Genomic DNA, 53630 nt, shown 5'->3' with positions numbered 1-53630 from the left:
GGAAGTAATCGATTGCGCCGGGCCGGCCGTCGGCAACAATGTGCGGTGCCGCCCGGACCGGCCCCGTGGACGGGCCCTCACACCGGGGCGGCGAACCGACGGAGGGACGGGGACCGTGGAGAGCGCGCATCTGATCGAACTGGAGGACGTCGAGAAGGTCTTCCAGGTGCGCCGCCGCGCGGGCCTGCTGCGCCGCGAGAAGCGGGAGGTGCGTGCGGTCGACGGCATCTCCTTCACCGTGCCGCGCGGCGAGATGGTCGGCTACATCGGCCCGAACGGGGCCGGGAAGTCGACCACCATCAAGATGCTCACCGGCATCCTGGTGCCCAGCGGCGGCCGGCTGCGGGTCGCGGGCATCGACCCCTCGCGCGACCGCACCCGGCTCACCCGCCGCATCGGCGTCGTCTTCGGCCAGCGCACCACGCTCTGGTGGGACCTGCCGCTGCGCGACTCGTACGCCCTGGTGCGCAGGATGTACCGGATTGCGGACCGCCGCTACCGGGAGAACCTCGACCGCTGCGTGGAACTCCTGGACCTGGGCGCGCTGCTGGACGTCCCCGTACGGCAGCTGTCGCTGGGCCAGCGGATGCGCGGCGACATCGCGGCGGCCCTGCTGCACGACCCGGAGGTGCTCTACCTCGACGAGCCGACCATCGGTTTGGACGTCATCAGCAAGGCGAAGGTGCGGCAGTTCCTCGCCGACATCAACACCGAGCGCGGCACCACGGTGCTGCTCACCACCCATGACCTCAGCGACATCGAGCAGTTGTGCCGCCGGGTGATGGTGATCGACCACGGGCGGGTGATGTACGACGGCGGGCTGGACGGCCTGCACGCGGTCGGCGGCAGCGAACGGGTCCTGGTCGTCGACCTGGAGCGGGAACTGCCGCCGATCTCGCTCCCGGCGCTCCCGGACGTCCGGGTGACCCGGGCCGAGGGCCCGCGCCAGTGGCTCGCGTTCCCGGCGACGGGCAGCGCGGCGCCGGTCGTCGCGGCGGTGGCGGCGGACTACCCGCTGGTGGACCTGTCGGTCCGGGAACCGGCGATCGAGGAGGTCATCGCGAAGATGTACGCGGAGGGGGCGGCCCTTTGACGGGGTGGGGCGGGGGCGCTGCCGCAGCGGCGGAGTCTGGCACGCCCGGATCACCGGCAGCCGTTGCCGTCGCGCTGCCGGGGCCGACGGGGCGGCGTGAGCCGCGGGAACGCGGTGCGCTCCGGGAATCCGGGAAGCAGCCGGGCAACGGCGGGGAAGCCGGGAAACAGCCGGGAAGCCGGTCCCGCGCCGGGAAGCCGGGAGACCGGGAAGCCGGTCGCGCCCGGCGGCCCGGCGGGTCAGGCGTCGCCGGGGCGCTCTCCCGCGCGTGCCGCCCAGTACGCGCGTTCCGCCTCCGCGTGCTCCTCCGCGCTGCCCTCGATGCAGAATTCGTTGCCCGCCGGGTCCGCGAAGACCACCCAGCCCCCGCCCTCCGGGTTGCGGCGGTCGTCGACGATCGTGCCGCCCAGCGCCGCGACGCGCTCCACCTCCTCGTCGCGCGGCCGGTCCGGCCGCAGGTCGAGGTGGACCCGGTTCTTCAGCGTCTTCTCCCCGGACACCCGCACGAACAGCAGCGTCGGCTGCCCCTCCGGCACCTCCAGGGCCACCTCGTCGTCGCCCGGTTCGTCCACCGGGTCGACCGGGCGGCCGAGCACACCGCTCCAGAAGCGGGCCACGTCGTACGGCTCGTGGGGCGGTGCGCAGTCGAAGGTGATGTGCCGGACGAACGACGTCATGTGCTCTCCCCGTGGCTGGTGACCCGCTTGCGGCGGCCGGTACCGCGGGCCGGTGGCCGCCGTGCCGACGGGGCGGACTGTACGCGCGCGAACCGGCCGCCGGACAACCGTTTTCGGTGCCGCGGGCGGAGCCCGGCCCTGGCCGGCGAGGCTCGAACCCGCCCCCGGACGCCCCGTATCCGCCCGCACGGAGCCCGAGCTGTGACTCGCGAGCCCGCCCCCCGGGGCGGGGCCGGCTGCGTAGGGTGTGGACCATGACGAGCGAACCCCCCTCCGAACCCGCCGAACCCTTGGGACTGCCCGAGTTGCGGGCCTCGGACGCCGATCGTGAGCGGGTCGTCGAGGTGCTCCGCGAGGCGCTGGCCGAGGGGCGGCTGGACATGGACGAGTTCGACCAGCGTCTGGATGCCGCCTACACGTCCCGGACGTACGGCGAGCTGGAACCGCTCACCCGGGATCTGCCCGTGCCGGGCGGCCCGCCCGTCGCGCCGCCGCTGCCCGCCGACCGGCGCGCCGCCGGTTCCCCGGCGCGCTGGTCCGAGCGGATCGGCGGCCGGCCCAGCTCCACGTACGGCGTCGGGATCCTGGGCGGCTTCCAGCGCAAGGGCGGCTGGGTCGTGCCGCGCCGCTTCACGGCCGTCACCGTGATGGGCGGCGGCGAAATCGACCTGCGGGACGCCCGCTTCGAGGACCGCGAGGTCGTCATCCGCTGTTTCGCGGTCATGGGCGGGGCCTCGGTCGTCGTCCCGCCGGGCGTGGAGGTCGACGTCCGGGGCATCGGGATCATGGGCGGCTTCGACCAGAGCGGTGCGGACGACCACGAGCTTCCGGTGCCGGGCGCGCCCCGCGTCGTGGTCACCGGGTTCGCCTTCTGGGGCGGCGTGGGCGTGATCCGCAAGCTGCCGAAGGCGGAGCGCAAGCGGCTCAAGGAGGAGCGCAGGCGCCGGGAGCTGGAGGGCAAGGGGGAGCGCGGGCCGGAGAAGCGGGACCGCGGGGAGCCGCACTGACGCGGTCCGCGGTCCCCGCCCCGGACCACCGACGCCCGCCGGCCCCCGGCGGTCAGAGCTTGGCCGGAGCCGAGCCCTTCAGCATGTCCAGGTCCAGGGCGTGGGCCATCGCGCGGTAGCCCTCGTCGCTCGGGTGCAGATGGTCCCCGGAGTCGTATTCGGGCAGCAGCCGGTGCGGCGCGGACGGGTCGCGCAGGGCCTCGTCGAAGTCGACGACCGCGTCGAACACCCCGCCCGCCCGGATCTGCGCGTTGACCTGCTGCCGGGTGGCCTCGGTCCGCTCGCTGAAACCGCGGTGCCCGCCGAACGGCATCAGCGTGCCGCCGACGACCTTCAGGCCCCGCCCGTGCGCCTTCTGCGTCAGCTGCCGCAGACCCTCGACGATCCGGTCCGCGTCGAGCTGGTGCGGCAGCCTCAGGATGTCGTTGACGCCGAGCTGGATGACCACGGCCCGCACCCCGCTGTGCGACAGCACGTCCCGGTCGATCCGGGACAGCCCGCTCGGACCGCTGCCGTCGACGAGGATCCGGTTGCCGCTGATGCCCTCGTTCAGCACGCCGTAGTACGGCGCCCCCTGCTCGTCGCGCAGCCGCTGCGCCAGGAAGTCCGGCCAGCGGCGGTTGGCCCCGGTGGTGGAGGTGACGCCGTCGGTGATGGAGTCGCCGAGGGTGACGACCGCTCCCTGCGCCTCGCTGTTGCGGACGTCGACGGCGGTGACGTAGCGCCAGTACGGGCTCTGCCCCGTGTAGGCGGTGCCCGCCATGTCGCCGGCCCGGTCGCCCTTCGCGACGTACGAGGTCTGCCGCGCCGTCGGGTGGTAGGTGGCCGGTCCCGACGGGGACGGTGAATACGTCGTCACGAGGAGGTCGGCGGTGGGCGGCACGGTCAGCCGCGCCGCGTCGCTGACGACGTGCCGGCCGGCGGGGATGCGCACCGTGGTGCGTCCGGAGAACGTCAGCCGGTGCATGGTGCCGGGCTCCGCCGTCGGGCTGCTGGGCGCCGACGCGAGCGCGATGGTGGCGTGGCTGATGACGAGCGGCCGGGTGCCGAAGAGGTTCGAGAGCCGGACGCGTGCCGCGGTGCCGCCGATGCTGGTGTGGACGACGTTCCGGATCGACATCCCGGTCCAGCCGTTCAGGGTGTTGGGCTCGGGAGCGGCCGCCGACGCCGCCCAGGTGCCGACCCAGTTGCCGGTGACGGCGGGTGCCGCGCCGCCCTGCTGCTCACCGGGCCGCCGGGAGCTGTCGTCGCTGCCGCCCGAGGCCCTGCCGCCGGCACTGACGAAGATCGCGGTGGAGACGAGCACCACCACGGCCGCCAGCGCGGCGAGCAGGGCATAACCGTTCCGCTTGGCCACGCTCGGATTGTCTCCTCGGACAGGGGAGCCCAAGGCTCCGGGGTACGACGCGAAGGGGTCCGGCCGGCGGCGGCGACGTCGGCGCACTCGGCGGACACTTCCATGGTCCCATGCTGGGATCAAGGCCCGGCGGGCGGCCGGGTACCGGCCCCGCACTTCAGGACGCGGTGCGGGCGCTGTTCGTTCCATCGACGCGGCACTCAGGGACAATGCAGTGGGGGACCGGCGCGAACGGGTGGAGTGGATGGAACGTACGAACGTGGATGAACCGGCGTCCGGCCGGCCGGGCCCCCGGCGGCCCGGCCCGGCGGGAACGGCCGCCGACACCGCCGCGCCCGCCGGGCAGAAGGCGCCGAGGGGGGCGCGCGGGCCCGGTGTGTTCAGCCTCGCCGACGAGGAGAAGCGGCGCGGCGTACGGCAGATGAAGACGATCGCGACCGGGATGCTCGTCCTGGTCGCGGTCGTCTACGCGCTCGCGGAGTGGGCGGGCAGCGCCGGCGCCGGGGCGTGGGCGGGTTATGTCGCGGCGGCGGCCGAGGCCGGCATGGTCGGCGCGCTCGCCGACTGGTTCGCGGTGACGGCGCTCTTCCGGCACCCGCTGGGCCTGCCGATCCCGCACACCGCGATCATCCCGACGAAGAAGGACACGCTCGGCCGCAGCCTCGGCGACTTCGTCGGGGAGAACTTTCTCTCCTCCGACGTCGTACGGGAGCGGCTGCGCGCCGTCGGCATCGGCAGCCGGCTCGGCGGCTGGCTGGCCGAGCCCGCCAACGCCGAACGCGTCACGGCCGAGCTGTCCACCGCGCTGCGGGGCGCGCTGACCGTGCTGCGCGACGCGGACGTGCAGGCCGTCGTCGGCGAGGCGGTGACGCGGCGCGCCGAGGCGCAGGAGATCGCGCCGGGCATCGGCGGCATGCTCGACAAGATCGTCGCGGACGGCGGGCACCGCAAGGTCGTCGACCTGGTGTGCGTCCGGGCGCACGACTGGCTCGTCGAGCACAGCGACTCGGTGATGGACGCGGTGACCGGCGGCGCGCCCGGCTGGACCCCGCGCTTCGTGGACCGCAAGGTCGGTGACCGGGTCTACAAGGAGCTGCTGCGCTTCGTCACCGAGATGCGGGACGTCCCCGACCACCCGGCGCGCGGTGCCGTCGACCGCTTCCTGACCGACTTCGCGCAGGACCTCCAGTCCGACACGGACACCCGCGCCCGGGTCGAGCGGCTGAAGACGGAGGTCCTGAACCGGGACGAGGTGCAGGACCTGATCGCATCCGCCTGGAACGCGGTGCGCCGGATGGTCGTGTCGGCGGCGGAGGACGAGCGCAGCGAGCTGCGCACCCGCGCCCGCGCCGGCCTGCTGTCGCTGGGCCGCCGGATGGCGTCGGACGAACGGCTCCAGGGCAAGGTCGACGGCTGGCTGGAGGACGCGGCGGTGCACGTGGTGACGACGTACCGGGACGAGATCACGTCACTGATCACGGAGACCGTCGCGGGCTGGGACGCCGAGCACACCTCGAAGAAGATCGAGGCGCACATCGGGCGGGACCTCCAGTTCATCCGGATCAACGGCACGGTGGTCGGGGCGCTGGCCGGGCTGCTGATCCACACGGTGAGCCGGGCGCTCGGGGCGTAGGGGGATTCCGTCCGGCGTCCCCGGCGCCCCGGGTGTTCAGGCGGCGCGGGGACCGCGCGCCGGCGGCGTGGGGCGGCGGGTGCGGCGGGTGCCGGCCCGGCGCACCCGGTCCCGGTGCGGCCCGTACGCCAGGTCGTACGTGACCAGGACGCCGGTGCGGCGGTCCCGGCCCTGCTCGGCGTCCCGCAGTTGCCGGTCGACGCGGTGGTCGCGGACCGCCCCGACGAGCGCCGGGAGGAGGAAGAGGGCCAGCAGGGAGACGAGGGCGACAATGTCCAGGAATGTGCTGAGTGCTGTTTCCATGTCCATAATTCTGGCCGCCCCGGGAGCCGCCCGGCAGTGGCAGCACTGTCGCCCACCATCGAATTACTGCCAGATCGGTGCCACACTGTCAGCATGCTGAAGAACGTGGCCGTCCCGCTCACCCACGGGGTCAACGCCTTCGAACTCGGAGTGGTCGCCGAGGTCTTCGGCATGGACCGCAGCGAGCAGGGGCTCCCTGTGTACGACTTCGCCATGGTCGCCGCCGAACCGGGCCCCGTCCGGGCCAACCCCGGCTTCACCATCGGCGCCCCGCACGGTCTCGACCGGCTGGAGACCGCGGACCTCATCGCCGTCCCGGCGGGCCGCGACTACGCCGGCCGGGAGTTCTCCGGCGAACTGCTCGACGCGCTGCGCCGGGCCGTGGACCGCGGCGCCTGGGTGCTCAGCGTGTGCTCGGGCGCGTTCGTGCTCGCGGCCGCCGGACTGCTCGACGGGCGGCGCTGCACCACGCACTGGTTCCACACGGACGAACTGGCCCGGCGGTACCCGGCCGCCCGGCTGGAGCCCGACGTGCTGTACGTCGAGGACGGCCCGGTCGTCACCTCCGCCGGCACGGCGGCCGGCATCGACGCCTGCCTGCACCTGGTCCGCCGCGAACAGGGCAGCAAGGTGGCCAACGCCATCGCCCGGCGCATGGTCGTGCCGCCGCACCGGGAGGGCGGGCAGGCCCAGTACGTCGAACACCCGCTGCCCCGCGAGGAGACCGGTGACGCCATCGGCGACTCGCTGCGCTGGATGCAGGAAAACCTGGAGGAGGAGGTCACCGTGGGCCGCCTCGCCGAGCGCGCCCACATGTCGGCCCGCACCTTCGCGCGCCGCTTCCGGCAGGAGACGGGTACGACCCCGTACCAGTGGATGCTGGGCCAGCGGCTGCTGCACGCCCAGCACCTGCTGGAGGACACGGACCTGACGGTGGACGCCGTCGCGGCCCGCGCGGGCTTCGGTGACGCGCCGGCGCTGCGCCACCACTTCCTGCGCCGGCTCGGCACCACACCGCACAGCTACCGCCGCACCTTCCGCGGCCCGGCGGAGGCGGCGGCTGTGGGCGGGTGACCGGCGGAGAACGCCCCGCCCCTGGCGCGCCCGGGCGGCGTGCGGGGGCGATCCGCCCGCCCCGGGACCCGAACCGGCGGGGCGGCGTCAGGGCAGCGCGCGCCGGGCAATCCGCCGCCCCGCCGGCTGTACGAGCCGCAGACCGGCCTCGACCAGGGCCCAGCCGAGGCGGTGCCGCAGCGCGAGCAACGGGGCGTGGGGGCGGGGGCGTGCGGCGTGCGGGCGGCGGTCCGGGCGGGCGGCGGTCCGCGCCTCGTGCCGGAGTTCGGCGGCTCGCAAGCGGTGCAAGTGCAGATGAATGTCGCTGTGCATGGCGGGGCCTCCAGGGATGTCGGGCCGGCGGCGGTCGCACGCCCGCGGGCCGGGTGCTGTCGCGGGGTCAGTCCGCTTCCGGGGGCCGGACGGTGCCGCGGTCCGGTGTGGCCTGCTGCCCCTCCGCGCGCGGGAAGGCGTGCACATGGACCCGGACCGGCGCCGACCCCGTCTCCTCGCGCGTCACCGCCCTGGCCCGGTAGCCCTCGACGACGTTGTGCAGCTCCGCCGCCATCTCCCGGGCCAGGTCCGGGGTGAGCCGCAGCGAGTAGTCGCTCAACTCCCAGACGCTGCGCCACTCCTCGGGCCAGTCGTGCATCGTGCCGAGCCAGGTGTTCAGCTCCTGCGCGTGGATGGTCGCCACTTCGTGCATCAGCGTGCTGATCGCTCCGCGCACCGCCGGGTCGGTGTGCCGCATGAACGCGTCGAGCCGGTCGATCTTCGTGCCCCGGTGGGCCGCCTTCCACCACCGCTCACGGCCGGTGCCCCGCTCCGGGTCGTCCACGACGAAGCCGTGCGCGGCGAGCTGCCGCAGATGGTAGCTGGTCGCGCCGCTGGACTCGCCGAGCCGGGCGGCGAGCCGGGACGCGGTGGCCGGGCCGTGCTCGCGCAGCGCTTCGAGCAGCCTGATCCGCAGCGGGTGGGCCAGTCCGCGCAGCGACCGGGGGTCGAGTGACAGGACCTCCTCGGCCTCCGCCCGGCCCCCGGTCGTGTGTCCGTCGTGGGTGCCGGACTCGGCTTCGCGCTCGCTCATGCGGTCAGACTAAGGATGCAAAGACTGCTTTGCAAGGGGTTCTGTGCAATGAAGTCTTTGCATCCTGGGGCCGGTTGTCGAAGCCGCCGTGCGCGCCGGGGCCGGTGCCGGAGTCCGGGCGCCGGGCAGGGTGTTCGCGGCCGCGGACCGCGGCCGCGAACGTGGCTGCGAACCGTGGGGCGTGACAGCGGCCGTGAACCGTGGGGCGTGACCGCGGTCGTCACCGCGGAACGCGAAGCGCCCGGCGACGGCACGGGAAGGCGCCCGGCGACGGCAGGGGAAGGTGCCCGACGACGGCACGGGAAGGCGCCCGGCGACGGCAGGGGAAGGTGCCCGACGACGGCACGGGGAGGATCGGTGTCAGCGGGCGTAGGCCGTCGGCGGGACGCCGACCGTCGCCGTGAAGTCGCGGACCAGGTGGGCCTGGTCGCTGTAGCCGAGTTCCGCCGCGAGTTCCGGCCAGTCCACCTCCGTGCCGGACTCCGCCCGCTCCATGGCCTCGTGGATCCGGTAGCGCAGCAGGACCCACTTCGGGCTCACGCCGACGTACGCCGCGAAGAGGCGCTGGAGCGAGCGCACCGACACGCCCTCCGTGCGGGCGAAGTCCGCGACCCGGCGGATCGTGCGGTCGGTGCGGATCCGCTGCACCAGCTCCACCGCCAGTTCCGCCCGCGGGTCCGGGACCGGGCCGTGCGCCAGCAGGAAGGCGTCCAGGGCGGCGACCCGCTCGTCCTCGTCCGCCGGTTCGAGGACGTCCGCCGGGGCGGCGTCCGTACCGGGGAAGACGTGGGTGTGCGGCAGCCGCCGGCCGGTCCACCGGGACACCGGCGCGTCCGGCGCGAACGGGCGGAAGCCGCCCGGCCGGAACTGCACACCGCACACCCGCCCGGCGTCCGCCAGCTTCTGCGTGAACAGCTCCAGCCCGATGCCCGCGACCTCGCCGGACGCCGGGGCGGCGGCACCGTGGCGCTGGAAGACCAGGTTCACGCTGGGGTGCGGCACCACGTGCGTGACGTACGGCTCTGGCAGGTCCCAGTCGATCAGCCAGTACAGCTCCACATACGGCCGCAGCGGCACCGCCGGCTCGCGGCGCCGGAAGCGGACCCGCGCGAAGAGTTCCGGGGCGTCGACGATGCCCCGCGTGTCGCGCCGCGGACCTGCCATGGCGCCGATCCTAAGCCGTCGCGTGTCGCGTTTTTTCAAGCCGCGGCCCGCCCCGTCTGCGTAGCGTCGCGCACATGACTACGACGACGAGGACCGGCGAACTCATCGAACGGGCGGCCGCGCGCGCCGTACCGGTGGTGCGCGGAGTGCGCGACGACATGCTCGGGCTGCCGACGCCCTGCGCCGAGTACGACGTGCGGGCGCTGCTGAACCATCTGACGCATGTGGTCGTCAGCTTCCAGGACCTGGCCGCGAAGCGGGAGGCGGACTTCTCCGCCACCCCCGACCATCTGGGCGCGGGAGGTGACTGGCGCGCCCGTTTCGAGGAGGAGTCGAAGCGGCTGGCGGCGGCGTGGTCGGAGCCCGGCGCCGAGGACGGCCGGATCGGCTCCCTCCAGCTTCCGGCCCGTACGGTCGGCTCGATGGCCGTGATCGACCTGACGGTGCACGCCTGGGACCTGTCACGGGCCACCGGCCTGGACTTCGAGGAGCCGGACCCCGCGGTCCTGGACGACGTGGAGGCGCTGGCCGCGACGATGGCGCCGACGGGGCGGAAGAGGGGCGCCTTCGGTGAGCCCGTACCGGTGCCCGAGAGCGCGCCGCGCTTCGACCGGCTGCTGGGGTTCATCGGGCGTGACCCGGGCTGGCGGCCGGCCGCGGTCTGAGCCCCGGGCGGCTCCGCGGGCCCGCCCGGCGACTCGACTCGTGGCGACTCGTGGCGACTCGTGGCCGAAGGGGGCCCGGGGCCTGCTCCCCGGGCCGGGTCTGCCCCACGGGCCGGGTCTGCTCCCCGGTCCGGATCTGCTCCCGATCCCGGCTTGCCCCACGGTCCGGGCATGCTCCCGATGCGGGTCTGTCCCCCGGCCCGGGTCTGTCCCCTGGCCCGGGTCTGTCCCCCGGTCCGGGGCGGCGGCCCGCGTTCGTGACGGTGGTTCCCGGCCGTGCCGTTGGTTCCCGGCCGTGCCGTTGGTTCCCGGCCGTGCCGCTGGTCCCCGGCCGTGCCGTTGGTCCCTGTGGTCCGCGGCGGCGGCGCTGGCCCCGGCGGTGGTGGCCCGGCCTCGGCGGAGGCGCCTGCCTCGGCGGTGGTGCCGGCCCCGGCCCCGCGCGCCGGACGCGCGGGGCCGGAACCGGGTCAGTGTTCGGCCGGGGTCCCGGCCGAGGTCTCCGTGCCCGCCGCCCGGTCCGCCCGGTCCGCCCGGTCCGCACGGGCGGGACCGTCGCCGAGGACCCGGCGCAGCACCGGCACCGCGGCCAGGCCCGCCGCCGCCACCGCGAGCAGGAACAGCATTCCGGTCAGCGCGTTGCCCGTACGGTCCACGACGGCGGCGATGCCCAGCGGTCCGAAGCCGCCGCCCAGGTTGCCGATCGCGTTCACCGCCGCGATCCCGGCCGCCGCGGCCGCACCCGCGAGGAAGCGGGGGATCAGTGCCCAGAAGGCGGGCTGCGCCGCGAAGCCGCCGACCGCGGCGGCGCACAGCCCGAGCATCTGGACGACGGGCGACGAGGCCAGCGTGGTGACCGCCAGGCCGGCGACCGTGAGGGCGAGCATCGCGGCGAGCCAGGCGTACGGCGCGTCGTGCCGGGCCACCAGCCGGGGAACGACGACGAGTCCGGCCGCCACACAGACGTACGGCAGCGCCGAGATCAGCCCGACAGCGGCGCCGGACAGGCCGCCGAAGGCGTCGATGATGCTGGGCAGCCAGAAGGACAGCCCGTAGGTGGACAGCGGGAAGGCGAGGAAGAAGACGGCGGCGGTCAGCACCCGCCGGTCGCGGAGCACGGCGAGGGTGCTGTGCGGCTGGCGGCCCGCGGCGGCTTCGCCGTCGGCCAGGGCCCCGGTCAGCCAGGAGCGTTCGGGCGCGGTCAGCCAGCCCGCGGAGTGCGGGTCGCGCGGCAGCAGGGTCAGCACGGCGGGCACGATCAGCACGGCGGGCAGCCCGGTGGCGACGAACACCCACTGCCAGCCCGCCATGCCCCAGGTGCCGCCGAGGTCCGTCAGCAGCCCCATGACCGGGTTGCCGAGGATGAACGACACGGGGGCGGCGAGCATGAAGAAGCCGATGGCGCGGGCCCGGTGGTTGCCCGGGAACCAGCGCGCGAGGTAGTAGAGCACGCCGGGGAAGAAACCGGCCTCGGCGGCGCCGAGCAGGAAGCGGGCGGCGTAGAACTGCCAGGTGGTGGTGACCAGCGCGGTGGCCATGGTGATCAGGCCCCAGGTGAGCAGGATGCGCGCGATCCACCGCGGGGCGCCGACCCGGTGCAGGACGAGGTTGCTGGGCACCTCGAAGATGGCGTACGCGGTGAAGAAGAAGACCTGCCCGAGGGTGAAGGCGGTGGCGCTGACGCCGAGTTCGGCCTGGAGCTCCAGCTTGGCGAAACCGACGTTGGACCGGTCGATGTAGGCGATCACATAGAGCAGGCCGAGGAACGGCAGCAACCTCCAGGTCAGTTTGCGGATCACTGCCTGTTCCATCGCGCGGCTCCCTCGACGTTCCCTGTGCTCTGACGCCCCGTACGTTGTTCGGTATTGCGAATGACATCTGCTATATCGAACGCCGAACGGCGGAAACACTAGGAGTGGTGTGCGGGCGGGTCAACGGTTCGAACAGCGTCGATTCCGGGGACTCTCCCCGCGCGCCGGCCGCGGGGCCGGACGGGTGAGTCCGTGCAACCGAACCGGTCCGCCGCGGGTCTCCCCGGAGGAGGAGCGCAAAGGCGCGCTTTACCGGCGGAACGGACATGCGTCCGCCCGTGCCGCCGCTCCCGCACCGGAAGGACAGACCGATGAGGACGACGACGAACTCCCGCACCGGCACGACGAACGCCCGGACCGCGACGACGAACTCGCGGACCACAGCACCGAATTCCCGCACTGCCGGCGCGGACTCCCGCACCGCGAGGGCGAACTCCGGCACCGGCACGGCGGACTCCCGCACCGCGACGGCGAACCCCGGCACCCCGGCCCCCGGTGGAGCGGCGGCCCGTACCCCGCTCGCCGGCCGCGCCATGCGCACCGCGGCCCGCCGGCCGCTGTTCACCGCGCTCGCCGGGGCCGCGCTGTGCGGCGCCACCTTACTGCCGGGCGCCCCGACGGCGGCCGCGACGGACCACCAGCGCCCCGCCGCCGCCCCGGAGCGGCAGTTGATCGCCTCGTCGACCCTCGGCGAGGACCGCCGCATCACCCTGACCGCCGTCCGCTCCGCCGGGGACGGGACCGCCGCCACGGTCCGGCTCGCGACCTTCGTCCACGACGGCGGCGGCTGGATCCCGGAGGACCGGGTGGTCGTGGGCGAGCGCGGCGGCTGGTTCTGGTACCCGCTGACCGGCAGCGGCGCGGTCTGCGAGTTCTCCACGTCGAGTGCGGGCGACGCGCCGATCGCGGTCAGCCTGCTGATCACCCCGTCCATCGGCTGCTCGGACGTCCACCGCTTCCACATCGAGAACGGCGAGATCGTCCCCGGCTGAACCCTCCCGCCGTGACATGGAGCACACCTGGCGCCGCCACTGCGCACTTCGGGCTCCGGCACCGATCTCCCGGGCAACCGGCGAGCCGAGCCGGACGCACAGGACCGAGACAGTCCAGGAGTAGCGATGTCCCTCTGCCCCCGCCCGGAGCACGCAGCCATGGAACGGCGGCTCGACCGGATCGACCGGCGCGTCGACGCCTGCTGCGCCACCGGGGCGGCCGTCACGGCCGCCCTGGGGACCGGCAGTCTGGTCACGGCCCTCTACCAGTACGGCATGGTGCAGGACGGACCGATGACCACGGCCGGGGCCGCGCTCGCCACCGCGCTCTACGCGGCCACCGGCTGGATCGCCAAGAAGGTCCGGAAGCGCAGGAGGGCGCGCGCGGACGCCTGGCGCGACGAGTCGGCGGGCGTGTCCGACCGAGCGTTTCCGCCCTCTCGTACGAGTACCTCCCGTCAGGCCGGAATTCCCGTCGTTCCGGCACCTAGGAGGACCGCACATGACCACAGAACTGGTACCGGATCCGGCTGACGACGCATCGGGCGAGGCGCCCCCGCCGGCGGTGAAGGTGCCGGCTCCGGCGGCGCACCGGGCCCCACCGCCCGGCAGGGCCGCCGGGCATCTCGGAACAGGGCTTCAAGACGCTCTACTCCCGCTTCCAGCGCTTCGCGCGGTTCCGCGGCATGAACGAGCCGGACGCGCGGGACATCGCCCAGACCGGCTGTGTCGCGGTGTGGCAGAAGTCGGGGCTCACGGAGGAGGAGGCGCTCCGCTACGGGCTGCGTGTCGTCCGGAACCACATCGTCAACCACTACCGCGCGCGGAAACGCGAGATCACCGTGGCGGAACTCCCGGCGCACAGCGAACTGCTGTTCGCCGAGGACACCGAACTCAAGGCCGTCACGACGGCCGAGGCCCGCAGCGCGGTCGAGATCCTCCGGTCGGTGCTGGGGCCCCGGGAGTTCGACGTGTTCGTGCTGCGCGAGGTCTGGTTACTTCCCCATGCCGAGATAGCCGTGGCCCTGGGCATCAGCGTGAGCAACGCGAGGGGCACCTTCAGCAACGCGAGGGCCAAGGTCGAGCGGCACCGTGCCGACGGCGCTTTCGGGTAGGCCGTGCTTCGGGGTCACGGGCGGCGCCGGCCGCCCGTGACCCCGGGCCGGGGTCTATCGGGATCCCACTGCTGCCATACACGGAGGAAGCATGTCGAATGTGCCGAGCCGGGGGACGGATCACGCCCTCGTGCAGCACCTGAGGAAAGCAGACGCGGACATAGTCGAACACCAGACGGGGGACGAGGAGGACTGGGCGGCCACCAAGGCCGCGATCCTGAGGCTGGCGGTCGCGGACGAGGACTCGGGGGAGCCCTCGGACGACCGTACGGTGGCCGGCGGCGGCCCGTCACCGGCCCCGGGCCTGGTGCCCAGGCTGCTCTCGCTGGTGGCGGTCGCCGCCGGTACCGCCGGCATCGCGCTGGTGCGCTCCGCCTGGGGCGTGCTGCTCGGTGCCGTGCTCATCGTCGCCGCGTTCGGGTCGGAGGCGGCGGCCTTCGTCAGGCCGCGGCGCGTTGACGCACGGGGGGAGCCCGGTCCCGGACCGGGGCTGGTGAAAACGGGGATCGTGGCCACGGCCGCGACCGCGGGGCTGACTGTCGCCGCCGCGGTCACGGTCGCGTCCGGACGCACCTGACGGCACGGTTCCGGGGGCGGCGGAGGGGCCGCGATCCGGGACACGGACCGGGACCCGTACGGGGGACGGAGTGCCGGGCCGATGAGAACGGGACCGACGGGTCCGGCCCGAGAGGGGGAGGGCCGGACCCTGCGGGCCCGCACGCCCGGCCCCGGGGCCTGCCGTTCGGCCCGGCCGGGCAGGGCCGTCCGGCCCGTCCGGGCAGCCGGCGCCCTTACGCTGGACCCCGGCTTCCGGAGACGGGTGGGACTGTGAACGAGAATCGCGACGGTGTGGTCGTCTACTGGCGGCCCGGCTGCCCCTTCTGCATGAAGCTGCGGCTCCAACTGCGGCTGCTGCGGGTGCGGCGCACCGAGAGGAACATCTGGAAGGACCCCGACGCGGCGGCGTTCGTCCGTTCGGTCGCGGACGGGAACGAGACCGTGCCGACGGTGACCGTCGCCGGTGAGGCGATGGTGAACCCGTCGATCCGGCGGCTGCTGCGGGCCGTGCGCGAACGTGCCCCGCAGGCCCGGAGCTGAAGGACACCAAGCGCGGGACCGCGCGGGCCGGGCCCGCGCAGGCTCCGTTCACCGGGAGGGCCGCCAGGACGGCGCGTACGGATTTGGCGCGTACGGAAGGTGGCGGGTACGGAAGGCGGCGCGTACCGGCGCGTACGGGTGGCGGCGTACGGACGGCGCGTACGGGTTGCCGTACGGACGGCGCGTCGACAGGCCGTAGGCAGGGCGTGCGGAACGGACGTCCGGAGAGGCGTCCGGAGGGGCGTCGGAGGGGGAGTTGAACGGATGACGGGCGGAATCGGCGGACCGAGGGCCGGGCGCGCGGGGCGGTCAGCGGCCGGGCGCGCGGGGCGGGCGGCCGCTTTGCTGTCGGCGGTCTGTGCCGCCGTGCTGCTGACGGGGGCCTGCGCCACCAACACGGTGCCGTACGACACGACACCGCCCCCCGACGCCGCGGCGGCCGCGCCGGAGGACGAGCCGGTGGCGGAGCGGTCCCCCGGGCCGGTCGGCGAGTTCGAGGACGCGTGGGCGGACTCCTGCGACTCGCACCAGGGGGAGATCAGGGACACGGGGGACTCCACGCTCACCGCGTACGCCATCGGGGGCGAGGAGGTGGAGACCATCGACCCGAGCGAGACCTGTACGGAACCGGCCTTCGGGCGATCGGTGCGGGAGAAGCTCTACATGTGCTGCGACGGGACCTGGCAGCCGCTGTAGACGGCCGTTCGGCTCGGCGGGCCGTTCGCGCGGGCGCGAGGGCCGTTCTCGGAGGCAGTCCGCAGGAAGCGTACTCGGGGCCCGTCCCGGGGCTGTCCGCAGCGGGCCCGTCCACGGCGCGCAGCCCACGGGCTTCGTCCACGGGCTTCGTCCACGGGCCCCGTCCACGGGCCCCGTCCACGGGGCAGCCCACGGGCCCCGTCCACGGGGGCGCACGCGGGGCCGCACGCGGGGCTCGCCGACACGGGACCGGGCCGACCTGGGATCCGGCCGACCTGGGATCCGGGCCGACCTGCGCCCGGGCCAACCCAGGGCCCCGCCGTCCCGGGGGCGAGCCTCACCGACCCGGGTGCGAGCCTCACCGACCCGGTGCCCCGCCGACCCGGGAGCGGGGGCCGCCGCAGGCGACGCGGAGCCCGCCACGGTGCCCCGGCGGACCGGTGCCCGACCGGTGCCGCGGCCCGTCGCCGACCGGGTGGGAACAGCCCGTCGCCGACCCGCGGTGGGCACGGTCCACGGCGACTCGCCGCACCGGTGGCCGCACGGTGACCCGGCGGCGGACCGGGCCGGCGGCACACTGGCAGGCATGCAGAAGATCACACCGCTGCTGACCTTCGGGCACGGCACCCTGGCGCGCGGGGAACTGACCGAGCTGCTGCACGGCGCCGGTGTCGAGGCCGTCGTCGACGTCCGCACCGCGCCCGGCAGCCGGCGGAACCCGGACGTGGCCCGCGAGGCGCTGAGCCGGTGGATGCCGGAGCAGGGCCTCGGCTACCGGTGGGAGAAGCGGCTCGGCGGCTTCCGCAAGGCGGCACCGGACTCACCCGACGTCTTCTGGGAGAACGCCTCCTTCCGCGGCTACGCGGGCCACACCCGGGACCCGGATTTCGTCGCCGCCATGGACGAGCTGCTGCGGCAGGCCGGCACCGCCCGGACGGCCGTCATGTGCGGTGAGGCGGTGTGGTGGCGCTGCCACCGGCGGCTGATCGCCGACTTCGCCGTGCTCGCACGGGGATCCGAGGCCCTCCACCTGGCGCACGACGGGCGACTGACCGCCCATCCGCCGACCCCCGGAGCCCGGGTACGGGACGACGGCCTGCTCGTCTACGACGTACTCGAGGGGACCGGCGGGCCCGGTGGCGGGGACCGCGGCGGCCGGAGGAGACAATGACGGGGCCGGCGGCGGCGGCAACGACGCGGCCGGCACCGGATGAAGCGCGAGAAGGAGCAGCACCGTGACCTCGTCGTCCGAGCAGCCGGACCCGGCTGAGACGCCCGTACCGCGCGACCTGTGCGACATCCGTGAGCCGACCGGGGGCGGAGCGGACGAAACGGCCGCCGGTGCCCTGTGGAAGCTGGCCGAGCCCGGCCGCCAGCTCGACGCCAACGTCGTGCGCCTGCCGCCGCGGCAGCGGGTGGACACGCACGCCGAGCCGGACCTGGACGTGCTGTTCCTGGTCGTCGCGGGCGACGGCACGCTGGACGGCTCGGACGGCCCGCACCGTCTCGCCGAGGGCAGGCTGATCTGGCTGCCGCACGGTTCGAGCCGCAGCCTCACCGCGGGAGAGGCCGGCCTGTCGTATCTGACGGTGCACCGCCGCCGTCCGGGGATGCGCATCGGCCGCCGCCCCTGAGAACCGGGCCCCGCCGCCGGGGTTGGGACTCGCCGCCCCTGAGAGCGGGGCCCGCCGCCCTTGAGCCCGGAGCCCGCCGTCCTGGAGCCGGGGCTCCGCCGCTCCTGAGAGCGGGGCCCGCCGCCCTTGAGCCCGGAGCCCGCCGTCCTGGAGCCGGGGGTCCGCGGCTCCTGAGACCGGGCCCGCCGCTCTGGAGCCGGGTCCCGCCGCCCCTGAGATCGGGGCCGCCGCCCCTGGGGCCGGGGCTCGCGGCTCCTGAGAACCGGGCCCGCCCCCGGGGGTTGGGACCCACCGCTCCTCGTCTCCGCCTACGCACATTGGCGTACGCCGCCGGATCCGCCCGTCCGCCCGGGCTTGTGGTCACCGGCAGCCCGGTTAGCTTGGCTCCACATCGACCAGCGAGGGGAGCGCGCGGTGACGGAAACCCAGCAGGCGCCGGGGAACGAGCCCTCGGAGGGGGACGGAGCGATACCGGTCCGGGGAGCCGGGGCCGGATCAACTGCCGGGCGAGGGTCCCGGCCCGAACCGCCCCCGGCCCGAGCCGCCGGGGACCGGGCGATACCGGCCCGAACGGCAGCCGGTGACGAAGCGGCCCGGGACGAAGACGCCCCGGACCCGGCAGTCCCGGATCCGGCAGTCCCGGGCCCGACGACCCCGGATCCGGCAGTCCCGGCCCCGGGGACTCCGGAACCGGCGGCCCCCGATCCCGCGGCCCCGGACCCCGCACCCCCCACCCCGGCGACCCCGGACCCGGCAACCCCCGATCCCGCAACCCCCGATCCCGCATCCCCCGATCCCGCATCCCCCGACCCCGCGACTCCCGACCCCGCAGCCCCGGACCCCGCCACCCCGGGCGAAGCCGTACCGGACAGGGCGGAGCCGGAGTCCAAGGGCCGCACCCCCGGGATCTGGGGCTCCGGGATCTGGGAGACCGCGGACATCCTCACCCCCATGACGGTGCGCGTCGCCGCGACGCTCCGCCTGGCCGACCACATCGCGGCCGGCACCGACACCGCGCCGGCGCTCGCCGCCGCCGTGGAAGCGCACCCCGACGCCCTCGCCCGGATGCTGCGGCATCTGGCGTACGCCGGTGTCCTCGACCGGGTCGGCACGGATCCCGACCGGTACGCCCTCACCGAGCAGGGCGAGGCCCTGCGTGACGACCATCCGGACATGGTGCGCGCCCGGCTGGACGTCACGAACGCCGTCGGGCGCGCCGTGCTGTCCGTCGTCGAGATGCCGCACACGATCCGTACGGGCGAGACGGCTTTCAGCGCGTACTTCGGCCGGACCTTCTGGGAGGACCTGGCCGCCGACCCGGAGCGCTCGGCGTCGTTCGACGCGGCGATGGCGTTCTTCACCGGCGAGATGGCGCAGCTGGTCGCGACGGCGTACGACTGGGGGCGGACCGGGCACCTCGTCGACGTGGGCGGCGGCAGCGGCGCCCTGCTCGGCGCGGTGCTGCGCGCCCATCCCGGCCTGCGGGGCACCGTGTTCGACCTGCCCGGCCCCGTGGAGGGGGCCCGGAGGAAGCTGGCCGAGGCCGGGCTGGCGGACCGCGCGGACGCCGTGGCGGGCGACTTCTTCGAGGAGGTCCCGGCGGGTGCGGGCGGGTATCTGCTGTCGTCGGTGCTGCACGACTGGAACGACCGGGACGCGGTACGGATCCTGCGCCGCTGCGCGGAGGCGGCGGGCCGGGGCGGTTCGGTCTTCGTCGCGGAGCGCATCGGGGCCGAGGGCGAGGAGCCGAGCACCGAGATGGACATGTGGATGCTCATGTACCTCGGCGGCCGGGAACGCGACGTCCCCGCGCTGACGGATCTCGCCCGGACGGCCGGTCTGACGGTCCTGGGGGTGCACCGCGCGGGCGCGGTCGCCCTTCTGGAGCTGGCCGCGGTCTGAGCCTGCGCGCGGGGCGGCGGCCTGCGCGGTGACGCGGGCGCGCCGCCGGAGGAGGACGGGCGCGCCGCCGGACGGGGACGGGCGCGCCGCCGGACGGGGACGGGCGCGCCGCCGGAGGCGGAATATCGTGGCCGCCGCCGAGGCTGTGTGCGAGTGTCCACACGAGGCAGGCCCGTCGCACGGAGCCGTACGAAGGAGTACAGGTGGCACTGACCCGAGAAGAGCGCGAAGAGTTCCTGGCCGAGCCGCACATCGCCGCGCTGGCGGTGGACGCGGGGGAGGGACGGGCTCCGCTGACCGTCCCCATCTGGTACTGGTACGAGCCCGGCGGCGACATCTGGATCATGACGGCGAAGGACTCCCGCAAGGCGGAACTGATCGCCCGGGCGGGCCGTTTCTCGCTGATGGTGGACCGGCTGGAGCCGACGATCCGTTACGTGTCGGTGGAGGGCCCGGTCACCGGCACCGAGCCCGCGACCCTGGAGGGGCTGCGGCAGATCTCGGCGCGCTACCTGCCCGCCGAGAAGGTCGAGCCGTACGTCGAGTTCGCCTGGAAGGACCACGGGGAGCAGATCGTCCTCCACATGCGTCCGCAGCGCTGGGTCACGTCCGACCTCGGCCAGGTCTGAGCAGGAGCCGCGGCGGCCCCGGCCGGGCCCCGGCGGCGAACCGGGCGGGAAGGCGGCGAACCGCGACGGTAAGCGGGGGAAGCGGCGGTAAGCGGCGAATCCGCGACGGGAGAGGGCGGATCGGGGCGGCCCGGATCGGCCCGGTGGCGGGGGGTCCCACGGCTGACCAGGCCGCCTCCCCGAAACCCCCTGCCACCGGTGGCCATGGGCACCCCCCAGTGCTTCCGGCCTCGCGGCGCCCGTCGGAGGGCGCCGGTTCAACGGTGCGGCCGGTGGTGCCGCCGGGTCCCGCTTTCCGTGCAAACCCGGTCAGCCGCCAGCCCGTTCGCACCGCTGACGGCAGCGGACGGGCCGGTCCCCCGCGGCCCGGACGCTGCCGGCGGCCGGGGCCCGCGACGCTGCCACGCCGCCTCCCCGGGCCCCGGTCACCGGTCGGCCGGGCATTCCCCCGCGTGTGCGGACCACGCAATGCCGTCGGCCGGTGCCCGCCCAGCATGCGGCCGCCCGTACGACGGCGTCCCGTTTCCCGTGCAAACCCGGTCAGGGTGGAATATGCACTACTCTCCTGACCGGGGATGGACACTCTTCGTGTCCGGTCGATTACCAGCGCGGGAGGGGAAGTCCTATGGAGCCGCCGGTACCGAGTGGCGCACGGTCCGTCGACGAACTGGTCTGCCGGCTCAGGGAGTTGCGCGGCTGGTCGGGCCTGTCGGAGCGCGAGGTGCACCGTCAGGTCGTCCGGTCCCGCAAGGCCCGGGGCATCCCGGAGCTGCCGAGCTACGACACCGTGCACCGCTGCTTCCAGCTCGGCCGCTCCCGGCTGAACGTGGACCTCGTCGTCGACATCGCCCGGGTCCTGCGCGGCGACGAGACGGCCGCCGTGCGGTGGCGGACGGCGTACGCGAGGATCGTCGGCGAGGCCGCCGAGGCCGCCGTCGTCACGGTGTCCGGCACGCTGCCGGACGAACCAACGGCGTTCACCGGACGGAGCGCCGAGCTGGCACGGCTCCTCGACGCCCGGGTCCTGCCCGGCCCGCGCACCGCTCCCGAGGACACCCCGGCCGCGGCCGGCGGCCCGGACGCCGCCGCTGCCCCTCCCGGGACCACCGGCGTCCCCGCCCCGCCGCCGATATCCGTCATCGAGGGCATGGCGGGCGTCGGCAAGACCACCCTCGCCGTGCACGCCGCCCACCGGCTCCGGCGGCAGCACCGCCTCGACACCGTCCTCTGGGTCAACCTGCGCGGCTACGCGGCCGACGCGCCGCCCGCCGACCCGGCCGCCGTACTGGAGGGGTTCCTGCGTCGCCTCGGCATGTCGCCGGACCGCATCCGGCTGCTCGATACGCCCTCCCGCGCCCGCGAGTTCCGTTCCCGGCTGTCCGGCCGGCGCACGCTCGTCGTGCTGGACAACGCCGTGGACGAGGACCAGGTGCGCCACCTGCTCCCCGGTCCGCGGTCCGCGCTGACGCTCGTCACCAGCCGGCACGCCATGTCCGGTCTCGCCGAAGCCCGGCGGCTGCGGCTGGACGTGTTCACGCCCGGCGAGGCCCTGCAACTCCTGCGCGAGATGACGGGCGCGGACCGTATCGACACCGACCTGGCCACCGCCGGACAGATCGCGGACTCCGTCGGTCATCTCCCGCTGGCGCTGGGCGTGGTGGCCAGCCGCATCAGGTCCAGTCACGGCTGGACGCTGGCCGATCACCTGGAACGCCTCCGGGGACACCGTTCGCAGCTCAAGTTCGACGACCGGGTCGAGCTGGCGCTCGGTCTCTCCTACGAGGGGCTGGACGAGGACTGCCGCCGCGTGTTCCGCCTGCTGTCCCTGCACCCCGGCCAGGACACCGACGCGTACGCGGCCGCCGCGCTCGCGGGCTCCGGCCTGGAGACGACCCGGCGTCACCTCGGCACCCTGCTCGCCGCCAACCTGCTGCGCAGACCGGCCCCCGGGCGGTACGAGTTCCACGACCTGGTGCGCATCTACGCCACCGGCCGCGCCCACGACGAGGACCCGGGCCAGGCCCGCCGCGCCGCGTTCACCCGGCTGGTGGAGCACTACTGGGACACGGCGGCGCGGGCCATGGACCGTTACGCCCCGCACGAGGCGCCGCACGGCCGGCCGGCCGGGACAGCGGGCGGCGCGGACCCGGCGCGGGCGGGCGCGGCAGGCGACACGATCGCGGCAGGCGGGGGTGCGGCACGGGGCGGGGAGTCGCTGGACGGCGGGGTGCGGGTCGAAGGGGCACGGGACGGCGGGGCGCCGGGCGGTGCGCAACGGCGGGCCGGGGCGGCGGCGGATCCGCCGACGGCCCACGATCCGGATGCTCGCGGTCCGGCGACTCGGGACCCAGCTCCTGCCCCTGTCCCTGCCGCTGCCCCTGTCCCGTCTGCGGCCGCAGCCGCAGACGCGCGCGGCCTCCTGCCGGAGCAGGGCGCACCGGCGCCCGTTCTCCCCGACCGTTCCGCCGCCACCGCGTGGCTGGCCGCCGAGTGGGCCGGGCTCATCGCCACCGCCGCGAGCGCGGCCGACCACGGCGACCCGCGTCACGCCGGGCGGCTGTCGGCCATCCTCTTCCGCTACCTCGACACCTGCGGCCACTACAAGGAGGCCGAGGTCCTGCACACCCACGGCGCCCGCACCCCGGACCCCGACGACCGGGCCTGGGCGCTCACCAACCTCGGCCTCACGTACTGGCGGCTGGGCCGCTGCCCCGACACCCTCGACGCGCTGGGCCGGGCCCTGGAGCAGTACCGGGTGATCGGTGACCGGATCGGCGAGTGCCGCTCGCTGGGCTGCATCGGCGAGGTCCACCAGTTCCTCGGCCACCGCGCGGAGACCGGTGAGCACTTCACCGCCGCCCTGGCGACGGCCCGCGCCGTGGCCGACGCCCACGGCTCGTCCGCCGCCGGTCCGGCGCGGACCGGCAGACGGGCCGTGCTGTACGAGCCGCTGGGCCGTTACGAGAAGGTCTACGAGCAGCCGGAGCAGATCATCGCCCTCGGGCTGGAGCTGTTGGCCTGCATCCGCCGCACCGGTGACCGGGTCGGCGAGGGACGGTTGCTGGGCAGCCTGGGCTCCGTGCACCGGCAGTCGGGCGGTCATCAGGAGGCGCTGGCCCATCTGCGGCAGGCGCTGGCCCTCGCCCGTGAGACCGGCAACTACACCGGCGAGACGGACGTGCTGATCGAGCTGGGACAGACCGCGCAGGCCATGGCCGAGGAATCCGCCCCCACCCGGGCGCTGCGCTACCACCGGCAGGCCGCGGCACTCGCCGCCGACCTCGGCGACCGTTACCAGCAGGCCCGCGCCCAGGACGGCATCGCGCACTGCCACGCCGTCCTGGGTGATCTGAACGCGGCGCGTACCCACTGGCACCGGGCCCTGGGCCTCTTCACCGACCTGGGCACGCCGGAGTCGGAAGCGGTGACGCGGCGGCTGGAGGCACTGGGCACGGCCTGAACACCGGCCGCCGGAGCCGGGCAGCACCGGCCGCGGGAGCCCGGCAGCACCGGCCGCCGGAGCCGGCAGCACCCCGCAGCGGGAGCCCGGGCAGCACCGGCCGTCAGAGCCAGCGCGGCTCGTCCGTGCCCCAGCGGGAGGGCGGACGGGCCCAGTTGGCGGGGGCGCCCTGGTAGTGCACCGGCGGGAGGGCGTGGCGCAGGATTCCGTACGGCGAGGCCGTCCGGGCGAGCCACGGCCCGGCGGAACAGGGCTCGACCCCGGCCGGCGGCGGCGCCGGGGTGATGCCGTGCAGCAGCCAGGACGCGGTGCCCGCCAGGGACAGCCGCAGCAGGTGCCCGCCGCCGCCGGAGTGACGGTCGCTCAGGGCGCGCAGCACCGCCCCCGCGAGCAGATACCCCGTGCCGTGGTCCAGGGCCTGCGCGGGCAGCACGCCCGGGGTGCCGTCCGGGGCGGCCTCGATCGCGGCGATGCCGGTCGCGGCCTGCACGAGGCTGTCGAAGCCCCGCCGGTCCGCCCACGGACCCGCCGGGTCCCAGGCGCGGAGCTGCGCGACGACCAGATCCGGGCGCCGTTCGAGCAGCTCCTCCGGGGACAGGCCGAGCGGATCCAGGGAGCCCGGCCGGTAACCGGTGACGACGACATCGGCCGAGTCCAGCAGCGCCTCGAACGCGCGCCGCCCCGCCGGGGCCGCGAGGTCCAGCAGCGTCGAACGCTTGCCCGCGCCGGTGTCGGCGTGGGCGTCCGGGTCCTCGGGCAGCCGCGGGGAGTCGACGCGCAGCACGTCGGCGCCGAGCAGCGCGAGCGTGCGGGTGGCGACGGGCCCGGCGATGACCCGGGTCAGGTCGAGGACCCGCACCCCCTCGGCCGGCAACGGCGCGGGACGCAGCGTCCGGGAGCCGGCGGGCCCTGCGGCGGGCGGGACGGGCAGCCGCTCGACGAGCGGGGGCCGCGTCCCGGCGGCAACCGCCGGACCGGGGGCCGGGGCGACCGCCACCGCCAGGCCGCCCGCCGCGTGGACGGTCTCCTGCACTGTCCACGCGGGGCGGGAGGCCAGCTCCTGCGCGAACCGCTCCGTCAGCCCCCGGTCCGCGGCGCTCCCGCCGCCGTGGTCCGGAATGCCCAGGGCGGCGAGCAGCCGGGCCCGGTGGTGCGGGTAGTTGGCGTGGGTGCGCACCCAGCCGTCGGACGCCCGCCAGAAGCCGGACAGCGGCGCGAACGACCGCGGGGCGCGGCCGTCGATCCGCAGGTGCCGTTCGCTGACGAAGGCCGTGGCCACCGCTCCTTCGTGCACCCGTACCGGCGGGACGGGCCCGCCGTTGCGCAGGGCCAGCAGCTCCGCCGCCGCCAGGGAGCACGCGCCGACGGTCGCCCGCGCCAGTTCCCGCACCGGGAGCCGGGCGGGCAGCGCGCCGCGCACCTCGTCGTGGGCCACGTGCGCCGCCGGGTCCCCGCGGCCGCCGAGAGCGGTCCAGGCGTGGGCGGTTGCCGCGTCACAGGTCGGTTCCATGCCGCCAGTCTCCACCGGCCCTGATGTCCGCGGGCGGCCGGGCGGGCCGTGAAGCGGCACGTCAGCGCGGTCACCGGGGCCGGGCGGGGCTGCCGGGGTCCGGGTCGCGGATCACTCGCCGGGAGGAGGGGGCGGCAGGGCATCGGCTGCGCGGCGGATCTCCGGCTCCGACCGGGAAGCGACGCGGCCGCCCGGCCCCGCTGGCTAACGTTCCCGGACATGGACAAGAGCCGCTGTGTTGCCGCAGCCACCGTGCTCGCACTGACCGTGTCACTGCCCGCCCTGGGAGCGGCAGGTGCCGTCGCCGCGCCCGTGTCCGCGCCGGTTCCCGCCGCGGCCGCGTTCGCGCCGGGATCCGCTGTGTCCGGGTCCGCGTCCGCTGCCTCCGGGGCCGGGGCTCCGGCCCCGCCCGTGCCGGCGCCCGCGCGCGGAACCGCGCACCTGCCCGCGCCCGTGTCCGCGTGGCCGGACGCCGCGGTCACCGCCGTGCGCGACGACGCCCCGGACCGGCGCAGCGCCCGCCTCCGGCTGCCCGCGCCGACCGGCCCGTACGCGGTCGGCCACGACACCCTGCACCTCACCGACACCGACCGCCGCGACCCCTGGGTGCCGGGGTCGGGCCCCCGGGAACTCATGGTGACCGTGCATCACCCGGCGCGCCCGGGCAGCGGCGGTGCCCCGGCGCCGTACATGACGGCCGAGGAGGCCCGGCTCCTGCTGGAGGCCAACGACCTGGCGGACTCGGTACCCGCCCAGTCCCTCGCCGGCACCCGCACCCACGCCCGCCCGGGCGCCCGCCCCGCGCCCGGCCAACACCCCCTGGTCGTCCTCTCGCCCGGCTTCTCGCTGAACCGTGCCACCCTGACGACCCTCGCCGAGGACCTGGCGAGCCGCGGCTATGTCGTCGCGACGGTCGACCACGCGTACGAGTCCTTCGGCACGGCGTTTCCCGGCGGCCGGACGCTGACCTGCGTCGCCTGCGAGAAGGCCGAGCAGACCGGCTACGACGCGGTCGCCCGCGGCCGTGCCGAGGACCTCTCCTTCGTCCTCGACCGGCTGACGGGTCATCGTTCGCCCTGGCCGCACGCCCGCATGATCGACCGGCGGCGGATCGGCATGGCCGGGCACTCCATCGGCGGCAACAGCACCGCGTCCACCATGGCCGCCGACGACCGGGTGCGGGCGGGCGTCAACATGGACGGGACCTTCTTCGACCCGGTCCCGGCCACCGGGCTCGACGGCCGTCCCTTCATGCTGCTCGGCACCGCCGCGTCGCACGGCCCGGACACCGGGGACGAGAGCTGGCCGCGCGACTGGGCGCGGCTGGACGGCTGGAAGCGCTGGCTGACCGTCACCGGCTCCGGCCACATGACGTTCACGGACTTCCCCGTGTTCGGCGACCAGCTGGGCATCACCGACCCGGAGGCGTCGCTGTCCGGGGAGCGTTCGCAGCAGATCACCCGCGACTATGTCGCGGCCTTCTTCGACCAGCACCTGCGGGGCGTGCCGCAGCCGCTGCTGGACGGCCCGACACCGGAGAACCCGGAGGTCGGGTTCCACCGGCCCTGACGCTTACGGCCCCGACGCTTACCGCCCTGGCGTTCACGGCACGGGTGCGTACGGCACGGGGGCTTGCGGCACGGGGGCTTGCGGTACGGGTGCTCCGGGGGCGGGCGCGTGCGGTACGGGGGGCTCCGGGCGGGGGTGCTCAGGGGACGGGCGCTTGCGGTACGGGCGGGCCGGGCGCCCGGCGGCGGGGACGGGGGAGCGGCCGCGACCGGTTTCCCGCCGCCCCCGGCCGCGGGCTGCTCCGCCCCCGGGCGCCCGGCGCCGCAGCGGGGCCGGCGGTCCGTACGCCCCGGAGGCGTGCGAGGCGTACGGACCGCGCGGCGCGGTCGAACGGGTGGGCGGCGGGGACCGTGCGAGCTGGTGGGTCGTGCGGACGAGTGAAACGGGGGGTGGGCGTGTGCGGTCTGTTCCGGACTGTGTGAACTGTGCGGGACGTGTGAACTGTGCGGGCTGTGGGATCTGTTCGGCGGATGCGGACTGTTCGGGTGGTGCGGCCGGGTCGGGGGGTGTCGGCTGTTCGGGGGTGCGGACCGGGCGGGCGGGCGTGCGGGCCGGGCGCCGGCCGGACGGTGTGGTCCGGCTTGCGGACGGGCCGCCGCCGGGGCGGGACACCGCGGACGGAACGCCGGGCTCCGTCCGGGCGTGCGGTACCGGTGCGGCCGGTGAAGGACTGCCGCGCCCGCACCGTGCCGTGCATGCTGGACGGGTGCTGGAGCCCCCCGAGCCGGACTGCCGGCTGCACCCCGCGCTGGAAGCCCGCCCGTCACCGATCGCGGGCACGGGACTGTTCACCCGTGACCCCGTCGCGGCCGGGACGGTCGTCATCCGGTTCGGCGGGAGACTCGTCACCTGGGCCGAACTCCAGGAGCTGTTCGCCGAGGCCGCCCGGCAGCCGGACCGCCCGTACGTCGACACCATCGCCGTCACGGAGGCATGGCACCTGGTGCTGCCGGCCCGGCGCACCGCCGGCTACAGCAATCACAGCTGCGACCCGAACCTGTGGTGGACCGGCCCGTACACCCTCGCGGCGCGCCGTGACATCCCGGCCGGTGCCGAGGTGACCAGCGACTACGCCACCAGCACCGCCGACCCGGACTTCACCGTCGACTGCGCCTGCGGTGCCCCGGGCGGCCTGTGCCGGGGCACCGTGACCGGGGCGGACTGGCGCCTGCCGGAACTGCGACGGCGCTACGGCGACCACTGGACCCCGGCCCTCCTGACCCGTATCCGGAGGACGTACGGAGAGACGTGGACGCCCGGCGGGGCATGAAACCCGGGGTGGTGGCGGGCGAGAGCCGGGGCGGGTGAAGCCCTGTGGCGAGCGCTACCTGGCGCCGAGTGAAACCCCGGGGCGGCGAAACCCGGGCGTGCGCCCGGGTCGGGTGAAACCCGGCGGCGGGCGGGACCCGAGGCGGGGGAAGCCTCGGGGCGGGGGGAAGCCCCGGGCAGGGAAACCTCGCGGGAGGCGAGACAAGCCGGGGCGGGGGAACCTCGCGGGGAGCGTGGCTGTGACGAGTCGTCGGCACGCGGCCGTTCTCCCCCGGTGCCGAGTCGACGTCGGCCCGGTGCCGCTGTCGAACCGGCCTGCTCCCGGGCCCGTCCCGTTCTCGGCCCCGTGCCGTTCTCGGCCCCGGCCGTGCTCTCGGGGCCGGGCCGTTCCCGGACCCGGTGCCGTTTGCGGGCGCGCTCCCGGACCCGCTCCCGGGCCGGTGCCGTTGACGAACGGGTCCCGGACTCGCTCCCGGGCCGGTGCCTTTGCGGGCCTGCTCCCGGACCCGTTCCCGTTCCCCGCCGGTGCCGTTTGCGGACCCGCTTCCCGTTCCCGGGCCGATGCCGTTTGCGGACCCGGACCCGGACCCGCTCCCGGACCCGGTCGCGCTCCCGCTCCCGGGGGTCCGGGCCCGCTCCCGGTCGCGGTGTCCGTACGGCCGAGGCGGGCAGGAGGGCGGGCGATGCGCGGGCGGGACGCCGGGTCCGGCGGGGTGTCACACCAGGCCGGTCCCGTGTTCGATCCGGTACTGCTCGACCAGGGTCTCGAACCGCCCCGGGTCTCCCTCGCCCAGTACCACCGACAGCGTGCCGCCCACCACCTCGCGCACCTGTCCAGCGGCTTCCGCCGCCCGTTCGCGGGTCGTGTAGACGCCCACGACGAGCACGGGCTCGTCCGTGTCGCCGAGCGTGATGTCCCACGGCACGGCGCACGGGCCCGCGTGTTCCGGTTCCGGGCACAGCGTCCGCGCGATCGGCTCCTGGAGCGCGAGCGCTTCATCCGTCCCGGCGCACCCCTGCACCCGGATCTCGTACACGCGCGGTCTCTCCCCGGCCACTTTCCGCCCTCCGCTGTCACTGGTCTCATCTGTCGGACACTGCGACGGTAGGGGCGCGGCTCGCCGCGCGCACCGGTTTTCCGCCGCCGGTCGGTATCGGGTGGCCCAGGCGCGGTCCCGGGGCGCTCTCGGATGGTCCGGAGGAGGCACGCAGGCGGCACGGAGGAGCCGCGGAGGCCGACCGCGGGCACGCGGCACGGACGTACGGCGGCTCAGGGACGGACCGGCGACCGGCCAGGGACGGACCGAGGGCGGACCGGCGACGGACCGAGGACGGACCCACGACGGACCGAGGACGGACCCACGACGGACCGAGGACGGACCGGAGCGGATCGGGGACGGCCCGGCGGCCGACCCGGGGACGCAGCCCGGGCCGGCCCGCCGCGGTCGTTCAGCCGGCGGCCGGGGCCCGCTCGTCCAGCAGGCCCTCGCCGCGCAGGTCGTCCCACAGCCCGCCCGGGAGGGCCGTGTCGAACGCCGCGACATTGCGCCGCACCTCCTCGGCCGTGCGCATCCCCAGCACCACGCCCGCGACGGCGGGGTGCCGCAGGGGGAACGCCATCGCCGCCTGCGGGAGCGTCACGCCGTGGGACTCGCAGACGTCGGCGAGGCGGTGCGCGCGCCGCAGCAGGCCGTCCGGGGCGGGGGCGTAGTCGTAGCGGGCCCCCTCGGCGGGCCGTTCGGCGGCGAGCAGGCCGGAGTTGAACACGGAGGCGGCCAGCACGGAGACGCCGCGTTCGACGCAGGCGGGCAGCAGGTCGTCGAGGGGGTCGCCGTGCTCCAGCAGGGTGTAGCGGCCGGCCAGCATCACCACGTCGGCGTCCGTCTCCCGTACGAGCCGGGCCAGTTCGGCGGTGTGGTTCATGCCCGCCCCGACTGTCCCGACCACGCCCTGCGCGCGCAACTCGGCGAGCGCCGGGAATCCCTCGCGCAGCGCCTCCTCGAAGTGGTTCTCCGCGTCGTGCAGGAACAGCACGTCGACGCGGTCGAGGCCCATCCGGTCCAGTGAGTCCTCGACACTGCGCAGGACGCCGTCACGGGTGAAGTCCCACACCCGGCGGTGCGTCGCGGGCACCTCGAAGCTCTCGTCCGTACGGCCCGCCGGGTCCTGCTCCACGAGCAGCCGCCCGACCTTGGTCGACAGGGTGAACTCCTCGCGCCGCTTGCCGCGCAGCAGGCCCCCGGTGCGGCGCTCGGAGTGCCCGATGCCGTAGTGCGGGGCGGTGTCGAAGTAGCGGATGCCGGCGTCCCAGGCGGCGGCCAGCGCGCCCGCGGCGGTGGCGTCGTCCAGCGGGGCGTAGAGCCCGCCGATCGATCCGCCGCCGAAGCCCAGCTCCGTGACCTCCACCGCGCTGCGTCCGAGCCGATTAGCCCTCATCCGGTGATGGTCTCACCGGGCCGGTGGGCGACGCGGGGCTTTTCGCGGAGCAACACCACGGGTCGCCGCGGCCGTTCGCTTCCGGCCCGCCCCGAGGCGACCCCTTTCCGGGCCCCGTCCGGGGTGGCTTCTTCCCGCCCCTTCCCGCCGTTCCCAAGCCCTCCCCGGTTCCGTCTCGTCTACGCTGCCCGCTGCCCGCTGCCCGCTGCCCGCTGCCCGCTGCCTGCCGCCCGCCGCCCGCCGCCGCTCCCGCCGTCAGTCGGCGGCCGGCAGCGCGGCCAGCCACTCGGTCAGCAACCGGTTGACGTCCTCGGGGCGTTCCTGCTGCACCCAGTGCCCGCAGCCGTCGAGGATGTGCGAGGACACCAGCCCGGGCAGGGTGTCCGGGAACGCCTTGACGGCATCGCTCATCCAGACGGTGGAGGCGTCCAGGGCGCCGCCGATGAACAGGGACGGCTGCCGCACCGGGGCACCGGCGTGACCGGCCAGGTCCTCCCAGTCGCGGTCGAGGGCGCGGTAGCGGTTGAGCGCGCCGGTCATGCCGGTGCGCTCGAACTCTCCGGCGTAGACGTCGAGATCGCCCGCTCCGAGCCAGCCGGGAAGCCGCCCGCCGGGGAACCGGTCGCGCAGCGTCCCGCCGCGGCTCACGAAGTGCGGGTCCGGCGCGTCCGGTGCGGGCATGGTGTCGGCGGACAGGGCCGCGTAGAAGCCCGCGAGCCAGCCGCGCACGTCGGGCTCGATCTCGGCCTCGGCCCGGCCGGGCTCCTGGAAGTAGCTGACGTAGAACTCCGCGTCCCCGCCGCCCAACTCCGCGAAGAGATCGCTGGGACGGGGGCCGCCGGGCGGGGCGTACGGCACGCTGAGCAGTCCGGCGGCGCGGAAGACGTCCGGCCGCAGGAGGGCCGAGTGGGCGGCGATGCCCGAACCCCAGTCGTGGCCGACGACCACCGCGGACTCCTCGCCGAGGGCCCGTACGACGGCGGCGGCGTCCTCGACGAGTTCGCGCATACGGTACGCGTCGGCGCCCTCGGGCCGGGAGGAGCGCCCGTAGCCCCGTACGTCGACGGCCACGGCGCGATAACCGGCGGCGGCCAGCACGGGAAGCTGGTGCCGCCAGGAGTACCAGGACTCCGGGAACCCGTGCACGAGCAGCACCAGGGGCCCGGAGCCCTGCTCGACCAGATGGACGCGGCCGGCGGGGGAGGGAACCAGCCGGTGGATGACGTCGAGGGCGGGCGGGGCGGCGGGCTGCTGCGGCATGGATCCTCCGGGGCTCTCCGGGCGGCACCGCGGGCTCTCCGGGTGCCGGTGCTTGCGAGTGCGCCGTGCCCGGGACGGTCCCGCCGACGGTCCGGAAACCGTCCGAGGACCACCCAGGACCACCCGTGAACCAACCGCGGATCACCGTGGATCACCGCGGATCACTCACAGGATCGTCCATGGAGTCACCGGCGGACGGCCCGTGGCTCGTCCTCGACGTGCACCCCGCGCACAGCGGCTGTGACCGAGCATGCGCGGTACGGCCCCTCACCACCACTGTTGTTGCCGTTCCGGCAAATCCGGGGGGCGCGGTCAGGACTCCCCGGCCGCGGTCACCCGCCAGCTCCCGACCTCGCGGTGGGCCGAGTCGTAGAGCGCGGAGCCGTCGCCGGGCTTCAGGTCGTAGTGGTGCAGATTGCCGCCCCAGTACCGCAGGATCCGGCCGAGTTCAGCGGCCGCCTCACCGCCGAACGCCGTGTCGCCCATGTCGACCTCGAGAACGAATTTCACGCCCGCCTCCGTATCCGCTGCTGCCGGCACCGCCGGTGGGGCCACCGGCTCGGGCTTCAATCGTCTCATTCAAGTGCTACTGGGGACTTTCCGCAGAAAAGCACTGGAGAAGACGCTTCGAAGACCGGAAAAGTCTCAAACCGCATCGCCGCGCCACCGCGTTAACGTGACCGGGTGACGACAGACCGGCTGCGAACGCCGCCGACCTCGCCCGACTGGCGGGCATCTCCGTCCAGCAGATCCGCAACTACGCCGACACGGGAATCCTGCCGCCGGTCGAACGGACGGCGAGCGGCTACCGGGTCTACACCCGGGTCCACGCCGAAGCCCTCCTGGCCGCCCGGGAAGCGGCCCTCGGGCACGGCTGGCCGACCACCGGCGCCGTCCTGCGCGCCGTCCACGCGGGCGACCCCGGCACCGCGCTCGCCGCCCTCGACGCGAGCCACGCCGAACTGGCCCGGGAACGGGCCGAGCTGGCGAAGGCCGAGGAGGCGCTCGGCGCGATCCTGGACGAGGCCGAGTCCGCCTCCCGGGCCCGCGAACGAGCCGGGGCCCGCGGCCACCACCCGGCCCGTGACCGTTCCCGGGCGGCCGGGGCCCGGCGCGGACTGCGTATCGGCGAGGTGGCCGAGGAGGTGGGTGTGGCGACGCCGGTGCTGCGGCTCTGGGAGGACCGGGGGCTGCTGCGGCCGGAACGCGAAGCGCCGACGGGATACCGCCGTTACCCCGGGCCGGAGGTCCGGATGGCGCACCTCGCCGCGCTGCTGCGGCGCCGCCTCCACCGGCTCGACGCGGTCCGCGCCGTCCTCGACGAACTCCGCGCGACCGGTGACCCGGAGCGCGTACGGGAAGCCCTCGCCGAGCACGAACAGGACCTGCGCCGCCGCAGTCTGCGCAGGCTGAGGGCATCCGCCGCCCTGTACGCCTACCTCGACCGGACGGGGATCGGGGCGGCGGTCAGCCCGCCGTGAACGCCTCGGCGTGGGCCGCGGCATGGTCGGCGAAGGACCGCGGCCGCCGTCCCGTGACCCGCTCCACCGCGTCCGTGACCCGGTCCTCCGCTCCGCCCGCGATCAGCCGGTCCAGGCCCGCGAGCACGGCCGCGAATTCCGCCGGCATCTCCCGGGCGAGACGTGCGCGCATCTCCTCCTCCGGCACGGCGTCATGGCGTACGGGGCGGCCGGTGACCCCGGTGACGACCGCCGCGACGGCGTCGTACGACAGGGCTTCCGGGCCGGTGAGGACCCAGTCCGTGTTGTGCGGTGCCGGGTCGGTGAGGGCCTGGGCGGCGACGGCGGCGATGTCCTCCGCGTCGACGAACGCCACCCGGCCGTCGCCGGTCGCGGTCGTGAGGACGCCGGTGGCGCGGATGCTGTCGGCGTGGAGGTGCCGGCCGGTGAAGTTCTGCATGAACCAGGACGGGCGCAGCACCGCCCACTCCCCGAACAGCTCGGTCACGCCCCGGTGCACGATCCCGGTGAGCGGCCCGCCGCGGGCGACCTGGGACGAGCTGAGCAGCACCGCCCGGCGCACTCCGGCGCGCCGGGCCCGGTCGAGGAAGGGCAGCATGACGGCGGCCGGGTCGGCGGATCCGACGGGCGGTACGAGGTAGACGCCGGTGGCGCCGTCGAGGGCCGCGTCGTGGGTGGCGGGGTCGTACCAGTCGAACGTCACGGGTACGGCTGCGGCGGCGACGGGGGCGGCCGTCCGTCCGGGCGCGGTGGCCCGGGTGTCCTCGGTGGCCCCGGTGTCCTCGGTGGTCCGGGTGCCCCCGGTGGCGGTGGCGGTGGCTGCCGTGCTCGTGGCTGCGGTGACTGTGGCCGCTGTGGTGGTCCGTCCGGCCGTGGTGACGGCGGTGGTCCGTCCGGCTGTCGCGCTCGCGGTGGCGGACCGTCCGGCCGTGCGGCTCGCGGCCCGGACGGGGTGCCCCGCCCGCGTCAGCCGGCTCACCAGGCGGCTGCCCGTCGTGCCGGTGGCGCCGGTCACCAAGATCTCGCCGCTGGCGGTCGTGCGAGCGGTCGTGCGGGCGGTCACGCGGACGTTCCGGCGGACGTTCCGGTGGCGGACGCGAAGGGCGAAAGGCCGCCGTGCGCGGAGCCGGGCAGGCCCAGCGGGTTCCAGTAGTCGCGGCAGTGGACGATGCTGCCCTGCTCGACGGTGAGCACCATGACGTACGACATCGCGTACGGCTCGTCCGTGGCGACCAGGCGCCCGGTGGCGCGGAACTCGGCGACGATCGTGCGCGGATCCTCCGTCCGGTGGACCGTCGTTTCGGGGATCTCCCGCAGGTCGATGTGGTCCGTATAGCCCCGCATGTAGTCGGCCACGGCGGCCCGGCCCTCCAGGCGGCGCGGGAAGCCCTCGGGGGCGTAGGGGAATTCGAAGACGCACGAGTCGGCGCACAGACCGACCCAGCCGTCGGTGTCCTTGTCGAGCAGCAGGCGCAGCCCGTGGCGGAACAACTGTTCCGGGCTGGTGGGACGGGTCATGGGGGCTCCTCGCGGTGGGTACGGGCAGGGGCGTGACAGGCGCGGTCGTCCGTTAAGATGTGGACCGCCGGTCCGCTAATGAAGATACGGACCGACGGTCCGCTTTGCAAGAGGAGGCCATGGATGGCGGAGTCGACGCCGGGAACCGCGCCGGGGCGCGCGGGTGCGACACCGGACCGGGCGGGTGTGACACCGGACCGGGCGGACGCGGCGCCGGGCCGGGCGGGCGTGACACCGGACCGGGCGGGTGCGGCGCCGGAGCCGAGGCGGCGGGCCGATGCCGTACGCAACCGTGAAGCCGTGCTGGACGCCGCCGAGGCCCTCTTCACCCGCAGTGGTCCGGCCGGGGTCAGCATGAGTTCCGTCGCGGCGGCGGCGGGGGTCGGCAAGGGCACCGTCTTCCGCGCCTTCACGGACCGCACCGGGCTGCTCCAGGCCCTGGCCGAGCGGCGGTCCGCCCCGCTGCGCCGGGCCGTCGCGGAGGGCCCGGCGCCACTGGGTCCGGGCACTCCGCCGCGCGAGCGCGTCCCGGCGCTGCTGGACGCCGCCGTCCGCCACAAGGTCGACAACGGCGCGCTGCACCTCGCCCTGGAGGAGGCGGGTGCGGCGAGCCCGTACCAGAGCCCGTCGTACACCTGGTGGCACGCGACGCTGCGCGAGTCGCTGGCCCGCGTCGTCGACCCGGAAGGCGCCGGCTTCACCGCGCACGCGCTGCTGGCGGCGGTTCGCGCGGATCTGATCACGCATCTCACGGGGGTGGAGCGGATGCCGGTAGACGAACTCCGGGCCCGACTGGCCGCCTACGTCGCGACGTTCCTGCCCGGCACCGAGACCGGGGCGGAAGCCGAAACCGGGCCCGGGGCGGAAGCCGAAACCGGGCCCGGGAGGGATGCCGGGACTGAAGTCCAGGCCTGAACCGGACCGGACCGGACCGGACCCCGGCCCCGGGGCTCCTGGGCCGGGGTCCGGACCCGGACCCGACTCGAACCGATCTGACCGGCCCGGCCCCGACCCGGCCTCGCCCGATCCCGCCCCCGGCCCGGCCCGATCCGGCGCGATCCGGCGCGATCCCGTCCCCGGCCCGAGCCGGGGCCGGGGCGTGTGGCCGGGAGTCGTCAGTGCCCGGGCGGTGCCGGGACCAGGCCGTCCGCGACCAGCCCGGCCAGTACCGCCTCGCCCAGTGCCTGCACGGCGGACTGCGGCCGGACCATCACCGTGAACTCCTTGATCCGGCCGTCCTCGTCGAGGTGCAGCAGGTCCAGGCCGTGGATCTGCTTGCCGTTGACGTTCGCGCGGAAGATCAGGGCCGCCGAGGGGGCCTCGGTGCCGTCGGTGCTCGTCCCGGAGCTGCCGTCGTGGTGCCCGACGTAGCGGATGTCCTCGAAGGTGCGCAGCAGCACCCGGAAGAGCCCGAGCACCAGCGGCTTGCCCTCGAAGGGGGTGAACTTCACCGGGCTGTAGAAGCGGATGTCGTCGGTGAACAGGGCGTCCAGGGCGGCGAGGTCGCCGTCGTGGACGGCGGTGCGGAAACGGTCGGCCGTGGCACCGGGCCCCGGCTCGCGAACGGACTCGGCTGCGGTCACGGCTGCTCCTCCACGGTCATGAATATGACTACTCACTTTTTTGAGTATGGTGGGAGGAGGCTCCGGGGAGCAAGGGTGAGCCGGGACGGGAGAGACGGAGGCGGCCCCATGGCGTTGCGGCATGCCGTACTGGCGGCGCTGCTGGACGAGGAGTTGAGCGGGTACCAGCTCGCCAAGGCCTTCGATCTCGGGGTGGCCAACTTCTGGCACGCGCTGCCGCAGCAGCTCTACGCCGAACTGGCCCGGCTGGAGCGGGACGGCCTGGTCACGGGCCGGGACGTCGTCCAGGACACCCGGCCCACCAAGCGCCTGTTCCGCGTCACCGGCGCCGGGCTGGCCGAACTGGACCGGTTCACGGCCTCCGCGTCCAAGCCCTCCTTCCTGCGGGACGACCTGGCGGTCATGGTGCAGGCCGCCGACCACGTCGACGCCGGCCGGCTGATCGAGCGGCTCACCGAGCGGGCCGCCGTCGCCCGGGCCAAGACGGAGCTGTTCGGCACGCTGCTGCGCACCATGCGCGGTGACCGGAGCGAGGAGGAGTTCCTGCGGCACGGCGAGCGCATCGGCCCGTATCTGACGTGTCTGCGCGGTCTCGCGTTCGAGCAGGGCAACCACGACTGGTGCGAACGGACGATCGCGGTGCTCCGGGAGCGGCGGGCCGCCCGCGCCGGGGGCTGAGCCGCTGGAGCGGCGGTCGGCGACACGGCGCGCTCCGGCAGCGGGGCAGCCGGGCAACGGGCCATCGGGCGCAAGCGGGCCACCGGGCAGCGGGCCATCGGGTGCAGCCGGGCAGCCGGGGCAGCAGGGCACGGAAGGCGCCCCCGGGCCACCGGGCAGCGGGGCTCGGAATGCACGCCCGGGCGACCGGACAGCGGGGCCGGGAAGGCGCGCCCGGGCGACCGGACAGCGGGGCTCAGAACAGGTCCAGCGGCACTTCCGGGACGCCGTTCAGGGGTTGTTCGGTCCAGATGGTCTTGCCGGAGTGCGTGTACCGGCTGCCCCACCGGTGGGCCAGCTGGGCGATCAGGAACAGGCCGCGCCCGCCCTCGTCGGTGAGCCGGGCCCGGCGCAGGTGCGGCTGCGTCTGGCTGGGGTCGGAGACCTCGCAGATCAGCGTCCGGTCCTTGATCAAACGGAGGCCGATGGGAGCCCCGGCGTAGCGGATCGCGTTGGTGATCAGCTCGCTGACGATCAGTTCGGTGGTGAACGTCAGCTGGTCCAGGCCCCAGGTGGTCAGCTGGTTGATGACGAGTTCGCGCGCCTCGGAGACGACGGCGGGGTCGTCGGTGAACCGCCAGGCTGCGGTGGACCCCTCGTCCAGCGCCCGGACCCGGGCCACCAGCAGGGCCACGTCGTCGGCCGGCACCTCGGTCAGCACCTGGTCGAGCGCCGCCCGCCCGATCTCGGCGGGGCTGCCGCCGCGCTCCACCGCGGTGGCCACGCCCTCGACGAGCGGCCGCAACGGCTGCTCGCCGCAGCCGTCGGGCTCCTCCGGCGCGTCCCCCGCCCGGCCCCCGCCGGACTCCGCCCTCTCCCGGCCTTCGCCGGACTCCGCGCCCGCCCGGCCCCCGCCGGACTCCTCCGCTCCGGCCGGCCGGCCGCCGTGGACCACCAGCTTGTTGGTGTAGAACGCCAGTACGCTCCCGGGTGTGAGGTGCAGGTCGAGCGGCTCGAACGGCATGCCGCCCGAACCCAGGGCGGGTCCCGGTTTCAGGTCCGCGTAGTGGGTGGGCCCGCCGGGGCACGTCAGCAGGGGCGGCGGGTGGCCCGCGCTGGCCATGCTGCACCGTCCGGTGACCGGGTCGTACACGCAGTACAGACAGGTCGTGCCGAGCACCCCGCCGTTGCCGGGCTGCGGCTCGGTGGAGCCCAGCCGGATGACGAGGTCGTCCAGGTGGGTGAGCAGCTCCTCGGGGGCCATGTCCAGGTCGGCGAGGGTCTGCACCGCGGTCCGCAGCCGGCCCATGGTGGCCGTCGCCCCCAGGCCGTGGCCGACGACGTCACCGATGACGAACGCGACCCGGGCCGAGGACAGCGGGATGACGTCGTACCAGCTGCCGCCCATGCCCGCCGCCGTGCTCGCCGGGATGTACGTCCCCGCGGTCTCCGCCGCGCTCAGGTCCACCCCGGCCGGTGGCAGCAGGCTGCGTTGCAGCATCTCCACGGTGCGCAGCTCGGTCGTGTAGCGCCGGGCGTTCTCCAGGCTCAGGGCGGCCCGGGAGGCGATCTCCTCGATCAGTGACACATCGTCCTCGGCGAACCGGGCCCGCTCGCCCCGCCGCCACAGGCCCATCACCCCGAGCACCGCGCCCCGGGCGTGCAGCGGCACGAACATCGCCGAGGTCGCGCCGTCGGGAAACAGCAGCCGGCGCCGCTCCTCGTCCGGGTCCAGCTCGTCCCGCCAGGACTCCAGATCCTCCACCCGCAGGCTCGTACCCTCGCGGAGGTTGAAGCTCTCCTGCTCCCTGGCGCGCACGACGTCGCCGAGCTGGTCGATCTCCGCGGGCCACCGGCCGTCCGCGGAGGCGACCGCGATCCGGCGCAGCCGGGTCCCGGGGACGAACGCGCCGGTCTCCTGACCTTCGAACACCGAGTCGGACAGGTCCACGCTCACCAGGTCCGCGAAGGACGGTACGAGGATCTCGGCCAGCTCCTCGGCGTTGCCGGTGACGTCCAGGTTCTGGCCGAGCCGCTCGGCGGCGGCCTGGAGGAGCCGGAGCCGCCGCCGGGCCGCGTGCTCGGTGGTGACGTCGGTGTAGACCGCAGCGACGCCGAGTGCGCGGCCGTGCCCGTCGTGGAGCCGGAACACCGACATCGACAGCATCCGCTCCTCACCCGGATTCCGCCGCGGCCGGGCGGACTGCTCCCAGTCGATCACCGGCTCGCCGGTCTCCAGGACCCGGCGGAGCTGTTCCTCGATCGCCGCGGCGTCCTCGTCCAGGACGGCGTCCGAGAGCCGGGCACCCGGTGGCGGCCGGTCGGTCACGAAGCCGCCGGGGAGGCAGGAGTTCAGCGTGCCGCGCTCGATCCCCAGGTCGGTGCCGTGGACCACCAGGCCGAAGTGGTTCTGCTCGAACATCGCTCGGAGCAGCGCCCGGTCCTTCGCCGGGTGCCGCGGGTTGTCGTCGGTCGGGGCGGGGCTCAGGCACACCACGTGGCGGGCCGGGCAGCCGTCGGGCAGCGGCACCATCGCGGCGTCGACCGGAACCTCGGTGCCGTCCCGGTGCAGCAGGACCGTCCGCAGCTGCTGCATCTCTCCGGGGCCGCCGCGTCGCCCGGGTTGCCGGTCCGAGTCCGGAACCAGCTCCGTGAACGGGCGTCCGCGCAGCTCGGAGGCGGTGCGACCGGTGAGGCCGAAGGCCGCGGACGGGCACTGGAGCACGGTCCCGTCCTCGTCCAGCAGCAGCACGACGACGCCGCCCGACGGCTGGTCGGGCTCGTGCACCTGCAGGGTCGGATCCACTCGGCTGCCTCGCTCCGGACGTGCGACGCTACTCGGGCCATTCAAACCCGGCGGCGGCCCGCTCGCATGGCGACGGCACCCGGCGCGGCCGTCCGGCCACCGGTTTTCACGGGCCCCGGACACCGACGGCGCTCCGCTCCGGGCCACGGGCCGCACGCCGGCAGGCACCGCGCTCCGGGCGGCCCGGCGGCCGCGACGGCCACGGTCACCAGCACGGCGTACGCCACCAGGTCGTACGGCACGGCCGGGGAAGCGGAGGGCGGACCCGCGGCCCGGACTCGCCGGGGAGGCCGTTGCCCGCCGGTGACCGGGGACGCGGGTGATCCACCGGCGCAGCGGGCCGGCCGTGCGGCCGGTCCGCGGCGCCGGTGGGTGCTCAGATCAGGCCGCGCCCGTTGCGGCGGGCCTCCGCCCACTCGCGGAAGAACGCACGGCTGATCACGAACAGGACGACGGCCACGACGACGGGCCACATCAAGATGTACGCGCTGAGAGCGACGGTGGTCACTGTGCCTCCTGCTGGTTGTCCGGTTGCGGTCCGGTCACTTCCTCGCGGCGGGCTCGGGTTCTCCGTCGGCGTCGCCCGCCCGCCCCGGGGCACCGGTCCTGGCGTCACCCGCCCGGTCCGGGGCACCGGTCCCGGTGTCCGCCGCCTGCCGCGGGACAGCGGCGCCGGCGTCGTCGCGGGCCGCCCGCGCGGCGGAGCCGTCGTCGAAGTCACCGGTGCGCTGTGCGATGACGGCGAAGTCGAAGCGCTCCTTCTGCCCGGCGGACATCGCCCAGCAGATGACGGTGCTCACGGAGTAGGCGACGAGCGAGCCGCAGAGAGTCGCGTACTCGTGGAGCGAGCCGATGGCGAACGGCGCGGACACCAGCGTGGCGAGCACACCGACGATCTTCGCCACCCCGGCGCCGAAGAAGCCGAACGCCATCAGGCCGAGGACGACGCCGATGCCGATGACGGACAGCACGTCGACGACGATGCCGAACGGGCCGTCCACGGAGATCCAGCCGAAGCGGACCGGCAGGAACACCGCGAGCGCCACGAGCACCGACGTGGTGAACGCCCTGCCGGTGACCTTCTCCCAGTAGAAGCTGGCCAGCACCGGGAAGACGAGGGCGCCCCAGAGGGCGCCGACGAACACCAGCAGATCGAGGATGCTCAGCTGGAGACTGGCGAAGGCCACGGCCGCCGCGGTCGCCAGGACCATCGTGATCCGGCCGATCAGCAGCATCGTGCGGGGGTCGGCCTTCTCCTTGCCCGCCACGTTCTGCCCGTAGACGTCGGCCATCATGATCGACGAGAGGGCCGAGAGGTCCGAGTCGGCCGTGGAGGACAACGCGCCGATGATCATGATGAAGAAGACGGCCAGCAGCGCCGTGGGCAGGTACTCCGCGGCCATCCCGGGGATGAGGTTGTTCAGGTCGCCGCCGGCCGGCTCGAAGCCGAGGTAGAGGGCGAGCACGCCGAGCATGCCGACGCCGATGACCATGGCGCCGTAGCCGATCGTCGCGGTGACGAAGGTCGGCTTGATCAGGGACTGCTTCACGGCGAAGAGCCGCTGCGCGATGGTCTGGTTGCCGATGGCGTAGGCGAGCACCGCGGCGATGTACGGGGCGCCCTGCTGCATGAACGCGTCGCTGGAGAAGAAGTCGCCCTGCTGCGGCGTCAGGTTCCCGGCGCCCGTCTCGAACGCGGCCGGGAACCCGGCCGCGAAGAAGATGAACGGAACGATCACGGCGACCGCGCCCAGCATCGCCACGACCTGTACGAAGTCGGTCAGCACGGAGGCCCGGAACCCGGACCACAGGGTGTAGAGGAGCACGCCCGCGGCGACGGCGAAGACGCCCTGGGTGAAGTTGAAGGGCGACAGCAGCGAGATCAGCACGCCGCCGGCGATGAAGTTCGACATCAGGCTGATGAGGCTGCCGACGATGTTGGAGCCGGCGAGCATCAGCTGGCTGGAACGGCCGTGGCGGACGTACATGACCTCGGCCAGCGTGTGCGCCTTGGGCGCGACGGCGCGGATGCGCTTACCGAAGGGGTAGATGAAGAGGATCATCAGGGCGCCCCAGAGCCCGTAGTGGATGGGGCCCGATATGCCGTAGGTGTAGCCCGAGGTGGCGGACGCGTACATCGAGGACGCCCAGATCCACGTCGCCGTCATGCTCGCGGCGGAGATGCCGAAGCCGATGTTGTTGCCGCCGGTCATGTACCCGTCGGCGTTCTCGTCCTTCTTGCCGATGCGGGTCGAGATCAGGAAGGTGCCTCCGTAGAAGAACACCAGCAGACCCACTACCACCACGGCGCTGAACTGGGCTGTTTCCACGCCGTCCACGCGCGCCACCTCCTTCGACTCGTGGAGCCCGCGAACGGCCGCGGGATCCGGCGTGCCGACCGAGGACCCCGCGGTCGTGTCCCGCGCGCCGGGCGCGGGCAGAGGCTCCGTCCCCGGCGCGCCTCGCTGTCGTCGCGTGGGCCCAGGGGCGTTCACAGAAAAGCGGACTGTTTGAGCCCGCAAACGTGAGGCACGTTAACAGCTTCTTCACAGGATGATGATGTTGGAGCGTCCCGCCAGGGTTGAGATGGCTTATCGGGTCGTTCGGGCGCTATGTGCTGGATAGTTGTGTATTCAATGATCGCTTTGTCGGGTTCGTGTTGCCCGTACTGCCCGTTTGCGGCCACTTCTTTACAAGTGGCAAGTGCGACGTCAACCGGTCCGGCACGTAGTAAAGATCACCGGAACGCAGTAAAGATCACCGGAGGGGCGCCGTGCGGTGGCCCGTCCGGGGTCCGCCGGGTCCGTACGCCGGAGCCGTCCCGAGGTCCGCCCGGGTCGCGGCCGGGGACCCCCGGGGGCCGGCCGGACCCCGGCGGGCGCGGAGGTGCGCTCAGTCGATCCGGATGACGTGCTTCCCGCGCACGCCGCCGGCCTCCAGGGCCCGGTGCGCGGCGGCGATGCCCGCGAGCGGGTGCACGGTGTCCACCACCGGCCGGATCACCCCGGCCTCGGCGTACCGGCTGAGTTCGGCGGACAGCTCGTGGCGCGCATTGCCGCTGAAGAACCGCACCCGGCGCGAGCCGTACCGGGCGGAGGCGAGCATGAGGAACAGGCTGGGGAGGGCGTTCTCGAGGTCGAAGGCGATGGCGACCATCCGCCCGCCCGGCGCCAGCAGCCGCCGCCAGTCGGCGTGTCCGGTTCCCACGGTGTCCAGGACGGCATCGAACGGCGCGAGGTCGGCGGGGCCGGTGGTGGTGTAGCTGTGGGCACCCCCCTGCGCAGGCGCACGGGGCGTCGCCCAGTTCGCGTACGAATTCGAGGCTCTTCGGGTCCGTCGGCGCGGTGACGTGCGCGCCGAGCGCCCGGCCCAGCTGTACGGCGACGCTGCCGACTCCGCCCGAGGCGCCGCGCACCAGCAGGCGTTCGCCGGGGCGCAGCCGGGCCTTGTCGCGCAGCGCGGTGATCGCGGTGGTCCCGGTCGCCGGGAGGGCCGCGGCTCCACCGGGTCGAGCCGGCCGGTGCCCGCGAGATCTGCCGCGGGCGGACGGCCACGTACTCGGCGGCACTGCCGAAGGTGCCGCGCGGCAGCGCCCCCTGCACCCGGTCACCCGGTCTTGGCCCCGGTTCCGCGACGGCCGCGCCGATCCCGGTGACCTCGCCGACGAAGTCGATGCCCGTACGGAGCGGGAAGCGCCGCCCGGTCACCAGGCGCACCCGTCCCGGACGTCCGTACGCCTCACCGCCGTTGACGCTCGCGGCAAGGACCCTGACCAGCACCTCGTCCGGACCCGGGGACGGCACGGGCACCCGGCCCTCGCAGAGCACCTCGGGCGGGCCGAAGCTGTCGTCCAGAGCGGCGCGCATGCCGTTCAAGGTCTCGCCCTTCTCTTCTCGCCCGGAGCGGGCGTCGGCGGACCGGACGGCGGCGGACCCGCGGCCCGGACTTTGCCGGGCCAACGGGCCGCACGCGCAGAAGATTCCGTTCCGGGTGAAGTGAGTGACATGCCTGCTGTGTGCTCTCACAACTGCCTCCGGGGGCACCGGCGGGCGCGCCCCGGCACCGGTGTACGGCTCCATCAGCGGGCGGGACCGGAGGCCGGCACGGTCCGGGCCTGCGCGGTCGGGATCTGCACGGTCTGGGTCTGCACGGTGTGGGCCACGGCGCGTCCCCGGTCGTCCTCCAGCGAGGTCTGGACGACGATGAGGGACCGCCCGACGTGCAGCGGTCCGGCCGTCGCGCGGACCGTCCCGGAGCGCACCGCCCGGAACAGGTTGCTCTTCGACTCGACGGTCGCGGTGCTCGCGCCCGCGGGCAGATTCAGATACGCGCAGACGGCTCCGACCGTGTCGGCCAGCGACATCAGCACCCCGCCGTGCAGCACGCCGCCCAGGGTGCACAGGTCCTCGGCCCAGTCGAGGGTGCCGCGCACCCGGTCGGCGGAGGCCTCCTCCAGGGTCAGGCCGAGGCGTTCGGCGTACGGCATGGCGGCGACGAGCTGCCGCAGTCCGTCCGGGATCTCGGCAGGGATCCCGGACGGTTGCCCGTCCGGGCTCCCTGCCGCGGGCCGGTCCGGCATCTGGGCGGACTGGGCAGCAGGGTTGGGCCGGGCAGTCCGGGCAGTCCGGGCAGTCCGGGCGGGAGCGGCGGGAGCGGTGGAATCGGCGGGACGGGTGGCGGGACCGGTGGGCTCGGTGGGCTCGGTGGGCACGCGGGGCACCTTTCTCTTCTGTGCGGCGGCGGTTTCCGTGGCCGGGCGCCGGCGGTTCTCTGTGCAGCGGTGGTTTCCGTGGCGGGGCCGGTTTCCGTGGAGCGGTGGGTTTCGTGGCGGGGCCGGTGGTGGTCCTCGGTGCGGAGCGCCCGCCGGTCCGCCGGCCCGTCGGTCAACGGAAGCATCGCGGCACCGCACGCGTCACGGTCTCCTCCGCGTCTGGCCCTTTCCGCGCGCCGCGGGCGACAATGGGGGATCGCGCAAGCGCATTCCGTAACAGGGGGAGAAAGGGATGGACGACGACCGGGCGTACGCCATGTCGCAGCCCGAGCCGCAGCCCGCACCACCGCCCGTACCGCCGATGCCGCCCGTACCGCCCGCACCGCCCGCGCCGCCGCCCCGTCCGCACGACCCGCTGGCCGTAGCGCTCGGCAACGCCTCGTTCCTCGGCGCCGGTTATCTGCTGATGCGGCGGTACCGGTGGGCCGCCGCCGCGCTCGCGGGCACCGTCGTGCTCGTCTTCGTGCTGCTCTCGTACGCCGAACCGTGGTGCGAGGTGCTGCTCCTGCTGTGGTGGGCGGCCGGTGTCGGGCACGGCTGGTTCCTCGCGGGCGGGCGCGGCCGGCGGTTGGCGGTCCGCCGGGAACGCGTCGTCGCGCTGGGCGTCACGGTGCCGGTGCTGCTGGCCACCGCACTCCTGCGGTACGACACGTCCGTGATCGACGGCGACATGACCGGGGCGCGGGCGAGCGGCGACTGCGCCGGAGTGGTGAGCGCCCAGGAGAAGACCTGGTTCGGGAACCGCCTCGCCGACGCACCGCTGGCCGCGCGGGGCGAGCGGATGGCCGAGACCTGCGAGCGGCTGGAGCGGGCCGCCGCCAAGCTGACGTCCGGGCTGGTCGGGGACACCGACGCGCTGCGGGCCGGGTTCGACCTGCTCGCCGAGGTCCGCGCGCAGCCGGGCAACGAGAAGACCGTGGACGTGGTCCTGAACGGCTTCCTCGACAGCCTGCCCACCAGGAATCCCTGCCCCACCGCGAAGGTCACCGACTGGCTCCGGGACCACACGCCCGGCCACCCGGCGCTGGACCGGTCGGAGGAGACCGTGCGGCAGGCCGCGCCCGGAGCGCTCGTCGAATGCGCCGACGACCACATGGTGGCCGAGGAGTGGAAGAAGGCCCGGGCGCGCTACGAGCAGTTGCTCGACCAGTATCCCGACGACAGCCGCGCGGACGCCGCCCGCAAGGGCGCCAGGGAGGCGACGCAGACCATCGAGCTGGAGAACGTCACCGAGCTGCTGGAGGGCGGGACCGGCCACCGGCCGGAATACTGCGACAAGCCGGCCAAGTACAGCGGGGCCAAGGCCTACGGCAAGGGAACGAACCGCGCGATGTTCTTCGGCAACGCCGAGTACACGGACCAACTGCCCGGCGGCTGGCGGACCACCGACCCGGCCAAGGCCGTGCTGGTGGTGTGCGCGGGCGAGGCCGAGGACGGGGACGCCGTGCGGACCTGCCCGTACGAGCACAAGCTCGCCATCGGCGGCGTCCAGGACGTGACGTTCCACAAGATCGACATACCGGTGCAGGTGTACGAGCTGCGCACCGGCAAGAAGGTCGCCGACCGCACGGTGCAGATCAGCGGCACCAGCTGCCCCGCGGTCCTGGAGTACGAGACGATCATCTCCGCCGACATCGGCCCGCCCTCGGACATCCAGGTCGAGGCGTCGAAGGGTGACGTACGGGCCGGCTTCGAGTCCTTGATCGACCGCTGACCGTTCATCCGCTGACCGTTCACCCGCTGACGAACCGCCGGCCGGATCGCGCACCCGCGTGCCCGGCCGGCGGCCCCGTCGCGAACAACCGTCTGCGGTCCCGTCGCGAACAGCCGCTCGCGGCCGCCGCCTCACGAACAGCCGTTCGCGGCCGTCAGAACAGCCGCTTGCGGCCCCACAGGACGACGAACGCCGCGACGGCGGCCGTGAGCGCGAACAGGATCGCCGAGCCCGTCCACAGCACGGGGGTCAGCTCCGACGCGGGCAGGTAGTCCACGGCCCAGCCGACGACGTCCTTCTCCGCCAGGCACGCGTCGGTCGCCTTCTCGGTCGCCTCGGCGCAGGAGCCCCAGCCGATGCGCTCCCCGGAGCCGGTGAGGTACCACTGCTCCAACTGGTTCGCGGCCGCGGGGATGTCGGGGAAGGCGTCCACGCCCGCCCGGCTGGTCACCGACACCGGATCGCCGAGGTCCGTCCAGAAGCTGCTCCAGGCGTACTGCACCGCCGTGGCGAAACCGAAGGAGACGACCATGGACAGCAGTGTCCGGCGCAGCACCATGCCGATCGCCGCCCCGGCGGTCAGGGTGAAGAGGGTGAGCGCCACCGGCACCGGCCCCGCCGCGGCGCCCGTCTCCCAGTAGAGGGTGCTGTCCGCCTCGGCGACCGGGGCCAGCCACCAGCCGTACACGGCGGAGAGCAGCGCCGTGCAGACGGCCGCCAGGAGCAGGGGCATGCCGAGTTTCGTGGCGACCCACCGGCCGCGGCCGACCGTCTGCGACAGGACGAGCTTGCCGGTGCCGTGTTCCAGGTCGTGGGCGAACAGCGGGGCCCCCACGAAGACACCCACCAGCGCGGGCACGAAGACACCGAGCGTGGTGGCGCTCTCCATCAGCCGGGACATGTACGGGACGAAGCCGTCCATGTAGTCCGCGTACGGCACCTCGGGCCAGCCGGCGCCGCGGAGGAAGTCGAGCATGGCCCAGCGCCGGTACGCGAACCAGGCGGCGCAGAGGACGGTGAGGACGATCCCGGTGCGGAACGCGGCCCGGTGCTGGCGCCAGACCAGCCAGGCCAGTCCGCGCAGCCGCGGGCCGCCGCGGGCGGTCGTGGGCGCCGGGGCGGACGCGGTGGCCGTACTGCTCATGCTGCTGCCGCCTTCGGGTCGGCCTGGGCGCTGGGGCTGACCAGGGGTGGGGTGCCGGGGGAGCGGAGGTAGGCGAGGAGGACCTCTTCGAGGTTGGGGCTGTCGGCCTGCCAGTCGCCGGCGACGGGGCCGTCGGGCCGTACCAGTGCGGTGACCTGCCGGCCGCTGACCCGGGACTCGACGACCGTGTGCCGGTCGAGGCGGGGCGGACCGCCCCGGCCGGTGCGGGCGCCGGTGAGCAGGGTGTGCGCGGTGAGGATTTCGTCGACCTCACCGGCCAGGCGGACGCCGCCGGAGGCGATGACGAGGAGGTAGTCGCAGCTGTTCTCCAGGTCCGTGAGGTGGTGGGAGGACATCAGCACGGTGGTGCCGTGCTCGGCGGCCTCGGCCATCAGGACGGACGTGAGTTCGTGCCGTACGAGCGGGTCGAGGTCGGACATCGGCTCGTCGAGCACCAGCAGGTCGGGGCGCCGGCCGAAGGCGAGGGCGAAGGCGACCCGGGTGCGCTGGCCGCCGGAGAGGGCGCCGATCCGCGCGCCGAGGGGAATGTCACCGGCGCGGACGATGTCCTCAGCGGTCTGCTGCTCCCAGCGCGGGTTCAGCTCGCGGCCCAGCCGCAGCGTCTCGGCGACGGTGAACCGGCGGAACAGCGGCTTCTCCTGGGCGAGGAAGGCGGTGCGCCGGCGGGCCTCCTCGGAGCCGGGGAGCGCGCCGAAGACCCGGACGCTGCCGGTCGTCGGCTTGAGCAGATGTGTCACCAGTCCCATCAGCGTGGTCTTGCCGGAGCCGTTCGGGCCGACGAGCCCGCAGATCCGCCCGGCCGGCAGCCGGAACGTGCAGTCCTGGAGCGCCCAGCCACGGCGGTACCGCTTCCCCAGGCCGTACGCCTCGATCGCGGACGTTCCCGCTGTCCCCCCGTTGTCGATGACCGTGCTCACGTGTGCTCCCTGCCTTCACCGCTGTGACTGTCTCCGGCGGCAGCCGTGGTGCCGGCGTACCGCTCCTCCATGACCGACGCGACCAGCGCGGTCACGTCGTCGCGCTCCAGTCCCGCCGCGCGGGCCCGGTCCATCCACGCCGCCAGCTCGCCGCGCAGCGGGGCGCCGGCGGCGGTCTGCGGCCTGGCCAGTGACCGGCGTACGAACGTCCCCAGGCCCGGGCGCGGTTCGACCAGCCCCTCCCGCTCCAGCTCCCGGTACGCCTTGAGGGTCGTGTTGGGGTTGACCGCGCAGGTCTCCGCGACCTCCTTGGCCGTCGGCAGCCGGTCGCCGGGAAGCAGGACACCGAGCCGCAGCGCCTGCTTGGTCTGCAGGACGATCTGCTGGTAGGCGGCGGTCCCGCTGCGTCTGTCGATGCGGAACTCGATCTCCTTCACCACCCTTTAGCTAGTTAGTTAGTGGAATGATGGTGGTGGGTGGCGAGATGCTTGTCAATCGACCGCCCGTCAACTCGTTCTTCAGCCACCCGGGTTGCGTCCGGTCCGGCGTCCCGGGCGGGCGCGGCTCCTGCCGTGGGAGCGATTCCAAAGCGGTCTTGTGTGTTCCATTGCCGCCTTGTAACGTGCCGGTCACTGGACCGGTTTGAGGTCTGGGGGCAGCTTCGATGACATCAAGGTCCGGCGCACATCCGCCATCCGGCGTGCACCGGAAAACATGTGACCTCATGCCGTGAGGCGGGGGCCACCGCATTCGGCTGCGCGCCTCCCTATGGAGGTCCCCACATGCGCTTTCATCGATTCCGGCCCCGGGTCTGGGTCGCCACGGTCTTCGTGGCGGCGGCCAGCCTGACGGTCACCACGTTCACCGCTCAGGCCGACACCACCGGCGCCGCCGGAGCGGCCGTTCAGCTCGCCCCCGCCGACGAGCACGACGGCGCCGACTGCGAGGTCGGCTCGCCGGGCTCCACCTCGAACTCCCGGCTGCCGGACCCGTTCACGAAGGCGGACGGTTCGCGCGTCTCCGCCAAGTCCGACTGGCGCTGCCGCCGGGCCGAGATCAAGGAGCTGGCCGAGGGCTCCGTGTACGGGAACAAGCCCGACAAGCCGGAGAGCGTCACCGGCTCCGTCTCCAGCAGCAGCATCTCGGTGAACGTCAGCGACCAGGGCAAGAGCGCCGGCTTCTCGGCGTCGGTCGACCTGCCGAGCGGCTCCGGCCCCTTCCCGGCCGTCATCGTCTACGGCGGATTCGGCGCCGACACGGCCGCCATCAAGGCCGCCGGCGCCGCCGTCATCAGCTACGACCCGTTCGCGGTGGGCAAGGAGGGCACGCCCCGCAACAACAAGCAGGGCGCCTACTACAGCATCTACGGCGGCAGCAGCGACACCGGACTCCTCATGGCCTGGGCCTGGGGCGTGAGCCGGATCATCGACGTCATCGAGCAGTCGGGCGGCAGCGTGCTCAGCGCCGAAGGGACCGGCGTCACGGGCTGCTCGCGGTACGGCAAGGGCGCGTTCGTGGCCGGCGCCTTCGACCAGCGCGTCGCCCTGACCATGCCGATCGAGTCGGGCAGCGGCGGTGTCGGTGCCTTCCGTTCGATCGCCTCGGAGAGCGGCGCCCAGCCGCTGAGCAGCGCCTACGGGGAGCAGCCCTGGCTGGGCGACCCGTTCGGCTCGTACACGGGCAACCCCGCCGGGCTGCCGGTGGACACCCATGAGATCGTCGGCATGATCGCGCCGCGCGGCCTGCTCATCATGGACAACCCGCACATCGACTGGCTGGGCGCCAAGTCCGGCAGCGTGGCGGCGCTCGGCGGCGCGGAGATCTACAAGGCGCTCGGCGCGGGCGAGAACATCACCTACTGGTCCGACGTCCAGGACGGCACCCACTGTGCCAACCGCTCCGAGTGGCGGGGCCCGATAACGCAGAGCATCCAGAAGTTCATGCTGGGCTCCGGCACCGCTCCGGGCCAGTTCCGCATCTCCGGCAAGAAGGCCGGCAACCTCGCCGAGTGGAGGAACTGGCAGACGCCGACGCTCACTGACTGAGTGACTGAGTGACTGAGTGACTGAGTGGCCGGGCCGGCTGACCGACCGTCGGCTGACCGGCTGACCGGCTGACCGGCTGACCGGCTGACCGCGTTGACTGCCTGAGCTGATTGACCGACCGACCTTGCGGCAAGCCCCGGGGCCCGGCGTGCGTACGCGCGCCGGGCCCCGGTTCGCGTGGGGCGCGGGGGGAGGGCAGGTCGGGACGGGCCGGGCCCCGGCTCGCCACCGCCACGGCGGCGGGCCTTCCGGGAAAAGCGGTCGCCCGCGTCGGCGGTACGACCGTAGGGTCACCGGCATGTCCCTGCGTCTCCGTATGCGCCAAGCCCTGCCCGAAGCCATGCGTTCCCGTGACAAGGCGGCGGTGAGCGCGCTGCGTGCGGCGCTCGCGGCGCTGGAGAACGCCGAGGCGGTGCCGGTCGACGCCGGGCGGCAGGGCGCGGCCCTCGAGGATTCACCGGTCGGGGCGGGCACAACGGAGGCGGTACGGCGCGAGCTGACCGAGCACGGCGAGGCGGAGATCGTACGGGCCGAGGTCACCGAACGGCTGGACGCGGCGCGGCAGTTGACCGCGCCCGCGCACGCGGAGCGGGTGGCACGGCTCCGCGCGGAGGCCGCCGTGCTGACGGGGTTCCTGGACGAACGGGACAGCGCCGCGTAGGGAATGGTCGACGACGGGGGCGGCGGCCCTGAAGGTGGCCGGGCCGGGCGCCGGTCAGCCGTCCTTCGCGGGGGAGTACGAGGCGATCGCCCCGCGCGAGAACGCCGCGTCGCCCCGGAGCGGCGGGATGCCGACGGACCCGACGGCCCAGATCTCGCGGGTGCCGGGCACGTGTTCCAGGTCGAGCACGTCGAACTGCTGGTCCCGCTCTTCCTCGGTGACCTCGTCGGAGCGGCCGGGGACCGGTTCGGGCTCCTCGACGGCATAGGGCTCACCGCCGGCCGGACGGTGCTGCTCCCTGCCGTGGGCGTCGTTCAGCACCAGTCCGCCCGCGCCGTCCCCGGCCGCCAGCACGGAATGGGCGGGCGCGGCGTTCCCGCCCGGGGCGCGGACGGCCTCCGGGGCCTTCCGCCAGCGCGAGCCGTCCCAGTGCAGCGCGATCGGGGTGTGGTGCGTCTCGGCCCCGGACTTGACGGCGTACGTGTGCTGCCCGAACGCCCAGGCGTCGTCCGGGGCCAGGGCGAGGATCTCGGTCAGCATGACCTTCTCGTCCGGCTTCGGCTCGGCGGAGCCGTACTCGGGCGTCGGCACCAGCCGCCACTTCTCCCCGTCGAAGTGCACGGCCGCGGGCTGCGAGCGGTCGCCGGGGCCGGTCTTGCGGTTGCCCACCGCCCACACGTCGTCGGGGCCGCTCGCGGAGAGCCAGTTGACGTAGACGTCGGGCAGCCGGTGGTCGGACCAGCGCTCGCCGTCCCAGTGGTGCGCCGTGGCCTCGGGCGTCGACGCGTCCAGCGCCCACACGTCGTCGGGCGCCAGGACGACGGCGTCGCGCGCGATGAAGCCCGTGGCGTTCCGGTGCCACTGCCGGCCGTCCCAGCGCATCGCCCCGGGCAGGCCGGCCGTGTCGCTGCCGTCGCCGCCCAGCGAACCGGCGAACAGCCACACGTTGTCGGGGGCCGACGCCTCCAACTGGGCGGCGGCCAGCTCGGCGCCCTTCTCGTGACGCATCGCCGCCGGCAGCCGGACCGGCCGCCAGTCGCCGCCCTCGCGGTGCAGCAGGATGTCGCGGCCGTCGTCGCCCGCACCCTTTTCCGTGGCCAGGGCCCAGCCCTCGTCGGCGGAAACGGCGGCCACGGCGTGCACCTGTGTGTCGAGGGATTCGCTGACGTGGTCGAGCCGCCAGCGCGCGGCGTCCTCGTCACCGTCACTGTCCCCGCTGCCGCATCCGGTCACCGTCAGCAGCAGGACAGCCGCCGTCACTGCGGCCCGCCGCACGGAACACGCTCCGGCGCAGCGCCGAAGCCCCCCTGATCCCGAGAACATGACAGGAGCGTACGGGGCCCGCGGGCGCTCTGTGGAGAGTTTCGCCGGGCCGCGGGCATGTCCCGCCGCGGTGGCCGCTGGGGTGTTCTCCGGCTGTCCTCCGCGGTGTCCTCCGGCTGTCCTCCGAGTGTTCTCAGGGCCCCGGCACGGCCGCCGTGCGCCGCCGATGGGCCGCCGGTGCGCCTCCGGTGGGGGAAGGCGCCGTCGCGGGCGGACCGTCACACCGCGCCTCGGGCCGGGGCCGGGCTGCTCCGCCTCGGGCCGGGGACGGGGCCACTCAGCCCCGGGCGGGGACGGAGTCACTCCGCTCCGGGCCGGAGGACGGGCGCCTGTTCGCCCCGAGCGGGGACGGAACCCCGAGCGAGGACGGGCCCCCGAGCCGTGACGGGCCCCCGAGCCGTGACGGACCCCCGAGCCGGGACGGCAACCCCCGGGCCGGGCACGGGCCACGCAGCGCCCCCACCCGGGCACGGGCCACGCTTCGCCTCAGGTCTGGGACAGATAGCCGACGAGAGCGCTGCGGCTGCGCTGGAGATCGATGATGCGGGCCTCCGTGGCCGCCAGCTCCTGGTCCAGGAGGGCCCTCAGCTCCGCGCAGAGGTCGACCTCCGTCCCGTCGCCCCGCGTGTACGGCAGCAGTTGACGGATCACCTCGGTGGTCAGGCCCGCCGCCAGCAGGGTACGGATCCGCCGCACCGTGACGACCGAGTCCTCGCCGTAGTCGCGGTAGCCGTTGGGGCAGCGGCCGGCCTCGAGCAGCCCCTGGGACTCGTAGTACCGCAGCAGCCGTGAGCTGACTCCGGTGCGCCGTGACAACTCCCCGATCAGCATGTGGGCCACCCGTAACAGCTTGACGTTGCCATTGATGTCAAGCCTTAACGTCGCTCTCGGCGCGGACATTCCGCGCGGCTCGGCCGGGCCCATACCCGGCCTGCTCGTTCGATCACCTACCGCTGGAGTGACCCATGACCTCACTCGACACCCGCAGCAGCGACGGGGCGGCGACCGGCCGGTCCTTCCTGTTCGTGCTCGGCAGTTCACGGCCGGACGGCAATACGGAGATCCTGGCCCGGGCCGCCGCCGAGCAGCTTCCCCCGGACGTCTCGCAGCGCTGGGTGGACCTGGCTCCGCTGCCGCTGCCCGACTTCCGGGACGGCCGGCACGAGACCGAGACCGAGACCGAAACCGGGGCCGGGACCGGGGCCGGGGACACCGAGGCGGAGCTGCGGCGGGCCACACTGGAGGCCACCGACATCGTGCTCGCCTCGCCGCTGTACTGGTACACGCTGTCCGCGCAGACGAAGCGCTATCTGGACTACTGGTCGGGCTGGCTGAAGGTGCCCGGGCTCGACTTCGGGCCGCGCATGGCGGGCCGGACCCTGTGGGGCGTCTCGGCCATGGCGGACCGCAACGAGGCCGTCGCCGACGGGCTGGAGACGACGCTGAACAACTCGGCGGCGTATCTGGGCATGCGCTTCGGCGGGCTGCTGCTCGGCAACGGCTCGGGTCCCGGGCAGGTACGGAACGACGAGCGGGCCATGGCCCGCGCCAAGACGTTCTTCGACCGGGAGG

Annotated in this window: 49 protein-coding genes and 2 pseudogenes; 26 read left to right on the top strand and 25 right to left on the bottom strand. The window is 74.6% G+C overall.

The features are described 5' to 3' along the window. Nucleotides 1–115: 115 nt before the first annotated feature. Nucleotides 116–1093 carry an ABC transporter ATP-binding protein gene (locus tag GCU69_RS12170; protein WP_156206016.1) on the top strand — a complete coding sequence of 326 codons (978 nt, stop codon included), beginning with the start codon at nucleotides 116–118 and terminating at the stop codon, nucleotides 1091–1093. Nucleotides 1094–1332: 239 nt separating this feature from the next. Here the strand turns inward: GCU69_RS12170 and GCU69_RS12165 are convergent, their stop codons facing one another. Continuing rightward, nucleotides 1333–1770 (bottom strand): VOC family protein, encoded by a 438-nt coding sequence (locus tag GCU69_RS12165; RefSeq protein ID WP_098752066.1) that lies wholly within the window; start codon nucleotides 1768–1770, stop codon nucleotides 1333–1335. 254 nt (nucleotides 1771–2024) lie between these two features. Between GCU69_RS12165 and GCU69_RS12160 the strand changes: the two genes are divergently transcribed. Then, complete coding sequence (locus GCU69_RS12160) at nucleotides 2025–2777, top strand: DUF1707 SHOCT-like domain-containing protein (protein ID WP_156206015.1); 753 nt, start codon at nucleotides 2025–2027, stop codon at nucleotides 2775–2777. A 52-nt stretch (nucleotides 2778–2829) separates the two neighbouring features. Here GCU69_RS12160 and GCU69_RS12155 read toward each other — a convergent pair whose 3' ends face one another. Then, nucleotides 2830–4134: an SGNH/GDSL hydrolase family protein gene (locus tag GCU69_RS12155; RefSeq protein ID WP_235978429.1), complete on the bottom strand. Its 1305-nt coding sequence runs from the start codon at nucleotides 4132–4134 to the stop codon at nucleotides 2830–2832. A 244-nt stretch (nucleotides 4135–4378) separates the two neighbouring features. On the opposite strand from GCU69_RS12155, the gene GCU69_RS12150 reads away from it, so the two are divergent. Continuing rightward, nucleotides 4379–5767, top strand: coding sequence for a DUF445 domain-containing protein (locus GCU69_RS12150; protein ID WP_156206014.1), 1389 nt, complete (start codon nucleotides 4379–4381; stop codon nucleotides 5765–5767). Between the two features lie 36 nt (nucleotides 5768–5803). Here the strand turns inward: GCU69_RS12150 and GCU69_RS12145 are convergent, their stop codons facing one another. Then, nucleotides 5804–6070, bottom strand: coding sequence for a hypothetical protein (locus GCU69_RS12145; protein ID WP_098752063.1), 267 nt, complete (start codon nucleotides 6068–6070; stop codon nucleotides 5804–5806). A gap of 93 nt (nucleotides 6071–6163) precedes the next feature. Between GCU69_RS12145 and GCU69_RS12140 the strand changes: the two genes are divergently transcribed. Further along, entirely contained in the window at nucleotides 6164–7144 is a 981-nt protein-coding gene (locus GCU69_RS12140; RefSeq protein WP_098752062.1) for a GlxA family transcriptional regulator, read from the top strand. 87 nt (nucleotides 7145–7231) lie between these two features. On the opposite strand, the gene GCU69_RS12135 is transcribed toward GCU69_RS12140, so the two are convergent. The 3 genes from GCU69_RS12135 to GCU69_RS12125 all read right to left on the bottom strand — a co-directional run bounded on the left by GCU69_RS12135 (nucleotide 7232) and on the right by GCU69_RS12125 (nucleotide 9374). Then, the gene (locus GCU69_RS12135; protein ID WP_156206013.1) at nucleotides 7232–7456 is read right to left on the bottom strand and encodes a hypothetical protein; all 225 of its coding nucleotides are present in this window, start codon (nucleotides 7454–7456) and stop codon (nucleotides 7232–7234) included. Nucleotides 7457–7523: 67 nt separating this feature from the next. Beyond that, a complete protein-coding gene (locus tag GCU69_RS12130) occupies nucleotides 7524–8210 on the bottom strand; it encodes an ArsR/SmtB family transcription factor (RefSeq protein WP_156206012.1) in 687 nt (228 codons plus the stop codon). Between the two features lie 360 nt (nucleotides 8211–8570). Next, nucleotides 8571–9374, bottom strand: coding sequence for a DUF6597 domain-containing transcriptional factor (locus GCU69_RS12125; protein WP_098754763.1), 804 nt, complete (start codon nucleotides 9372–9374; stop codon nucleotides 8571–8573). 74 nt (nucleotides 9375–9448) lie between these two features. Here GCU69_RS12125 and GCU69_RS12120 point away from each other — a divergent pair, with 74 nt between their 5' ends. Then, nucleotides 9449–10039: a TIGR03086 family metal-binding protein gene (locus GCU69_RS12120; protein ID WP_098754762.1), complete on the top strand. Its 591-nt coding sequence runs from the start codon at nucleotides 9449–9451 to the stop codon at nucleotides 10037–10039. 467 nt (nucleotides 10040–10506) lie between these two features. Here GCU69_RS12120 and GCU69_RS12115 read toward each other — a convergent pair whose 3' ends face one another. After that, on the bottom strand, nucleotides 10507–11847 hold the full coding sequence (locus GCU69_RS12115) for an MFS transporter (RefSeq protein ID WP_156206011.1): 1341 nt from the start codon (nucleotides 11845–11847) through the stop codon (nucleotides 10507–10509). Between the two features lie 311 nt (nucleotides 11848–12158). On the opposite strand from GCU69_RS12115, the gene GCU69_RS12110 reads away from it, so the two are divergent. From GCU69_RS12110 to GCU69_RS12060, 11 genes are all read left to right on the top strand, one after another. Next, nucleotides 12159–12839 (top strand): hypothetical protein, encoded by a 681-nt coding sequence (locus GCU69_RS12110; RefSeq protein WP_328629992.1) that lies wholly within the window; start codon nucleotides 12159–12161, stop codon nucleotides 12837–12839. 126 nt (nucleotides 12840–12965) lie between these two features. Next, nucleotides 12966–13373, top strand: a complete 408-nt coding sequence (locus GCU69_RS12105) for a hypothetical protein (protein ID WP_098754760.1) — start codon at nucleotides 12966–12968, stop codon at nucleotides 13371–13373. An 89-nt stretch (nucleotides 13374–13462) separates the two neighbouring features. After that, nucleotides 13463–13954 (top strand): RNA polymerase sigma factor, encoded by a 492-nt coding sequence (locus GCU69_RS12100; RefSeq protein WP_268969285.1) that lies wholly within the window; start codon nucleotides 13463–13465, stop codon nucleotides 13952–13954. A gap of 91 nt (nucleotides 13955–14045) precedes the next feature. Then, nucleotides 14046–14531, top strand: a complete 486-nt coding sequence (locus tag GCU69_RS12095; protein WP_098754758.1) for a hypothetical protein — start codon at nucleotides 14046–14048, stop codon at nucleotides 14529–14531. A 251-nt stretch (nucleotides 14532–14782) separates the two neighbouring features. Then, nucleotides 14783–15052, top strand: a complete 270-nt coding sequence (locus GCU69_RS12090; RefSeq protein ID WP_107644972.1) for a glutaredoxin domain-containing protein — start codon at nucleotides 14783–14785, stop codon at nucleotides 15050–15052. Between the two features lie 366 nt (nucleotides 15053–15418). Next, nucleotides 15419–15748, top strand: coding sequence for a hypothetical protein (locus GCU69_RS12085; protein ID WP_156206009.1), 330 nt, complete (start codon nucleotides 15419–15421; stop codon nucleotides 15746–15748). A gap of 586 nt (nucleotides 15749–16334) precedes the next feature. Then, the gene (locus GCU69_RS12080; RefSeq protein WP_098754765.1) at nucleotides 16335–16919 is read left to right on the top strand and encodes a DUF488 domain-containing protein; all 585 of its coding nucleotides are present in this window, start codon (nucleotides 16335–16337) and stop codon (nucleotides 16917–16919) included. A gap of 64 nt (nucleotides 16920–16983) precedes the next feature. Continuing rightward, on the top strand, nucleotides 16984–17382 hold the full coding sequence (locus GCU69_RS12075) for a cupin domain-containing protein (RefSeq protein ID WP_098754755.1): 399 nt from the start codon (nucleotides 16984–16986) through the stop codon (nucleotides 17380–17382). 906 nt (nucleotides 17383–18288) lie between these two features. Then, complete coding sequence (locus GCU69_RS12070) at nucleotides 18289–19284, top strand: methyltransferase (RefSeq protein ID WP_456243375.1); 996 nt, start codon at nucleotides 18289–18291, stop codon at nucleotides 19282–19284. 203 nt (nucleotides 19285–19487) lie between these two features. Next, complete coding sequence (locus GCU69_RS12065) at nucleotides 19488–19913, top strand: pyridoxamine 5'-phosphate oxidase family protein (RefSeq protein ID WP_098753286.1); 426 nt, start codon at nucleotides 19488–19490, stop codon at nucleotides 19911–19913. A gap of 625 nt (nucleotides 19914–20538) precedes the next feature. Further along, nucleotides 20539–23373 carry a tetratricopeptide repeat protein gene (locus GCU69_RS12060; RefSeq protein WP_156206008.1) on the top strand — a complete coding sequence of 945 codons (2835 nt, stop codon included), beginning with the start codon at nucleotides 20539–20541 and terminating at the stop codon, nucleotides 23371–23373. 103 nt (nucleotides 23374–23476) lie between these two features. On the opposite strand, the gene GCU69_RS12055 is transcribed toward GCU69_RS12060, so the two are convergent. Further along, a complete protein-coding gene (locus GCU69_RS12055) occupies nucleotides 23477–24883 on the bottom strand; it encodes a CoA transferase (RefSeq protein ID WP_156206007.1) in 1407 nt (468 codons plus the stop codon). Nucleotides 24884–25336: 453 nt separating this feature from the next. On the opposite strand from GCU69_RS12055, the gene GCU69_RS12050 reads away from it, so the two are divergent. Together GCU69_RS12050 and GCU69_RS32635 are read left to right on the top strand one after the other, a co-directional pair. Then, nucleotides 25337–26452: an alpha/beta hydrolase family protein gene (locus GCU69_RS12050; protein WP_328629991.1), complete on the top strand. Its 1116-nt coding sequence runs from the start codon at nucleotides 25337–25339 to the stop codon at nucleotides 26450–26452. A gap of 706 nt (nucleotides 26453–27158) precedes the next feature. Then, entirely contained in the window at nucleotides 27159–27722 is a 564-nt protein-coding gene (locus tag GCU69_RS32635) for an SET domain-containing protein (RefSeq protein ID WP_170315833.1), read from the top strand. Nucleotides 27723–28437: 715 nt separating this feature from the next. On the opposite strand, the gene GCU69_RS12040 is transcribed toward GCU69_RS32635, so the two are convergent. From GCU69_RS12040 to GCU69_RS12025, 4 genes are all read right to left on the bottom strand, one after another. Continuing rightward, nucleotides 28438–28758, bottom strand: a complete 321-nt coding sequence (locus tag GCU69_RS12040) for a hypothetical protein (RefSeq protein WP_218037915.1) — start codon at nucleotides 28756–28758, stop codon at nucleotides 28438–28440. 412 nt (nucleotides 28759–29170) lie between these two features. Further along, on the bottom strand, nucleotides 29171–30157 hold the full coding sequence (locus tag GCU69_RS12035) for an aldo/keto reductase (RefSeq protein WP_156206004.1): 987 nt from the start codon (nucleotides 30155–30157) through the stop codon (nucleotides 29171–29173). A gap of 255 nt (nucleotides 30158–30412) precedes the next feature. After that, nucleotides 30413–31417: an alpha/beta fold hydrolase gene (locus GCU69_RS12030; protein ID WP_156206003.1), complete on the bottom strand. Its 1005-nt coding sequence runs from the start codon at nucleotides 31415–31417 to the stop codon at nucleotides 30413–30415. 312 nt (nucleotides 31418–31729) lie between these two features. After that, the gene (locus GCU69_RS12025; RefSeq protein ID WP_156206002.1) at nucleotides 31730–31927 is read right to left on the bottom strand and encodes a hypothetical protein; all 198 of its coding nucleotides are present in this window, start codon (nucleotides 31925–31927) and stop codon (nucleotides 31730–31732) included. 212 nt (nucleotides 31928–32139) lie between these two features. Between GCU69_RS12025 and GCU69_RS34365 the strand changes: the two are divergent. Further along, nucleotides 32140–32262 (top strand): annotated as a pseudogene (locus GCU69_RS34365) (MerR family DNA-binding transcriptional regulator); the annotation flags it as partial. A 288-nt stretch (nucleotides 32263–32550) separates the two neighbouring features. Further along, nucleotides 32551–32898 (top strand): MerR family transcriptional regulator, encoded by a 348-nt coding sequence (locus tag GCU69_RS33625; protein ID WP_268969284.1) that lies wholly within the window; start codon nucleotides 32551–32553, stop codon nucleotides 32896–32898. Here GCU69_RS33625 and GCU69_RS12015 read toward each other — a convergent pair. Then, nucleotides 32885–33961: an NmrA family NAD(P)-binding protein gene (locus GCU69_RS12015; protein ID WP_156206000.1), complete on the bottom strand. Its 1077-nt coding sequence runs from the start codon at nucleotides 33959–33961 to the stop codon at nucleotides 32885–32887. The two genes, GCU69_RS33625 and GCU69_RS12015, sit on opposite strands and share 14 nt — an antisense overlap. Further along, nucleotides 33958–34416 carry a nuclear transport factor 2 family protein gene (locus GCU69_RS12010; RefSeq protein ID WP_156205999.1) on the bottom strand — a complete coding sequence of 153 codons (459 nt, stop codon included), beginning with the start codon at nucleotides 34414–34416 and terminating at the stop codon, nucleotides 33958–33960. Before GCU69_RS12010 ends, GCU69_RS12015 begins: the two co-directional genes overlap by 4 nt. A 123-nt stretch (nucleotides 34417–34539) precedes the next feature. Between GCU69_RS12010 and GCU69_RS12005 the strand changes: the two genes are divergently transcribed. Further along, entirely contained in the window at nucleotides 34540–35331 is a 792-nt protein-coding gene (locus GCU69_RS12005) for a TetR/AcrR family transcriptional regulator (RefSeq protein WP_156205998.1), read from the top strand. Between the two features lie 200 nt (nucleotides 35332–35531). On the opposite strand, the gene GCU69_RS12000 is transcribed toward GCU69_RS12005, so the two are convergent. Continuing rightward, nucleotides 35532–35999 (bottom strand): nuclear transport factor 2 family protein, encoded by a 468-nt coding sequence (locus GCU69_RS12000; protein WP_235978427.1) that lies wholly within the window; start codon nucleotides 35997–35999, stop codon nucleotides 35532–35534. Between the two features lie 108 nt (nucleotides 36000–36107). Here GCU69_RS12000 and GCU69_RS11995 point away from each other — a divergent pair, with 108 nt between their 5' ends. Then, nucleotides 36108–36677, top strand: coding sequence for a PadR family transcriptional regulator (locus tag GCU69_RS11995; protein WP_098754696.1), 570 nt, complete (start codon nucleotides 36108–36110; stop codon nucleotides 36675–36677). Nucleotides 36678–36912: 235 nt separating this feature from the next. On the opposite strand, the gene GCU69_RS11990 is transcribed toward GCU69_RS11995, so the two are convergent. The 5 genes and pseudogenes from GCU69_RS11990 to GCU69_RS11975 all read right to left on the bottom strand — a co-directional run bounded on the left by GCU69_RS11990 (nucleotide 36913) and on the right by GCU69_RS11975 (nucleotide 44173). Beyond that, entirely contained in the window at nucleotides 36913–39462 is a 2550-nt protein-coding gene (locus GCU69_RS11990; RefSeq protein ID WP_156205996.1) for an ATP-binding SpoIIE family protein phosphatase, read from the bottom strand. A 376-nt stretch (nucleotides 39463–39838) separates the two neighbouring features. After that, entirely contained in the window at nucleotides 39839–39970 is a 132-nt protein-coding gene (locus tag GCU69_RS33205; protein ID WP_218037914.1) for a putative transporter small subunit, read from the bottom strand. Nucleotides 39971–40004: 34 nt separating this feature from the next. After that, nucleotides 40005–41801: a sodium:solute symporter family protein gene (locus GCU69_RS11985; RefSeq protein ID WP_156205995.1), complete on the bottom strand. Its 1797-nt coding sequence runs from the start codon at nucleotides 41799–41801 to the stop codon at nucleotides 40005–40007. A gap of 553 nt (nucleotides 41802–42354) precedes the next feature. After that, nucleotides 42355–43337, bottom strand: a pseudogene (locus GCU69_RS34540) (NAD(P)-dependent alcohol dehydrogenase). Between the two features lie 203 nt (nucleotides 43338–43540). After that, nucleotides 43541–44173, bottom strand: coding sequence for a PaaI family thioesterase (locus GCU69_RS11975; protein ID WP_456243374.1), 633 nt, complete (start codon nucleotides 44171–44173; stop codon nucleotides 43541–43543). Between the two features lie 292 nt (nucleotides 44174–44465). Between GCU69_RS11975 and GCU69_RS11970 the strand changes: the two genes are divergently transcribed. Next, nucleotides 44466–45947: a tetratricopeptide repeat protein gene (locus GCU69_RS11970; protein WP_156205994.1), complete on the top strand. Its 1482-nt coding sequence runs from the start codon at nucleotides 44466–44468 to the stop codon at nucleotides 45945–45947. A gap of 154 nt (nucleotides 45948–46101) precedes the next feature. Here GCU69_RS11970 and GCU69_RS11965 read toward each other — a convergent pair whose 3' ends face one another. The 3 genes from GCU69_RS11965 to GCU69_RS11955 are packed head-to-tail and all read right to left on the bottom strand — an operon-like array spanning nucleotide 46102 to nucleotide 48469. Continuing rightward, on the bottom strand, nucleotides 46102–47091 hold the full coding sequence (locus tag GCU69_RS11965) for an ABC-2 transporter permease (protein ID WP_156205993.1): 990 nt from the start codon (nucleotides 47089–47091) through the stop codon (nucleotides 46102–46104). Continuing rightward, nucleotides 47088–48029, bottom strand: a complete 942-nt coding sequence (locus GCU69_RS11960) for an ABC transporter ATP-binding protein (RefSeq protein WP_235978424.1) — start codon at nucleotides 48027–48029, stop codon at nucleotides 47088–47090. Before GCU69_RS11960 ends, GCU69_RS11965 begins: the two co-directional genes overlap by 4 nt. Further along, nucleotides 48026–48469 (bottom strand): GntR family transcriptional regulator, encoded by a 444-nt coding sequence (locus GCU69_RS11955; protein ID WP_408055798.1) that lies wholly within the window; start codon nucleotides 48467–48469, stop codon nucleotides 48026–48028. Before GCU69_RS11955 ends, GCU69_RS11960 begins: the two co-directional genes overlap by 4 nt. Before the next feature lie 342 nt (nucleotides 48470–48811). Between GCU69_RS11955 and GCU69_RS11950 the strand changes: the two genes are divergently transcribed. After that, a complete protein-coding gene (locus tag GCU69_RS11950; protein WP_156205992.1) occupies nucleotides 48812–50074 on the top strand; it encodes a glucuronyl esterase domain-containing protein in 1263 nt (420 codons plus the stop codon). 340 nt (nucleotides 50075–50414) lie between these two features. Next, nucleotides 50415–50735, top strand: coding sequence for a hypothetical protein (locus GCU69_RS11945; RefSeq protein WP_098755085.1), 321 nt, complete (start codon nucleotides 50415–50417; stop codon nucleotides 50733–50735). A gap of 54 nt (nucleotides 50736–50789) precedes the next feature. On the opposite strand, the gene GCU69_RS11940 is transcribed toward GCU69_RS11945, so the two are convergent. Both GCU69_RS11940 and GCU69_RS11935 read right to left on the bottom strand, forming a co-directional pair. Next, nucleotides 50790–51995, bottom strand: coding sequence for a hypothetical protein (locus tag GCU69_RS11940; protein ID WP_156205991.1), 1206 nt, complete (start codon nucleotides 51993–51995; stop codon nucleotides 50790–50792). A gap of 549 nt (nucleotides 51996–52544) precedes the next feature. Then, entirely contained in the window at nucleotides 52545–52889 is a 345-nt protein-coding gene (locus GCU69_RS11935; RefSeq protein WP_098755087.1) for a MerR family transcriptional regulator, read from the bottom strand. A gap of 134 nt (nucleotides 52890–53023) precedes the next feature. Between GCU69_RS11935 and GCU69_RS11930 the strand changes: the two genes are divergently transcribed. Beyond that, nucleotides 53024–53630, top strand: a 607-nt coding sequence (locus GCU69_RS11930; protein ID WP_156205990.1) for a flavodoxin family protein, incomplete at its 3' end; no start/stop codon positions are given.

Source organism: Streptomyces lycii (genome assembly GCF_009735685.1).
GTDB lineage: Bacteria > Actinomycetota > Actinomycetes > Streptomycetales > Streptomycetaceae > Streptomyces > Streptomyces lycii.
Note: the sequence above shows the minus strand (reverse complement) of the source record. Positions and strands in the feature narration are given on the sequence as shown.

What these genes read in the sequence shown, in the direction of transcription:
- GCU69_RS12125 (WP_098754763.1), bottom strand. Translation starts at nt 9,374, where the DNA reads ATGGCAGGTCCGCGGCGCGACACGCGGGGCATCGTCGACGCCCCGGAA.
- GCU69_RS12080 (WP_098754765.1), top strand. Translation starts at nt 16,335, where the DNA reads ATGCAGAAGATCACACCGCTGCTGACCTTCGGGCACGGCACCCTGGCG.
- GCU69_RS12130 (WP_156206012.1), bottom strand. Translation starts at nt 8,210, where the DNA reads ATGAGCGAGCGCGAAGCCGAGTCCGGCACCCACGACGGACACACGACC.
- GCU69_RS11935 (WP_098755087.1), bottom strand. Translation starts at nt 52,889, where the DNA reads ATGCTGATCGGGGAGTTGTCACGGCGCACCGGAGTCAGCTCACGGCTG.
- GCU69_RS12110 (WP_328629992.1), top strand. Translation starts at nt 12,159, where the DNA reads ATGAGGACGACGACGAACTCCCGCACCGGCACGACGAACGCCCGGACC.
- GCU69_RS12115 (WP_156206011.1), bottom strand. Translation starts at nt 11,847, where the DNA reads ATGGAACAGGCAGTGATCCGCAAACTGACCTGGAGGTTGCTGCCGTTC.
- GCU69_RS12140 (WP_098752062.1), top strand. Translation starts at nt 6,164, where the DNA reads ATGCTGAAGAACGTGGCCGTCCCGCTCACCCACGGGGTCAACGCCTTC.
- GCU69_RS11970 (WP_156205994.1), top strand. Translation starts at nt 44,466, where the DNA reads ATGGACGACGACCGGGCGTACGCCATGTCGCAGCCCGAGCCGCAGCCC.
- GCU69_RS12160 (WP_156206015.1), top strand. Translation starts at nt 2,025, where the DNA reads ATGACGAGCGAACCCCCCTCCGAACCCGCCGAACCCTTGGGACTGCCC.
- GCU69_RS12035 (WP_156206004.1), bottom strand. Translation starts at nt 30,157, where the DNA reads ATGAGGGCTAATCGGCTCGGACGCAGCGCGGTGGAGGTCACGGAGCTG.
- GCU69_RS11995 (WP_098754696.1), top strand. Translation starts at nt 36,108, where the DNA reads ATGGCGTTGCGGCATGCCGTACTGGCGGCGCTGCTGGACGAGGAGTTG.
- GCU69_RS12005 (WP_156205998.1), top strand. Translation starts at nt 34,540, where the DNA reads ATGGCGGAGTCGACGCCGGGAACCGCGCCGGGGCGCGCGGGTGCGACA.
- GCU69_RS11945 (WP_098755085.1), top strand. Translation starts at nt 50,415, where the DNA reads ATGCGTTCCCGTGACAAGGCGGCGGTGAGCGCGCTGCGTGCGGCGCTC.
- GCU69_RS12095 (WP_098754758.1), top strand. Translation starts at nt 14,046, where the DNA reads ATGTCGAATGTGCCGAGCCGGGGGACGGATCACGCCCTCGTGCAGCAC.
- GCU69_RS11965 (WP_156205993.1), bottom strand. Translation starts at nt 47,091, where the DNA reads ATGAGCAGTACGGCCACCGCGTCCGCCCCGGCGCCCACGACCGCCCGC.
- GCU69_RS12030 (WP_156206003.1), bottom strand. Translation starts at nt 31,417, where the DNA reads ATGCCGCAGCAGCCCGCCGCCCCGCCCGCCCTCGACGTCATCCACCGG.
- GCU69_RS11950 (WP_156205992.1), top strand. Translation starts at nt 48,812, where the DNA reads ATGCGCTTTCATCGATTCCGGCCCCGGGTCTGGGTCGCCACGGTCTTC.
- GCU69_RS12105 (WP_098754760.1), top strand. Translation starts at nt 12,966, where the DNA reads ATGTCCCTCTGCCCCCGCCCGGAGCACGCAGCCATGGAACGGCGGCTC.
- GCU69_RS12120 (WP_098754762.1), top strand. Translation starts at nt 9,449, where the DNA reads ATGACTACGACGACGAGGACCGGCGAACTCATCGAACGGGCGGCCGCG.
- GCU69_RS12135 (WP_156206013.1), bottom strand. Translation starts at nt 7,456, where the DNA reads ATGCACAGCGACATTCATCTGCACTTGCACCGCTTGCGAGCCGCCGAA.
- GCU69_RS12145 (WP_098752063.1), bottom strand. Translation starts at nt 6,070, where the DNA reads ATGGAAACAGCACTCAGCACATTCCTGGACATTGTCGCCCTCGTCTCC.
- GCU69_RS12055 (WP_156206007.1), bottom strand. Translation starts at nt 24,883, where the DNA reads ATGGAACCGACCTGTGACGCGGCAACCGCCCACGCCTGGACCGCTCTC.
- GCU69_RS12010 (WP_156205999.1), bottom strand. Translation starts at nt 34,416, where the DNA reads ATGACCCGTCCCACCAGCCCGGAACAGTTGTTCCGCCACGGGCTGCGC.
- GCU69_RS12165 (WP_098752066.1), bottom strand. Translation starts at nt 1,770, where the DNA reads ATGACGTCGTTCGTCCGGCACATCACCTTCGACTGCGCACCGCCCCAC.
- GCU69_RS12150 (WP_156206014.1), top strand. Translation starts at nt 4,379, where the DNA reads ATGGAACGTACGAACGTGGATGAACCGGCGTCCGGCCGGCCGGGCCCC.
- GCU69_RS12060 (WP_156206008.1), top strand. Translation starts at nt 20,539, where the DNA reads ATGGAGCCGCCGGTACCGAGTGGCGCACGGTCCGTCGACGAACTGGTC.